The organism is Catellatospora sp. NPDC049111 (assembly GCF_040648615.1).
Lineage (GTDB): Bacteria > Actinomycetota > Actinomycetes > Mycobacteriales > Micromonosporaceae > Catellatospora > Catellatospora aurea.
The window spans coordinates 57,672-115,342 of record NZ_JBEZEB010000024.1; the positions used below are offsets into that span (position 1 = coordinate 57,672).

Genomic DNA, 57,671 nt, shown 5'->3' on the forward strand with positions numbered 1-57,671 from the left:
CGGGCAGGCCTCCGCGTACGCCGACCAGCTGTCGGCCAAGTTCGGTTACGCGGCGGGCACGTACAAGGCGATTGTGGTCTGGGACGACCCCGAGCCGTGGGGCAGCACGCACCGCTGCGACGACCAGTCCCTGGGCGACCTGAAGAAGAAGCAGACCAACGCCATCGTCTACAACACGCAGCGGCTCAGCCTCGCCTCCGGCGACGTCTCGAAGTATTGGAGCGCGGGCTGGCTCAAGCCGGGAACGTCCTACAACAACGGCGCGGGTTGCACCCTGTACAAGCCGCCGAACAACGACGACGGCAGCACCAACGAGTGGAAGTGGAAGCGCACGAGCGCGATCGCCGCCCGGTTCACCATCAAGGCGACCGGCACCAGCGTGTTCGTGGCGACCATGCACCTGCCGCAGGAGAACCGGCAGAACGCCTGCGCCGGCGACGGCGACAAGGGCATCGGCGGCACCGGGATCCACCTCGGCGCCGACGCGACCACCCTGCTGAACGCGTCCACGATCCGGATCGTCGGCATCGACGCCAACCGCACCGGCATCCCCGCGAGCACGCTCAGCGGCTACGGCATGACCGGCTACGGCACCGCGGCCACCAACGGCTCCAGCAAGATCGACTACCTGTTCGTCCGGGGCACCGTGCAGCCCTCACCCATCGGCCACACCGTGCCCACCACCAAGTCCAACCACCTGGCCCTCTACAGCTTCATCGCCTTCTAAGGAAAGGAAGGGCACCTTCACATCGCTATGCGATGTAGAAGGTGCCCTTCCCATCGGTTGGCGTAGTCGGAGCTGGGTGTTCAGCCGGCGGCCTGGTCGAAGTCGGGCAGGATCAGCGAGCCGTCCGGGGACAGGGTGAAGCCCGGGTTGTGCGCGATCTCCCAGACGTGCCCGTCGGGGTCGGTGAAGAAGCCCGCGTAGCCGCCGTAGAAGGTCTCCTGGGCGGGCTTGGTGACCGTCGCCCCGGCCCCGGCCGCGACCGCCATGATCTCGTCGACCTCGGCGCGGCTGCGTACGTTGTGCGCCAGGGTGACGCCGCCGAAGCCGTCGCCGCCCGGGTCCGGCACCCCGGCGTCGGCCGCGACCTTGTCCCGACCCCAGAGCACGACCGCGATGCCGCCGGTCTGGAAGAACACGGTCTGCTCGATCTCCTGGCCCCGCCAGCCGAGCCGCTCGTAGAAGGCCCTGGCCCGGGGCAGGTCGGCGACCCCGAACGTGACGATGCTGATGCGCTGCTCCACCGCAGCACCGTAACCCCGCCGCCGCCCCGCCGCCCGCCAAGGTCGCTCGACTTGCCAGGCACTTGTGTGAAAGCGCGTCCAAGATACGCACGTTTGCCAGGCAAGTCGGATGATCTCGGGCGGCGGACCGCGGCGGGGCAGTGGGGAAGGTCGATCGGGTGGCAGGGGGTCACCTGTTTGGTTAGGGTGCGGGGCGGCGCCCCACCGGGCGAGACCCCCATGGAAAGGCTCGACACATGACCTCCCCCTCCGGTATGCCGTCGCGGCGGCAGCTGCTCACCGGCGCAGCCGCGGCCGTCGTCGCGGGACCGCTGGTCGCCGCGGTCCCGGCCCAGGCGGCCGGGCACGGGCAGCCGCAGACCTACGACCTGACGGTCCTCGGCACCTCGGACACCCACGGCAACGTCTTCAACTGGGACTACTACCGCGACAAGGAGTACGACGACAGCGCGCACAACGACGTCGGCGTCGCGAAGGTGGCCACCCTGGTCAACCAGATCCGTGCCGAGCGCAGGGGCAAGGCCACGCTGGTCCTCGACGCGGGCGACACGATCCAGGGCACCCCGCTGGCGACGTTCTACGCCAAGCAGGAGCCGATCACCTCGACGGGCGAGCGCCACCCGATGGCCCGCGCGATGAACGTCATCGACTACGACGCCATCACGCTGGGCAACCACGAGTTCAACTACGGCCTGCCGCTGCTCGACCTGTGGATCCGCCAGCTCGGCTTCCCGGCGCTGGCTGCCAACGCGGTCAAGGCGCGCTCCGGCAAGCCGGCGTTCACGCCGTACGTCATGAAGAAGGTGTCGCTGGGCCACGGCGCGCCGTCGCTGCGGGTGGGCATCCTCGGCCTGACCAACCCGGGCGTGGCGATCTGGGACAAGGCGAACGTCGAGGGCAAGCTGCGCTTCGAGGACATGATCGCGACCGCGGCGAAGTACGTGCCGATCATGCGCGACCGCGGCGCCGACCTCGTGCTGATCTCGGCGCACGGCGGCGACAACGGCGTGTCCAGCTACGGCGACCTGCTGCCCAACGAGAACCCGACGGCGCTGATCGCGCAGCAGGTGCCCGGCATCGACGCGATCCTGTTCGGCCACGCCCACAACGAGGTCGTGGAGAAGTTCGTCGCCAACGAGGCGACCGGCGAGCTGGTGCTGCTGTCCGAGCCGTCGAAGTGGGGCCAGCGGGTCACCCGGATGGACTTCACGCTCAGCCGCGAGCGCGGCCGCTGGAAGGTCACCGCCAAGCACGCGACCATGCTGAACACGAACACCGTCGTCGAGGACCCGAAGGTCGTCGCCGCGGTGAAGGCGCAGCACGACAAGACCGTGGCGTACATCAACCAGGTCGTGGCGACCTCGGTGGTGGAGCTGTCCGCGGAGAAGTCCCGCTACCAGGACACCCCGATCCTCGACTTCATCAACAAGGTGCAGTCCGACACGGTGGCCGCGGCCATGGTCGGCACGCCGCAGGCGGGCCTGCCGGTGCTGTCGATCGCCGCGCCGTTCAGCCGCACCGCGCTGTTCCCGGCCGGCGACGTGAAGATCAAGGATCTCGCCGGGCTGTACATCTACGACAACACCCTCGAAGCCGTGGTCCTCACCGGCGCCGAGGTGCGCGCCTACCTGGAGTACTCGGCCAAGTACTTCCGCACGCTCGCCCCGGGCGCGCCGGTCGACCCGGCCGCGATCAGCGAGCCCACGGTGCCGGACTACAACTACGACACGTTCTCCGGTCTCGACTACGAGATCGACATCAGCAAGCCGGTGGGCCAGCGCATCACGGTCCTCCACCACGCGGGTACGACGACCCCGGTCGCCGACACCGACCAGTTCGTGGTGGCGGTGAACAACTACCGGCGCAGCGGCGGCGGCGGCTTCCCCGGCATCGTCAAGACGCAGGTCTACAACGAGCAGCAGGAGATCCGCCAGCTGCTCATCGACTGGGCCCAGGCCAAGGGCTCGATCGACCCGGCGGACTTCTTCCAGCAGAACTGGAAGCTCGTCCGCGAGGGCGTCCCGGTCTTCTGACCCGCTTGTCCGGTGCGCGGGGCGCCACGACACGGCGCCCCGCGCACCGCGCCCGGCGGTCCACGCCACCGGCGGGCGGCATACTCGACGGGTGAGCGATGCCCCGCCCAGCCCGACCACGCCGATCGGCTCCCGCAACGAGGTGTTCACCGCCTACCTCGACTACTACCGGACCACCGTCATCCGGACCGTCGAGCGGCTGTCCGAGGCGGAGCAGCGGCACAGCCGGCTCGCGTCCGGCTGGACACCCGTCGAACTGCTCAAACATCTGCGCCATGTCGAGCTGCGCTGGATCATGTGGGGCTTCGAGGGCCGCGACGTCGGCTATCCCTGGGGCGACCGGCGCGACGACCGCTGGCACGTGGACCCTTCGGAGTCACTGGCCGAACTGGTCGCCGTGCTGCTGGCGCAGGGCGAGCACACCCGCGAGGTCGTGCTCGCCACGGACCTGGCCACGGTCGGGCAGCCCAGCGAGCGCTGGGACGGGGCCGAGCCGCCCACGCTGGAGCGGGTCCTGTTCCACCTGCTGCAGGAGTACGCCCGCCACGCCGGCCACCTGGACATCGTGGCCGAGCTGGCCGCGGCCGACATGCCCGCATGATCGTCTGGTAACGTCACCGCTCACGCGACCGACCCGAGGAGGTGAGACCCATCAACGCGACATCAGGCTGGGTGCTCCCCCTCCGCAAGGCAGCGCGGTCCATCTGACGTAGGTGGCCGCCGGGGCATCCGTAAGGCATCCCCGAAAGGCGAACCACCCATGACGACCTACTTCGGCTCCGACGGAGCCGCGCTGCACTACGACGAGCTGAACCACGACGGCGGTACGCCGGTCGTGGCGCTCGCCGGCGGTGCGGCCCTACATCCGCGATACCTGGGCGACCTGGCCGGACTCCCGCAGCGCCTGATCGTTCCCCACCTGCGCGGCGTGGGACTCTCCCCGCTGCCTGAGTCCGTGCAGACGGCGTCGTACTGGCGGCAGGCCGAGGACCTCGAACAGCTGCGCGTCCACCTGGGCCTGGACCGGCTGCTGCTGCTCGGCCACTCGGCGGGCACCCGGCTCGCGATCAGCTACGCGGCACGCTTCCCCGACCGGGTCACCGGGCTCGTGCTCATCACCCCGCCCGCGAGTTACCTGGTCGACGAGCCCTCCGACACCCCGGCGCTGATCGACGCGCGGCGCGGCGACCCGGCCTTCGACGCCGCCGTCGCGGCCTGGTCGGCTGGCCCCGCCAGCACCGACGACGACGCCTTCAACGCGTGGTACCGGCAGGCCGCCCCGCTCGGCTACGCGTCCTGGGGCGAGCGGGAGCAGGCCCACGCGGCGACCGCCCGCTACAACTACGCGGCCAACCGCGCCTACTTCAGCGTCGAGCCGCCCGCCGACCTCGCCTGGCTGCTCGGCAAGGTCACCGCGCCCGTCCTGGTCGTCGCGGGCGCGCAGGACTGCAGCGCCGGCCTCGCTCCGGTGCGCGCGCTGTCTGCGCTCTTCCCGGCGGCCGAGTTCGCCGTGATCGACCAGTGCGGACACCATCCCTGGGTGGAGCAGCCCACCGAGTTCCGCGCCACCGTCGACCGCTTCCTCCGCTGTTTGTGAAAGGAAGGGCACCTTCACATCGCTATGCGATGTAGAAGGTGCCCTTCCTATCAACTCAGCCGACTGGGTTCCAGCCGTCGGTTCCGGCCAGGTACGCCTGGGCGGTGAACTGCGGGGCGTCCGCGTCGGGCAGTTGCGGCCGGTCGGCGGTCACGGTGGAGCCGGGACCGGTGTTGCGATACTCGAAGAAGCGCGCGTCCCGCCACGAAAACCCGGACATGTCCGTCCACGGGGCGTCCTTGATGTGCGCGCCCAGCACCGAGTCGCGGAACAGCACCTGCGCGATGGCGTTGACGTCGCCGCTGGGGTGCCAGGGACGGCCGAGGTGCACGCTCTGCGCGGCGACGTCGGCCGGCGCGGTCAGCGTGCACCCGGTGAACAGGTAGCCGTACGGGTTGGTGATCGTGGTCGAGGCCGCGGTGACGTATCCGTTGTTACTGGTCGAGTTGCGGTTGAGGGAGCGGATCTCGCAGCGGTCGAACACGGCCGTGCCGCGGCCGAAGATGAAGTCGACGTCGCCCTCGATGTAGCAGTTGCGGTAGTAGGCCCGGCTGACCGTGGCCGCGTTGGGGGAGCTGGGCTGCAGTGTGTCCTGGTTGCCGAGGATCCGCACGTTGTCGAAGACCAGGCGGTCGCCGCGGGTCGTCACGGCCACGGCCTGCTCGGCGCTGTAGTCGTGGGCGGCCTCGTCGAACGTGTTCGAGAAGGTGAGGTTCCGGGCGGTGAAGTCGTTGCCCTCCAGCAGCACCGAGGTGCTGCCGGTGGTGCCGTAGGTGCCGCTGCCGTCGGGTTTGGGCGTGCCGCTGGCGTTGTCGTACGTGATGACGACGTCGGCGGCGTTGCCAGTGGTGCCGACGAACGAGACGTACGGCTTGCTCGCGGGAACGGTCACCAGCTCCCGGTAGGTGCCCGGTTTGATGGCGATGGTGACACGGCTGGTGTTGTCGGCGGGCACGGCGTCGACGGCGGCCTGCACCGTGGTGTGGTGCCCGCTGCCGTCCTTGGCCACCACGATCGCGCCGGCCGGCGGCGGGCTCGCCGACGGCGGGGCCGACGGGCTGCTCGACGGCGTGGGCGGAGCCGAGGGGGAGGCGCTCGGCGACGGCGCGGCGCTGTCGGACACGGTCACGTCGTCGAAGGACGCGGCGGCGTAGAAGGTCGCGACGCCGATGCCGCCCGTGGCGAACTGCGCGTCGACCGCGGTCAGCGCGGTCGCTCCGTTGACCGTGCCGCGTAGCGTCGTGCCCGCCACCGACAGCGACAGGGTGTACCAGACACCGGTGGAGACGGTGACCGGACCCGTTGCCAGCGTGGTGGACGAGCCGCCGACCAGCTTCTTCAGCTCGACGGTGTGATTGGACCGCAGGGCCAGGTAGTAGTAGCTGGTGTTCGACTGCGCGCGGGCGATGACGGCGGTGAACCGGTTGGCTCCGTTGAAGGCGGTGGGCTTGACCCGGGCGGTGACCGTGTAGTCCCGCCAGGTCGACGACCCGGTCCGGGCGCGGGCGTCCGCGCTGGTGCCCGCCTGCCGCAGCACCCGGCTGCCGTCGGTGGTGACCGTCCAGCTCCCGCCGGAGGAGGTCCAGCCGGACGAGTTGCCGTCCTCGAAGTCGTCGGCGTAGAGCGTGGCCGCCGCGGCGGTCGTGGTGAAGGTCAGCGTGGCCAGCGCGGTGGCCAGGGCGAGGCCCGCGGCGGCTGCGGCGGGTCGCCATCGTGCGCGGCGGGACAGGTCGGTGATGGTCATGTGTCGGCTCCACTCTGTGGGGCGTCGGTGCCCGCTGGGGCACCGCACGAAATGGAAAGCGCTTTCCGCCGCAACCTACGTGGCTCGCATCGTGATGTCAATCGATGCGCTGCTGCCCGGTGGGCGACCCGGTCCCGGGCGCCCCGCGCGGGCGCGCGGGGCGCCGGCGGAGCGGTTGCCGGCGCGTACCCGGCCGCGGGAGGCGGCCCGCGCGGGCGTGGCGGATGATCTCGCCCACTGGACGGCAGGTGCTGCTGTCAGGCCGTTCCGGGCAGGGCGTATCGTCCAGCACGGTGGCCGATCATCGTTGCGGCGCACCGGTCGACATGGAGGTGTCGGTGACCGAGTCGTTGGCGCACAACGCGCCGGAGAGCGCCCTGCCGGCAGGGCTGGCGGTGAGCCACCAGACGGCCCTGGACATCATGGGCATCGCGATCGTGTGCTACTCCGTCCTCATCGAGCAGGAGGAGGGCAGGCCGTCGCCCGACTTCCAGCGGATGTCGCAGTGGGAGCACGACCTCGAGGCGGTCGCCGAGCTGCGCCGCACCCTGGACGCGCGCGACACCGAGCGGGTGCAGCGCCTCGCGGACGAGCACGCGACCCTGGTCCGCCGCCTCGACCGGATGATCGACGACCACTGACGCACCAAGACCGCTCGACTTGCCAGGCAACCGTGCGTATCTTGACCCTGCGCACGCCCACCTGCCTGGCAAATCGAGGGATCTTGCCCGCCTCGGTCCCGCCTGGCCTGCCTCCCCGAACATCGTTATCACGCAAGATCACGACGATCTTGCGTGAACTGTCACCGTTTCGCCCGTTGTGGGCGTGTTGTACCCACGCGCAAGATCGTCGGCTGGGGTGTGGGTGGGGCATTCCCGGTGGTTCGGCAATGTGGGGGAAATCTGAGTAAAGCGGGGATTGCTCGGATTTCCCGATTTGCTCGGTTAGGCTGGCGGCTCGTGTGATCTCAGCCCACGAAGTGCCTTGGGAGGGCGATGTGACGCCGCTGACCGCGGGCGGTCTGCCCCTGATCCGACGTCCGGCGATGGTGCCGGCCGTGTTGACGCTGGCCGGAGTCGTGCTGGCGGCCTTGACCGTGGTTCAGGTGACGCCGGCCATGGAGAAGGTCCCGTTCTGGGTGATGTCGTTCCTGGCCCTCGCCGCCGCGGCCGTCACCTACCTGCCCGCGTCCGGCCGGGCCACCGGCGCCGTGATCAGTCCGTCGCTCGTGTTCACCTTCGCGATCCTGCTGTGCTGGGACCTCGGCCCGGCGATCGTGGTGCAGGCGCTCGCCGTGGCCGTGATCGCGGTCCGCGCCCGGCAGCCGTGGCGCGACGCCGTGCTCAGCGCCGCCCGGTACGCCGTGGCGTTCGGCGCCGCGTACCTGGTGCTGCTGGTCGGCGAGCCCAACCCGTTCCACAGCGTGGCGCTGGCCGACCTGCTCAACGACACCCTGGCCGTGGCCGGCTCGGCGCTGGTCTTCGTGGCCGTGTACGGCTGGTCGGTCGTCGTCAGCCAGCGGCGCGAGCGGTCCGCCGGTCGCGCCAAGCCGCAGGAGAGCCTGCGTGAACGGCTGACGGCCATGCGCGACCCGGTCGTGCACCTGGCCGCGCTGACCATGCTGAGCCCGGTGCTCGCCGTGACCGGCCACGTCAGCCTCGGCTTCGTGCCCCTGGTGATCATGCCGCTGTACGCGGTCGAGCGCATGGCGCGCCTGTCCACCGAACGCCAGCGGGCCGCGCTGACCGACCCGCTCACCGGCCTGGGCAACCGGGCCAGCCTGCAATCGGCCTACACCGAGGCGCTGGCCGAGCCGCTGCGCCGCGGACAGGGCCCGACCCTGCTCCTGCTCGACCTGGACGGCTTCAAGTACGTCAACGACTCGCTGGGCCACGAGACCGGCGACCAGCTACTCACCGCCGTCGCCGAGCGGCTGCGCGGCGGCCTGCCGGCCGGCGCCCTGGTCGCCCGCCTCGGCGGGGACGAGTTCGGGGTGCTGCTCGACGAGGCCGACGCCGACCGGGCGCTGCAGGCCGCCCGGCGCATCAGCGCCGCCGTCAACGGCCCGGTCCGGCTCAGCGGCCTGGAGGTCGAGGTCACGGCCGCGGTCGGGGTCGCGGTCAGCCCGCAGCACGGCGAGGACTTCGCCACCCTGATGCGCCATGCCGACATCGCGATGTACGAGGCCAAGCGCGACAGCGTCTGCGTGGCCCTCTACCGCCCTGGCACCGACCGGCACCCGCAGCGGCTGGCCCTGCTCGACCAGGTGCGCCACGCGATCGTGACCGAGGACCGCGAGCGCATCGCCGTGCACTACCAGCCGCAGGCCGACCTGGCCACCGGCCGGATCGTCGGCGTGGAGGCGCTGCTGCGCTGGACCGACCCGACCGGCCGCCCCGTCTCACCCGCCACGATCATCTCGGTGGTCGAGCACACGCCGGTGATGCACCAGCTCACCGACCGGATCATCGACGACGCCGTGGCCCAGGCCGGGCGCTGGAGGGCCGCCGGGCTCGACCTGCGCACCTCGGTCAACGTCAGCATCCGCGACCTGTTCCGCGACGACCTGGTCGAGCGGCTGCGCGACCGGCTGGCCGAGCACCGGGTGCCGGCCCGCATGGTGCAGCTGGAGATCACCGAGAGCGCGCTGATGGCCGATCCGGCCCGCGCCATGCGCACCATCGCGCAGCTGCGCGACCTGGGCGTCGGCCTGGCCTTGGATGACTTCGGCACGGGCTTCTCGTCGCTGCAGCACCTGCGGATGATCCCGCTCGACGAGATCAAGATCGACCGGTCGTTCGTCTCGGGCATGACCTCCGACCAGCACGACAGCGCGATCGTGTCGTCGGTCATCGCGCTGGCCGGGACACTGGGGCTGCGTACCGTCGCCGAGGGCATCGAGGACGCGCAGACCCGGCGGCAGCTGGGCGCGGCGGGCTGCTCGCTGATGCAGGGCTACCTGCTGTCGCAGGCGGTGCCGGCCGAGCGCATCCCCGCACTGGTCGCCGACGCGGCGGCCACGTCCGTCGCGGCGCGGGACGAGCTCGCCACCCAGCACGAACTGCCCGTGACGCCCGCGCCCGCGCTCTACCCGGAGCAGGCCGGAGCGCGCTGGTGACACCGGTCCGGGGCGGGTCGGCGGGGCGGTTCAGAAGCTGCTGAGCAGCTTCACGAAGGCCTCGTCGATCTTCTCCGGGTCCCGGGCGTCGAACGCCTTGCCACCCGTGGCGGCCGCGATCTTCTGCAGTGACACCAGGTCCGAGCCCTTGTCGAAGGCGATGCAGAAGACCTTCACCGGCCGGTCGGGGTCGAGTTCGATGTCGCGCAGCAGCTTGTCCAGGTCGTTGTCCTGGGGGTACTCGTTCTCGCCGTCGGTCAGTACGACCACCGCGTTGATCCGGGTGCGGTCGTAGTTGTCGAGCAGGTGCCGCTGCGCGGCCCGGACGGTCGTGTACAGCGCGGTGCCGCCGCCGGAGCGCACCGCGTCCAGTTTCGCGCCGAAGCTGCGGTCGTCCAGCCGGGACAGCGGCAGCTGCTCGCGGTAGGGCAGCTTCGCGCCGTCGAACTTGGACGAGAACGCCCACAGCCCCACCCGGTCCTCGCTGTTGAGCAGCTCGATGCCCTTCTTGGCGGCGGCCGTCGCGTACGCGAGCCGGGTCTGGGAGTTGCCGACCTTGTTCGCCGTCATCGAACCGGACACGTCGACGGCCATCAGGATGTTGGCCTTCTTGCGCAGCGTCGCCCAGCCCGCCTTGATGCCCTGCACGACCTCCGGTGACGGCGGCTCGAACAGGGTGCCCGGGGCCTTGCTGCCGCCCACCACCTTGACCAGGTCGTCGGAGGCGGCCCGCTCGTGGTCGCGGAACCCGATGGCGGCGAAGTCCCGCTGCTGCCGGTCGTCCTGCAGGAAGGCCAGGAAGTCCGCCGCCGCGGCCCGCTGCGCGGCGTCGGCCTGCGGCAGGACCACGTACGGGTGGTCCAGGTTGAAGGTGCCCTCCTTGGGATACATCGCCACCAGCGGCTCGTTGGGCTCGCGCCCGCCGCTCAGCTCGCCCTTGTTGTAGAGGTAGACCAGCTCCTCCTGGGTGACGATCGCGCTGAGGTCGGAGGCGGCCGCGTCCCCGGCCAGGTCGGCGGCGGCCAGGCCGCGCAGCAGGTCGACCACGTCGTCACTGTAGTGCGAGACGTTCGCCTCGATCTGGCGGACGAACCGGGTCACCTTCGGGTCGCGCAGGTCGGCGGTGGTGAGGTCGCTGGAGGTGTTGGTCGCGGCGTAGTACGTCGCGATGGTCGCGGCCAGGCCCGAGGTGGACAGGTTCGGGTTGTCCTTGCCGAAGGTGAACCGCTTCCACTCCGGCTTGCCGAACTGCGCCCAGCCCTGCTCGCCGGACATGCCGAGGATGTCGCCCCAGCCCAGCGGGCCCTTCTGCTGCAGGTAACGCGCCTTGGCGGCGGGCATCGCGATCACCAGCGGGCTGTTGGCGATCGACTCGTACTCCCCGCCGGTCTGCACCTGGTGCCCGGCGGCCTGGTCGAGCAGCTGCAACTGGCCGGTCCACAGCGTCGACGTCGGCAGCCACACCTGCGGGCGCGGGCTGCCGGTGCCCGACAGCGCGCCCCAGTCCCCGGCCAGCGCCTGCATGGCCTGCCCGGAGGTGAGGCCGGTGACGGCGACGTCGGCGCAGCGGTCACCGAAACGACGCCTGCTGCCGTTGTACCGCTCGGCGAGGTCCTTGACGAGTTCGCTCTTCTCGGTCGAGGAGACGACGTCGAGCACCACGCAGCCGCTGCGGTCGCGGGCGACCGTGGACACGTACGTGTAGGAGCCCGCGATCAGGGCGAGGCCTACGGTCGCGGCGAAGGCGACCGGCAGCCAACGCTGGGTCCGGCGCGAGGCCATGGCAATCCTCCTGTGTCGCGGTCGGGTCAGCGGGGGTCGGGCCGGCCGTCGTCGAGCGCGACGGCGGTAAACAGCCGGACCAGATACACCACGGCGAAGACGCCGCCGCCGACGACCGCGCCGGTGCCGGGCTGCCCCGAGGGCACGTACCCGGCCGCGAAACCGCCCGCGCCGAGCAGGAGCGCGGTGGCGATGCCGAGCGGGTCGCCGACCTGCCGCGCCAGCCGCCGCGACCGGGACGGCTGCGATGCGACCGCTGGAGACGGGGGAGTGGTCTTCGTGGCCGGGGGCTGAGGCACCGCCGGGACCTGCGGCGGGGCCGCGTTCGGGTCGGTCGGCAACCTCGGTGCGGTGACCGTCGGCGGGGACGCCGGGGCGGTCGGCTGCGGCGCGGTGACCGTCGGCGCGGGCGCGGTGGGGGACTCCGTCCCCACCTGGAGCAGCGAGGTCGCCGCGTCGCTGCCCTCCTGGAGCGCCTCGACCAGCGGAACCGGCGCGGCCGGGGTGGCCTCGTGGCCGAGCAGGCGCATCAGCACCTGCTGCGCGGTGGGCCGGGCGTGCTGGTCCTTGGCCAGGCAGGCGACGACCAGCTCGCGCAGCGTCCCGGACAGGTTGTCCAGGTCGGGCGGATCGGTGAGCACCCGGGCCATCACGGTGGCCATCGAGTCGTGCCCGAACGGGCCGCGCCCGGACGAGGCGAACCCGATGGTCGCGGCCCAGCCGAAGATGTCGCATGCCGGACCGACGTCCACATTGTGGAAGCGCTCCGGGGCCATGTACGGCACGGTGCCCATGACGTGGCCGGACATGGTCTCCGCGCCGAGCGCGCGGGCGATGCCGAAGTCGATGACGCGTGGGCCGTCGCCGCCGAGGATGACGTTGTCGGGTTTGAAGTCGCAGTGCACGATCCCGGCCTGGTGGATCGCGGCGAGCGCGGTCGCGGTGCCGACGGCTAGCCGGTAGAGGGCGTTGTCGGCCAGCGGGCCGTGGTCGCGGACCTGCTTGTGCAGGGTCGGCCCGGCGATGTACTCGCTGACGACGTACGGCAGCTCGGTGTCGATCTCGGCGTGCAGGATCTGGGCGGTGCAGAACGGGGTGACCCGCCGGGCGGCGGCGATCTCCTTGGCGAACTGCGCCTTGGCCCGGGGATTGTGCTGCAGGTCGATGTTGATCGTCTTGACCGCGACGCGGCGCTCGCTGCCGTCGGCGCCGAGGTAGACGACGCCCTGACCGCCCTTGCCGAGCCGCCCGAGCAGCCGGTACGGGCCGAGCGAGCGCGGGTCGTGGCTCGTCAGCGGGCTGACGCCGGTGACGGGGTCGTCTGCCGAGCCGGCCATCTGCCCTCCTGAAACCCGATGATCCATCAACGAGCCGCAAGGATAGCGCCGCCGATCCAGCCTCCATACCCGGAGGTGAGCCGTCCTCACGGGATGAACGGTCGATCCGAATAGGAAACCAATCTTGCCTATCGACGGATTGTCAGTTAAGAATGTTTACGAACGGTTTCACCAGGTGGTCCTGGAGGGGCAGAACCCGTTCCTCGCCCCGCTACGCACGAAACCGGAGGACCCGTCGTGCCCAGAACACTGCAGACCACCGCCAGATGGTGGCTCGCCGCGCTCGCCGCCCTGCTCACCGCGATCACCGCCACCGTCGTCGCCGGACCGGGCACCGCCCAGGCCGCGCCCGCGTTCAAGGTGCTCGCCTTCTACAACGGCACCTGGGACGCCGCGCACATCGACTTCGACAAAGAGGCGCTGACCTGGTTCCCGCAGGCCGCCGCCCAGAACAACTTCACCTGGGAGGCGACCACCGACTGGAGTCGGCTCAACACCGGCAACCTCGCCCAGTACAAGGTGATCATGTTCCTGGACGACGCGCCGCCGTCGGGTCAGCGCGCCGCGTTCCAGCAGTACATGCAGAACGGGGGAGCGTGGATGGGCTTCCACGTGACCGCGTTCAACACCGACCCGAACACCTGGAGCTGGTACTACAACACCTTCCTGGGCACCGGCGCGTTCGTCTCCAACACCTGGGGCCCGACCAGCGTCACCATGCGCACCGAACGCGCCCACCCGTCCACCACCCGGCTGCCCGCGACCTGGACCTCGGCGGTCAGCGAGTGGTACTCGTGGCGCAACGACCTGCGCACCAACCCGAGCATCGACATCCTGGCCTCGATCGACCCCGGCAGCTACCCGGTCGGCACCGACCCGAACCAGACCTGGTACAGCGGCTACCACCCGCTGATCTGGACCAACCGCAACTACAAGATGCTGTACGCGAACTTCGGGCACAACGCGATGAACTACAGCACCAACACCCGGCTGTCCTCGACGTTCGCCAGCGAGGTGCAGAACCGCTGGCTGATCGACGGCCTGCTGTGGCTCGGCGGGGTCACCCCCGGCCCCAGCCCGTCGGCCTCCCCGGCGCCGTCGGCGTCGTCCGGGCCGATCTCGCCGACCGCCTGGTACAGCCTGGTGAACCGCAACAGCGGCAAGTGCGTGGACGCCCGCGCCGCGGGCTCGGCCAACGGCACCGCGATCCAGCAGTACACCTGCAACAACACCACCGCGCAGCAGTATCGCTTCACGCCGACCACCGGCGCGTACACCCACGTCGACATCCGGCTCAACAGCGCCCGCTCGCTCGACGTGACCAACGTGTCCACGGCCGACAACGCGCCGATCCAGCTGTGGTCCTACAGCGGCGGCCTCAACCAGCAGTGGCAGCCCGTCGCCGAGGGCGGCGGCTACTACCACCTGGTCAACCGCAACAGCGGCAAGTGCCTGGACGTGCCCGCGGCATCCATGGCCGACAGCGTCCAGCTCGTGCAGTACGCCTGCAACGGCACCGGCGCGCAGTCGTTCCGGCTGGTGCAGCAGCCCTAGACCTCGGGGGAGGGCGAGCGGGCCGGTGCTGTGCGCACCGGCCCGCTCCGTCGTTACCGGCCGGTCGGCGACCCCGCCGCGTCTCGCATGCGAGCGCCACTAGAGTGAGCGCGCACCTGGATCGACCGCAACGCATGCCCCCTCCCTGCGTTCAAAGGACCTCCAGCTCATGGCCCGTCGAGTGACTCTCCGCGCCCGGATGCGCTACTGGTTCGACAACACCATGTCGCGCGGCACGACCGGGCTCATCGGCTGGCTCGCGGTCGCGTCCTTCGCGCTGGTGCTCGTGGTTACCGTGGCCATCGAGATCGCCGACCCGGAGAAGTCGGGCGCGGATCCGCTGCGCTTGCTGTGGCGAACGTTCGTGACCACCTTCAGCCTGTCCGCGCCCACCGACGAGGGGTGGGTGGTGATGCCATTCTGGTTCGTACTGGCGCTGGGCGGCATCTTCGTCGCCAGTGCGCTGATCGGTCTGCTCACCAGCGGCATCAACCGCCGCCTGGAGCAGCTGCGCAAAGGCCGCTCGGCGGTGCTCGAACGCGACCACACCGTGGTGCTCGGCTGGTCCGACCAGATCTACACGGTGATCACCGAGATGGTCGAGGCGAACGCGAGCCGCCGCAAGGCCGCCGTGGTCGTGCTCGCCGAGCAGGACAAGGTCACCATGGAGGACCGGGTCGAGCACCGCATCGGCGACACCGGCCGCACCCGGTTGATCTTCCGCACCGGCAGCCCGCTGGACCTCAAGGACCTGGAGATGGTCAACCTCAACGAGGCCAGGTCGATCATCGTGCTGGCCCCGGACGGAGCCACCGCCGAGGACGCCGACGCGTACGTGCTCAAGACCCTGCTCGCGATCAACAAGGGGCCCGCGTTCCGGGGCCGCCCGCACCATGTCGTCGCGGCGGTGCGCGACAGCCGCAACAGGGCGGTCGCCAAGCTGGCCGGCGGCGACGCGATCGTGCTCGACGGCGACGACATCGGCGCGCGGCTCATCGTGCAGACCGCCCGCCAGTCCAAACTGTCCGTGGTCTACCACGACCTGTTCGACTTCGGCGGAGACGAGATCTACATGACCGTCGAGCCGACCCTGGTCGGGCGGCCGTTCGCGCAGGCGCTGCTGGCCTACAAGCAGTGCTGCCCACTGGGGCTGCTGCTGGCCGACGGCAAGACCGTGCTCAACCCCCCGCCCGGCACGATGATCAGCCCCGGCGACCGGATCGTGCTGCTGGCCCGCGACGACTCGATGATCAGCCTGGCGACCGCGCCGTTCGCCGTCGACGACACCGCGATCGTGCACGGGGTGCGCGGGCCCGCGGCCCCGGAGAGCACCCTGATCCTCGGCTGGAACCGGCGCGCCGCCCGGATCGTCGAGCAGCTCGACGTGTACGTCGCCGCCGGCTCGACGGTGGACGTGGTCACCGACCGGGCCGACGCGACCCCGGCGGTCGGGCGGCTCGTGCCGCGGCTGCGCCGGCTGGTGATCCGGTCCAAGGCCGGCGACACCCGCGACCGGGGCGTGCTGGAGACGCTGGACGTGGCCTCGTACCACAACGTGATCGTGCTGTCTGACGACGACCTCGACGCGCTCACCGCCGACTCGCGGGTGCTGGTGACCCTGCTGCACCTGCGCGACATCCTGGCCGGGCGCGGCCCCGGCTCGATCGTCAGCGAGATGCGCGACGACCGCGACCGCGCCCTGGCCCAGCTGACCAAGGCCGACGACTTCGTGGTCAGCGAGCAGCTGGTGAGCCTGCTGATGACGCAGATCTCGGAGAACCGCCACCTGGAGTCGGTGTTCGCGGACCTGTTCGACGCCGACGGCGCGGAGATCTACATCCGCCCGGCGAGCTACTACCTGCGCGCCGGGGCGACGATCACCTTCGCGACGGTCGTGGCGTCGGCGGCCCGGCGCGGCGAGGTCGCCATCGGCTACCGGGTCAGCGACAGCGGCGACGGGCACGGCGTGGTCCTCAACCCGGACAAGGAGCAGGTCATGCCGCCCATCGACCGGGTCATCGTGCTGTCGAGCAGCTGATCGGCGCGGCTCGGCCGCAACCCTGCGGGATGGTCCAGGTGACCGGACATCGACAGATCGAAGCCGGTGACCGCATGCGCGCCTACTGTGCTCAACGTGACGGCCCCCCTGCCTTCGTACCCGACATCGCCGCAGGCAGCGCCCTCCGGACCGCCGGCCCAGCGCTTCGGTGAGCCGGCCGCGCCGGCCGGTCCCGTGTCGGGCGCGGGTCCCTCCGGTGGCGAGGGCGCGGTCGGCCTGCCGACGATCAACCTGCCGCAGGGCGGCGGCGCGGTGCGCGGGCTCGGCGAGAAGTTCGCGGCGAACCCGGTCACCGGCACCGGGTCGCTCTCGGTGCCGCTGCACCTGAGCAAGGGCCGGGCCGGGTTCGGCCCGAACCTGTCGCTGTCCTACGACTCCGGCCAGGGCAACGGCCCGTTCGGGCTCGGCTGGGGCCTGTCGCTGCCGGCGGTGTCCCGGCGCACCGACAAGGGGCTGCCCGAGTACACCGACGACGACGTGTTCCTGATGACCGGCACCGAGGACCTGGTGCCCGTGCCGAACCCGGTGCCGTCGGGCGACTACCCGGCCGGGTACACCGTCGACCGGTTCCGGCCGCGGATCGAGGGCGCGTTCAGCCGCATCGAACGCTGGCGGCGCACCGCCGACGGCGACGTGCACTGGCGCTCGATCACCCGCGACGGCGTCACCACCGTGTACGGCGGCGACGCCGGCTCCCGGGTGGAGCACGACGGCCTGGTCTTCTCCTGGCTGATCAGCTCGGCGCACGACCAGCATGGCAACGCCGTCGAGTACGAGTACCTGCCCGAGGACGGTCGCGGCGTCGACCTGGGCAGCGCGCACGAGCAGCACCGCACCGCCGCCGACCGGGGCGCGCAGCGCCACCTCAAGCGCATCCGCTACGGCAACCGGGTCAGCCTGCTGTCCACCTCGGAGCAGCCGCAGAGCTGGCTGTTCGAGGCCGTGTTCGACTACGGCGACCACGACCCGGCGCGACCGCTGCCCACGCCCGACCGGGACTGGCCGGTGCGCCCCGACCCGTTCTCGGTGTACCGGCCCGGCTTCGAGGTGCGCACCTACCGGCTGTGCCGCCGGGTGCTGATGTTCCACCACTTCCCGGACGAGCCCGGCGTCGGCGCGGACTGCCTGGTCAAGGCCACCGAGTTCGGCTATACGGCGGACGAGGCGGCGGGATCGTTCCTGGCCTCGGCGACCACCCGCGGCTACCGTCGCGACGGCGACGGCTACATCGAGCGAGCCATGCCGCCGGTTGAGTTCGGCTACCGCCCGGCGACGCTGCGCGGCGAGATCGGCGAGGTCGACGCCGACAGCCTGCGCAACCTGCCCGCCGGGCTGGGCACCACCGGCTGCCGCTGGGTGGACCTGGACGGTGAGGGCCTGGCCGGGATGCTGCTCGACGCCCCCGGCGGCCTGTACTACAAGGCGAACCTGGGCGGCGGCCGGTTCGACACCGCGCGGGCGCTGCCCGCCGTGCCGAACCAGACCGGCACCACGCTGGTCGACCTGGCCGGGGACGGGCAACTCGACCTGGTCTCCTACGGCGGGCCGCTGCCTGGTTTCGTGGAGCGCGACGGCGACGGCTGGGCCCCGTTCCGGTCGTTCGCGGCGCTGCCCGCGATCGACTGGCGGGACCCGAACCTGCGCTTCGCCGACCTCGACGGCGACGGCTTCCCCGACCTGCTGCTGGCCGGGGACACCGGGCTGACCTGGTACGCCTCCCGCGCCGAGGACGGCTTCGGCCCGGCCCGGCACGTGCTGAACCCGCCGGACGAGGCCGACGGGCCGCGGCTGCTGTTCACCGAGGGCCGGGCCGCGGTGCACCTGGCCGACATGACCGGCGACGGCCTGCTCGACCTGGTCCGGGTGCGCAACGGCGAGGTCTGCTACTGGCCCAACCTGGGCCGCCGGTTCGGCCGCCGCGTCGTCACCGACAACGCTCCCCGCCACGCCACGGAGGAGCTGTTCGACCCGCGCCGGGTGCTGTTCGCCGACGTCGACGGCTCCGGCGTCACCGACCTGGTCTACGCCGGGGCGCGCGAGGTGACCCTGTACCGCAACCGGTCCGGCAACGGCTGGGCCGACGGCGAGGTGCTCACCGCGACCCCGCAGGGCGAGCTGACCGTGGCCGACCTGCTCGGCGCGGGCACCGCCTGCCTGGTCTGGTCGGCGACCCTGCCCGGCCGGGAGCGGCGTTGCCTGCACTACCTCGACCTGTACGGCGGCGGCAAACCGCACCTGCTCACCGAGGTCGTCAACAACCTCGGCTCGCGCATCACCGTCGACTACGCGCCCTCGACCCGGCACTACCTGGCCGACAAGGCCGCCGGCCGGCCGTGGCACACCCGGCTGCCGTTCCCCGTGCACGTCGTCGACGCGGTCACCACCGAGGACCTGGTCGCCGGCAGCGTCTTCACCACCTCGTACGCCTACCACCACGGCTTCTTCGACGGCGCGGAGCGCGAGTTCCGCGGCTTCGGCATGGTCGAGCAGTGGGACGGCGGTCGGATCGGCGCGGTCGCCGGAGACCTGCTCGCCGGCCCGCGCACGCTGACCCGGACCTGGTACCACACCGGCGCGTTCGCCGACGGCGGCGAAACACTGTCGGCCGGGTACGCCGGCGAGTACTGGCCCGGCGACCCCGAGTTCCGGCTGCCCGACACGGTGTGGCCCGACGGCGACCTCTGCCCCGACGACCTGCGGGAGGCCTGCCGGGCGCTGAAGGGCCTGATCCTGCGGCAGGAGGTGTACGCCGAGGACAGCCCGCTGCCGTACACCGTCACCGAACGCGATTATGCCGTCGACCTGCTCCAGCCCAAGGGCGCCAACGCGCACGCGGTCTGCTTCGCCCGCCCCCGCGAGACGCTGCAACTGCACTACGAACGCCGCGAGTACGCCGTCGAGACCGGCGGCGTCACCACCACCGTCATGGACCCGCGGATCAGCCACGAGCTGGTCCTCGACACCGACGACTTCGGTGACGTGCTGCTGTCGGCGACCGTCGGGTACGGCCGCCGCCACCCCGACGCCGACGTGGACCCGATGCTCGACGCGGCCACCCGCGACGCGATCCGGGCGGCGCAGACCGGTGTACGGGTGAAGATCACCGCGAGCACGTTCACCAACCCGGTGCAGACCGCGACGGCCTTCCGTGCCCCGCAGCCGGCCGAGGTGCGCACCTACGAGCTGGTGCACGTCACCCCGCCGCCGGGCGGGCCGTTCGCCCTCGCCGACCTCAAGGCGCAGGTGCTGTCCGCCGCGGAGGTGTCCTACGAGCAGCCGCCCGTCGCCGGGCCCTGCCGCAGGCTGCTGGAGCACACCCGGGTGCGCTACCGCCGCGACGACCTCACCGGCCCGCTCGCGCCCGGCGTGCAGGAGCCGCTCGGGCTGCCGTACGAGAGCTACCGGCTCGCGTTCACCCCCGGCCTGCTGGAGCGGGCATACCGGCGCGGCACGCAGAACCTGCTGCCGCAGCCCGCCCTGGTGCTCGGCGTCGAGGGCGGCCATGTGTACGCCGACAGCGGCTGGTGGATCCCGTCGGGCCGCCTGCTGTACTCGCCCGGCGCGGCCGACACCGCCGCGCAGGAGCTGGCGTACGCCAGGGAGCATTTCTTCACCGTCACCCGGCACGCCGACGCGTTCGGCGCGGTCGGCCACGCCCGCTACGACGGCTACGACCTACTGCTGCTGGACACGGTCGACACCGTCGGCAACCGGATGTCGGCCGGCGAGCGCGCCAAGGCGGCGACGTCCGACCTGGAGGCGCTGACCCCGCGGCTGGACTACCGGGTGCTCGCCCCGGCGGTCACCAGCGACGCCAACCGCAACCGCACCGAGGTGCTGTACGACGCGCTCGGCCTGGTCACCGCGACCGCGCGGCGCGGCAAGCCCGAGGAGGGCGTCGGCGACACCCTCGCCGGGCTCGACCCCGAACCCGACGCGGCCGCCTATCTCGCCGACCCGCTCGGGCAGGCGGGGCTGCTCGGCGGCGCGACGACCCGGTTCCTGGTCGACGTGGCCGCGTTCCACCGCACCCGCGACGACGCCCGGCCCGCGCCCGTGGCCACTGCCCTGCTGAGCCGGGAGACCCACGGCACGAACCCGGGACGGGTGCTGCACCGGATCACCTACAGCGACGGCTTCGCCCGCGAGATCCAGGTCAAGACCCAGGCCGAACCCGGCCCCGACGGCCCCCGCTGGGTCGGCTCCGGCTGGACGGTGTTCGACGACAAGGGCCGCCCGGTCCGCCGCTACGAGCCGTTCTTCACCGGCACCGCCGCGTTCGAACTCGCCTACGCCGCGGGTGTCAGCAACGTCGTCGCCTACGACCCGGTCGGGCGCGAGGTCGTGCTGCTCGCCCCGGACGGGACGTACAGCAAGACCCGGTTCGACCCGTGGCAGCACGAGGTGTGGGACCCCAACGACACGGTGCTGCTCGACCCGCGCACCGACCCCGACGTGTCGGCGCTGCTCGCCGCGCATTTCGCGACCCAGCCCGCCGGTTGGCAGACCTGGCACCAGCGGCGTATCGCCGGCGGCCTCGGCCCGCGCGAGCAGCGCGCCGCGATCGAGGCCGCCGTGCACGCGGCCACGCCCGGGGCCGGCTACGCCGACGTGCTGGGCCGGACCGTGGTCACCGTCGCCCACGACCGGCACACCACGCCCGGCACCGGCGTCGTCGTCGACGAGCGGCACGCGGTGCGCGACGTGCTCGACGTCGAGGGCGCGCGGCTGTCGCGGACGGACGCCCGGGGCGTGACGAGCGCCGAGACGGTGTTCGACGTCGCCGGGCGCGCCGTCGCCACCGGCAGCCCCGACTCGGGCGAGCACTGGTACGTGCCCGACGCGGGCGGCGCGCCGATCCGCCGCTGGGACTCCCGCGGGTTCGCGGCCCGGCACGTCTACGACGCCGCCCGCCGCCCGGCCCAGCTGTGGATCACCGCACCGGGCTCCGACAGCGAGATCCTGGCCGCGCTGACCGTGTACGGCGAGGGCGCCCCCGCGGCGGCGGCCGACAACGTGCGCGGCCGGGTCCGGTACACCTGCGACGGCAGCGGGCTGCTCACCGCGCACCGGCACGACTTCAAGGGCAACCTGCTGGCGTCCCGCCGCCAGCTCGCGAAGGCCTACGACAGCACGCCCGACTGGTCGGTGCTGGCCGGGGTCGCCCCGGCCGGGATCGAGGCCGCCGCGCTGCCGCTGATCGAGGCGGAGCCGCTGGCCACCGCCACCGACTACGACGCCCTCGACCGGCCGGTGATGCAGGTGCTGCCCGAGGGCACCGTGCTGCTGCCCCGCTACAACGAGGCCGGGCTGCTGGAGTCGCTGTCGGCCCGGCTGTCGGGGGCGGTGGGGGAGACGGTCTACCTCGCCTCGGCCGACTACGACGCGGCGGGGCGGCGGGTGCGGGCGGCGTACGGCAACGGCACGGTCACCTCGCACCGGTTCGACCAGCTCACGTTCCGGCTGCGCGGCGTCGTCACCCGGCGCGGCTCGAACGCGCTGCAGGACCTGTCCTACGTGCACGATCCGTCGGGCAACACCGTCGACGTCGCCGACGCCGCGCAGCGCACGGTGTTCTTCGACGGCGAGGTCACCTCCGGCGACAGCCGCTATGTCTTCGACTCCCTGTACCGGCTTATCGAGGCCACCGGCCGCGAGCACGCGAGCCTCGGTGTGCAGCCCGACGGCGCGAACCCGGCGAGCCGGCCGATTCCGCACCCGGACGACGTGAACGCGGTGCGCGCCTACACGCAGCGATACACGTACGACCCCGCGGGCAACATCCTGACCATGGCGCACGTCGCCGGGGTCGGCAGCTGGACCAGGAACTACACGTACGCCACAGGGTCCAACCGGCTGCTGTCGCACACCGTGCCGGGCGGCGCGGGCAGCGTCTTGTTCACGCACGACGCGCACGGCAACCTGACCGGGCTGCCGCACCTGGGCGCGATCGGCTTCGACCACCACGACCAGATGGCGTCGGTCGACCTCGGCGGCGGCGGGAACGCCTACTACACCTACGACGGCGCGGGCAACCGGGCGCGCCGGGTGCTGCGCCGCAACGGCGGCGTCACCGAGGAGTTCGTCTACCTCGGCGGCTACGAGGTGTACCGCCGCCGCGTCAACGGGCAGGTCGTCTTCGAGCGGCAGACCGTGCACCTGCTCGACGGCCCGCGCCGGGTGGCGACGGTCGAGCGCACCACCGTGGACACCTGGCAGCCGCAGCAGACCGGGACACTGCGGCACCGGTTCCAGTACGACGACCAGACCGGCTCGGCGCGCCTCGAACTCGACGACACCGGCAAGGTGATCTCCGTCGAGGAGTACCACCCGTACGGCACGACGTCGCTGTGGCTGAACGCCCCAGAGGTCAGCGCGCGCCGCTACCGGTACACCGGCAAGGAGCGCGACGACGAGACCGGCCTGTCCTATCACGGTGCCCGCTACTACGTGCCCTGGCTGGGCCGGTGGAACAGCTACGACCCGGAAGCCCACCGCCCCGGCGAGAGCACCTACATGTACGTGCGCGGCAACCCGGTGCGCTTCCACGACCCCGACGGCGCCGACTGCAAGGAAGTGACCGAGCAGAAGCTGCCCTGGTGGAGCTTCCTGCTCCCGGCCCACGCCGGGTACGCGGTGCGCCCGCAGCTCAATCCGTGCCTGAAGGACAACCCGGGCTGGCAGAAGTGGGAGGCCGAGGGCCGCCGGGACATGACCAACGGGGCGCTGTCCGGCCAGGTCGTCGGGATGGGCGTGGGCACCGGCATGGCCGCCGTCGGCTCCATCGCCACGGTCGGCCTGGTGTACGGCGGCATCGCGCTGGGCTCGCTGGCCATGACCGCGAGCGAGTCCGCGACGTTCTGGCTGCTGGCGAACCCGGCCAAGGCCGCCGTCATCAGCGTGCTCGGCCAGTTCGCGGTCGGGCTGGTCGACCCGCACCCGCCGGGCATGTCCCCGCTGGACGCCAACCCGCTGATGGCCGCCGGGCACGCCACCGGCGCCGAGGTGCGCACCCTGGCCCAGGTCGCCGGGGCGGAGGACCTGGTCGTCAAATCGGTGCGGATGCTCAAACCCAAGCAGTTGATGGACGCCATCCGCGAGACGTGGGCGCTGGACAAGGAACCGCTCGGCGCGGTCTGGCGCGGCACCGTCCTGGAGGGAGCGCTGGCCGGCACCCGCTACCGGCTCCTGGAGTGGGTCGGGCGGCTCAACGGCGGCTTCTTCAAGACGTTCGACTTCTACGCCAAGGAAGCCAAGCTCGGCATCCAGCTCAAGACGCTGCAGAGCGTGCCCAGCGTGTCGGCGTACAAGGTGTTCATCGACGAGTTGGCCGCGGCGAAGAAGGCCGGGGTGATGCAGGACGGGCGGGCGCTGTCGAACGTGGCGCTCGACATCGCCACCCCGGCCGGCTACACGGGCCCGGCGGGCCTGGCGGCCGAGTTCAAGGCGGCCATGGACGCCATCAAGAAGTACGGCGCGGAGAAGGGCGTGATCGTGCGGGTCATCGGCCTGACCGAGGAGGAGATGACCAACGTGGTCGTCTCGCCCAAGTAGTCACCCGCGCGGCAGTTCCCCGGACACAGGCAGGAGAAGGACGCATGCAGATCAGCGGACGCGCCTATTTCGACGACGGGCGGCCCGCCGCGGACGTGACGCTGCGGTTCGTCGACGTCGGCTTCAACGGCCGCGCCGACGTCCTCGCCGAGGCACAGACCGGCGGTGACGGCGCGTACTCGGTGACGGTCGAGCGCGACGGGCCGGTCAACCTGGAGGTCCGCGCGGTCACCGACGGCGAGGCCGGGCGGCCGGTGCGCCGGGCGGCCGAGCCGGAGACCGGTGAGGAGCCCACAGTGCGCCTCGACCCGCACGTCGTGGAGCGGCTGCAGGTGTCCGCCGTCGACACGTCCGGGCACGACGCCCGGCAGAACCTGCGCCGGGCCGGGCAGGTCGAGCAGGCGTCGCAGCTCGGCGCGACGAGGCAGGACCGGCTGTCCGTTCCACGGCAGGCCGGCGAGAGCGGCGAGATCCGGCTGACCGGGGTGCGGCACGGGCTGCGGGGCCGGTTCGACGGTCCGCTGAACGTTGTGGTGCCCGCCCGGCTGCGGCCGATGGCCGGCGAGTACGAACGGCTCGACTCCGACGTGCGCCCGATGCTGGGTGACGCGCGGCTGCGCAGCGCGGTCGAGGACGGGGTCACCAACGACCTGACCCTGCTCGCCTCGGCGACGAGCTGGGACGCGCGGCTGCTGGCGCTGGCCGCGACCGCCGACAAGCTGTCGCGCGGCACCGGCGTGCAGCCGTCCGCCCTGTACGGCTTGCTGCGCGCCGGGCTGCCCACCGACCCGGTGCAGCTGGCCCGCGTGGACGCCGGAGCCGTGGACCGCGCGCTGCGGGGCGCGGTCGAGGCCGGGGTGGTCGGCCTCGACGAGGAGCAGATCCGGGCCGCGGTGCAGGCGCACGAGGCGTACGCGGTGAAGATCCGGCGGCGGATGGTCGGCGCGGGCACCGTGTCCAGCTGGGGCGACGTGCTGGCGACCACGAAACTGCCGCAGGAGCAGTCCGCGGTGCTGGAGACGCTGTTCACCGAACACGGCCGGGACCGGGACGTGGACGGGTTCTGGGACGCCGCCGAGCGGCGCGGCCTGCCCACCGACACGCTGCGGGTCAGCGCCCGGCTGGCGCACCTGACCCTCAACAACGCCGACCTGATCGGCGACCTGCAGCGCGGCGTCGACGGTTCGGCCGACCTGGGCCCGGCCCTGGTCCGCGACGGCCTCTACCGGCCCGACCGCTGGACCGAGCGGATCACCGCACTGTCCGGGCAGGACCCCGAACGCCTCGACGGGCTAATCCCGCCCGCCTACGACGGTGCGGACACCGCCGACCGGCTCACCGCCTACGCGGCCGACCTGGCCCGCAAGGTGCGGCTGTCCTACCCGACGCAGGTCGTCGGGGACATGGTCGCCACCGGCGCGCTCGCGCTGCGCCATGACGAGGTCCGCGACGACGTGGCCCGCGTGCTGGACACCGCCGCGAACCGGCACGGCTTCGCCCTGGGCCGCACCCCGGTCAACACGTTCCTGGCCGAGCACGGCGGTGAGCTGTTCGCCGGCATGGGCGACGATCAGGTCACCAAAACGACCGCGCAGGTCAAGACACTGGCCCGGCTCTACCAGGTGACGCCCGACGACGAGTCGATGCAGGCGATGCTCGCCGCCGGGTTCGGCTCGGCGCTCGACGTCACGGCGGTGTCGTACGAGACGTTCATGGACACCAAGGCGCACCTGTTCGCCGGGCCGCAGGTCGCCGACCGGATCTACCGCAAGGCGCAGCAGGTCACCACGGTCGTCTACAGCTTCCTCGGGGTGGTGCAGCAGGCGGGCGCGGAGGTCGTGCTGCCGGTGGCGAGCCCGCCCGCCGAGGCCGTCGCGGCGGCGAAGACTGAGCTGATCAAGCAGTATCCGACGCTGGAGACGCTGTTCGGCTCGATGGACTTCTGTGAGTGCGACCACTGCCGCTCGATCCTCGGCCCGGCCGCGTACCTGGTGAATCTGCTGCGTTTCCTCGACCCCGCGCCGGAGGCGTGGGCCAAGCGGCTGGCCGACTGGAAGACCGCGCACGGCGGCGCGCCGTATCCGTACGCGGACATTCCAAGCTGGAAAGCCGACGGCGAGCCCGCGCCGACGACGCCGTACGAGGTGCTCACCCAGCGCCGGCCCGACCTGCCGAAGCTCCCGTTGACCTGTGAGAACACCAACACGGCGCTGCCCTACCTGGACATCGTCAACGAGATCCTGGAGCAGTACACCGCCGAGGGCACCCTGACCGGCATGCCGGTCTACGACACCGGCAACGCGACCAGCGAGAACCTGATCGCCGAACCGGCGAATCAGCTGGCCAAGGCGTACACCACGCTCAAGGCCGCCCGCTACCCGCTCACGCTGCCGTTCGACCTGTTCCTGACCACGGTGCGCGAGTTCTGCGACCACTTCGACGCGCCCCTGTGGACGCTGCTCGACACGCTGCGTCCCACCGACGCGCTGTACCCGGCCGGGACCGAACCGTACGGCCGGGCCGCGGTGTTCCTCGAACGCCTCGGGCTCACCCCCGACGAGCAGCGCCTGCTCACCGCCGCGAACCCGCTGCCCACCTGGACCGCGCTGTACGGCTACGACAGCACCGTCACCGAGGCGCAGGCGCTCACGGAGCTGTCCGGCGCGGTGGCCCTGTCCCGGCGGCTCGGCGTGACCTACCGCGAGCTGGTCGCCCTGGTGCGCACCGGTTTCGCCAACCCCGGCCTGGCCGGGCTGGCCACCCTGCGCCGCCTCGACCTGAACATGGAGGACGCGCTGCGCTACCGGGCCGCCGCCGGGCACGCGCCGTTCACCGCCGAGGAGCAGGCCGCCCTGGAGGCCAAGCTCGGCCCGATGGGCGTGACCTGGCTGCAGGGCGTCGACCTGACCGTCCTCGGCAGCGTGCTGGTGCTCGCCGACCCCGGGGCCGACCCGGGCTTCACCAACACGGTGCTGCGCCGCCTCGACGGCACCCCGGCGCAGCCCTTCGACTTCCTGCTGCTCAACCTGTTCGTACGGCTGCAGCGCCGGCTGCGCCGCCCGATCGAGGACCTGGACCGGGCGTTGCTGACGTTCCTGCCGAGCACCCCCGACCCGCGCACGGCCACCACGATCGGCGCGGCGCTGCGCAGCGCCCTGCTCGGCCTGGCCCACCTGGACGTGCTCGCGGCCGACCTCAAGGCCGGCAAACGCGGCCGCACCGACCTGCTCGCCCTGTGGGCCGACCTGGACGACCGGCACTACACCGAGCTGTTCCGGTCCGGCGCGCTGCCGACCGCCGACCCGGCGTTCGACCACCCCCTCGGCGACTACCTGTCGGACGCGTCGGTGCTGCTCAAGGCGCACCTGGCGGCGGTGCAGTCGGCGCTGCGGGTGACCGCCGACGACATCGCGGCGATCCTGGCCGCGTCCACCGCGTTCACCATGGACGACGCGCCGCTGACGATGCCGGTCGTGTCGGTGCTGCACCGGCACGCGCTGCTGGCCCGGCTGCTGAAACTGCCGGTCGTGGACCTGCTCGCGCTCAAGGGCCTGACCGGCCTGGACCCCTTCACGCCGACCGCGGCGGCCCCGGTCGCCGACCTCGCCGACGACCACGCGTTCACGCAGACCATGGCGTTCGTCGAGGCGGTGCGTGCGGTCAAGGAGCTGGGCGTGGAGCGGCTGAACTTCCTGCTCCGCCACCGGTTCGACCCGCTGGGCCCGCGCCGGGCCGCCGCCGAGCCGCCGTTCGCGCTGCTGCGCGGCCTCGCGGCGGAGATCACCCGGATCCGGGCCGAAAACGCCGTGCCCGCCGACCCGGCGCTGTTCACCGACGACGTGCTGCGCGCCCGGCTCGCGCTGGTGTTCCCGGCCGACGTCACCGAGGCCCTGTTCGGCATGTGGACCGACACCGTGCCGCTGCGCGCGGTCCGGCCCGCCGCCCCGGCCGCCGCCCTCGACCCGGCCGACTTCGCCGCGCTGCCGCAGGTCACCGTCGTGTACGACCCGGTGCGCCAGGAGCAGCAACTGGTGCACCGCGGGGTGCTGCGCGACGGCGAGCGGGCCGCGCTGCTCGCCGCGGTCACCGGGGCGCAGCCCGCGTACCTGGCCGGGCTGCTCGACGACGTGCAGGCCCAGGGCCGGGCGCTGTTCGACCGGCACCTGCTGCGCGCCACGGTGCCCGGGGTCGGCGAGACCGGCTTCCTCGCGGCGGGCGACTTCGACACGCTGTTCGCCGCACCGCCGCTGACCGCCGCCGCGGACCGCGACCGGCGTGCCCTGCTGGCCGAAGCGCTGCTGCCGTACCTGCGGGACCGGCTCATCCGGCAGGCCGTGATCACCGCTGTTGCTGCCGACCTGGGCACCGCGCCCGCGTTCACCGAGGCGCTGCTCACCGACACGGCGCTGCTCGACCGGCCCGACCAGCCCGGCCAGGCGCTGCTGGGCGCGTACGCGGCTGCGGCCGGGCCGGGCCTGAGCACCGACAGCGCGGGCGGCGCGGTGACGCTGACCGGTCATGTCGAGGTGCCCGCGACCGGGCCGTACCGGTTCACGGTCGCGGGGCTGCCCGTCGGCACCCTGGTGTCGGTCCGGTTCGGTCACCTCGCCGATCCGCTCCTGCACACCACGACCTCGTCCGCCGCGCCCGAGCCGTCGGCTTTCACCGAGCTGAAGGCGGGGCAGCCGTACGCGATCACCGTGCGGGCCGCCGGGACGGTCACGCCAGTGCTGCTGGTGCAGGGCGAGACCGTGCCGCAGGGGCCGGTCACGCAGCTGATCACCTACCCGCGCGAGGGTGTGGAGGCGCTGCACCGGGCGCACCTGCTGCTGGGCAAGACCACGGAGCTGCTCGGTGTGCTGGGCCTGGCCGCGGCCGAGGCCACGTACCTGCTCGCCCACCCGGCCGACTTCGACGGGCTGGACCTGGGGGAGCTGCCGACCAGGGCGGCCGACGACACCGACGTGCGGGCGCGGAAACTGTTCACGCAGGTGCTGCGGCTGTGCGCGTACGCCCGGCTGAAGGGTGAGCTGGGCGCGGACCTGACGCCGCTGCTCGCCGCCGCCCGCCGCGCCTTCCCGGCCGACGTGGCGGCCGCCGACGCGCGGGAGCAGACCCTCGCCGGTCTCGCCTCGGCGGTCGGCGCGGTCACCCGCCGCGACCCGGCGGCGGTGCGCGCGGCGATGGACCTGCTCGGCGTCACCGCCACCGTCGGCTCCGGGGATCCCTACGCCGTCGAGGCCACCGCACTGGCCGACGAGAAAGGACTGGCCCGGCTGTGGCGACTGCTGCAGCTCGCCGGCCGGTTCGGGGTGAGCCCGGCGGTGCTGTCGGGCTGGGCCGACCCGGAACCCGACGCGGCCGTCGCCCAGGGCGTACGCGACACCCTGCGCGCCCGCTACGCACCCGAGGTGTGGCGGGCCGTGGTCAAGCCGATCGCCGACCGGCTGCGCCAGGCCCGCCGCGACGCCCTCGTGGCGCACCTGCTGCAGACGATGGACCTGGACCGGCTGGAGCAGCTGTACGAGATCTTCCTCGTCGACCCCGGCACCGAACCCGTGGTGCAGACCTCGCGGCTGCGCCAGGCGATCTCCTCGGTGCAGCTGTTCATCCAGCGCTGCCTGCTCAACCTGGAGCCGAAGGTCAGCCCGTCGGTCATCGACGCGGCGCACTTCGCCTGGATGAAGCGCTACCGGGTCAGCGAGGCCAACCTGAAGATCCTGGTGTGGACCCCGAACTGGCTGGAGCCGGAGTTCCGCGACGACAAGACGCACCTGTTCCAGGAGCTGGAGAGCGCGCTGACGCAGACCGACCTGACCAACGACGACGCCGAGGACGCGCTGTTCGGCTACCTGCGCGGCCTGGACGAGATCGCCCGCCTGGACATCCGCGCCGTGTACGTCGAGCAGGCCCCCGACCCGTCCGACAACGTCGTGCACGTCGTCGGGCGCACGTTCGCCGCGCCGCACAAGTACTTCTACCGCACCCTGGCGCACCGGTCCTGGACACCGTGGTCGCCGGTCACCGCCGAGATCGAGGGCGACCACGTCGCCATCGCCAAATGGCGCGACCGGGTGCACATCTTCTGGGTCACCTTCGTGCCCGAGCCCGGCAAGCCCGACCCCGGCCCGCTCGCCGGCGAGGGCGCGGCGACGCTGACGTTCGGCCAGCTGTCCGGGCTGTCGGCGCTGTTGTCGGTCAACGTCAAGCTCGGCTGGACGCACCGGTTCGGCCGGGACTGGAGCCCGGCCGGTTCGTCCGGCGTGCTGAAGGTGCCGCTCGGGGCGATGGTGTCCTTCGACCCGAAGGAGGAGCACGTGCACGCGACCACGGCCGCCGACGGGGCCGTGTGGGTTCACCTCACCGGGCGGCTCAACACCGCGTTCCGGGTCGTCAGCAGGCACGCGACGCCGACGCTGAAGACCGCCGCGCAGCCGCCGCGGCCGCCGTTCGCCGAGATCACCGACGGCGACCAGGGCCGCTGGGACGCCACCGGCACGCTGTCGTCGTTCTACGTCGACAAGATCACCACGAAGAACGGCGTGCAGCAGCCCGCCTGCCCGACCAAGCTGGCCATCCTCGGCAAGATCTCCGAGTACACACTGGTCACCAACGGCACCCCGATCGGCGGGCTGCCCTCCGACGTCGGCAACCTGGTGCTGCCGTTCTTCGTCGCCGACGAGCACGCCACCTTCTGGGTCGAGCCGCAGCTCACCGAGCGCACCATCGAGCAGGGCGACCGGCTGATCTTCACCACGCCGCTGATCGAGCCGCACTTCGAACTGCCGCCGCTGGTCGCCCACGTGCCGGTGCCCCCAGGCCCGCCGCAGTGGGAGGTCGACCCCCGGGTGCTGTACCAGATCGAGCCCAAGTTCGACGAGATCACCGCGCTGGGCAAGACCGTCGCGTTCGGCGACACCGTCATCGGCCCGCAGGGCGGGCACTTCTTCTCCGGAGGCGCGTTGTGATCGCCAAGGACCAGCTCGTCCAGCAGTTCCACGGAGGCAGCGCGCTGGCGAGCCAGCTCGGCGCGTACAAGATAAACCGGACGACGGTCGTCGAGCGGGAGCTCGCGTACCGCTTCTTCGGCCACTTCCACCCGTACGTGCACGAGCTGATCCACGAGCTGGTGGAGCGCTCGGTCAGCGGGCTCCAGGCGGCCGACACCGACTACCTGCGCACGCCCGACGGCAAGGTCAAGACCCTGCCCGACGGCCGGCCCCGGCCGCGCCTGTACGAGGAGTTCTTCGCCGCGTACGCCCCCAGCGCCCGGGTCACCGGCGACCACCCGGTCAAGGACCTCGACTTCACCGCCACCGGCGCGTACTCCTGCTACAACTGGGAGCTGTTCTACCACGTGCCGATCGCGATCGCGACGCACCTGATGCGCGCCCAGCGCAACGAGGACTGCCAGCGCTGGCTGCACTACGTCTTCGACCCGACCGCGACCGGTGTCGACCCGTCGCCGATGCGGTTCTGGAAGGTGCGCCGCTTCCACGAGCTGGAGGTCGTCAGCATCGAGAAGGTGCTGGCCAACCTGTCCACCCAGGCCGACAAGAAGCTGCTCGAGGACACCCTGGCCGCCATCCACGACTGGAAGGACCACCCGTTCCGCCCGCACGTGGTGGCCCGGTGGCGGCAGAGCGCCTACATGGTCAAGACGGTCATGCTGTACCTGGACAACCTCATCGCCTGGGGCGACCGCCTGTTCGCCGAGGACAACGGCGAGTCGATCGGCGAGGCCACCCAGTTGTACGTGCTCGCCGCGCAACTGCTCGGTCCGCGCCCGCAGGCGGTGCCGCGCAAGGGCTGGCAGCAGCCCCAGTCGTACGAGTCGCTGCGCCCCAAACTGGACGCGCTCGGCAACACGTTCACCGAGCTGGAAGTCGACATCCCGTTCGACAAGCTGCCGCCGCCGAGCGCCCCGTCGGACGCCGCCGCGCTGCAGACCGTCGCCAGCATCGGCGGGGCGCTGTACTTCTGCGTGCCGCCCAACGAGAAACTGCTCGGCTACTGGGACACCGTCGCCGACCGCCTCTTCAAGATTCGTAACAGCCTGAACCTGCAGGGCGTGTTCCGGCAGCTGCCGCTGTTCGACCCGCCGATCGACCCGGCGCTGCTGGCCAAGGCCGCCGCCGCGGGGCTCGACGTGTCCTCGGTGCTGGCCGGCCTGCACCAGCCCGCGCCACTGGTGCGCTTCTCGGTGCTCGTGCACAAGGCCGCCGAGCTGGCCCGCGACGTCAGCTCGCTGGGCGCGCACCTGCTGTCGGCGATCGAGAAGCAGGACGCCGAGACCCTGTACGCGCTGCGCGCCCGGTACGAGCGCAGCCTGCTCCAGCGCGCCGAACTGGTGCGCTTCCAACAGTGGCAGGAGGCGGTCAAGGCGCGCGAAGGCGTGCAGAAGTCGTTCGCGTCCGCGCTGACCCGCTACCGCTACTACGAGCTGCAGCTCGGCAAACCCGACGCGGAGATCGTCGTGCCCGGACTGGACGACCTGGACCGGGCCGCGATGGCGACCCTGAAGTTCACCTCCGGCGAGGAACCCGGCCCGCAGCCGCGGCCGCTGGAGGTCGACATCGCCAAGAACCTGGCCGACGCCGACGGCAAGCTCATCTCCTCGTACGAGGCCAAGGAGCTGGAGTTCCTCAAGCTGGCCCAGTCGTCGCGGGACAAGGCGATGGACGGCGACTCACTGGCCGCGATGCTGAGCATGATCCCGACCTTCGGGGCCCGGTTCGAACCCTTCGGCACCGGCGGCACCATCTCGTTCGGCGGCGGCAACCTGGCCGCCGGGGTGTCCTGGCACGCGTCCTCCGACAAGCAGAGCGCCGAGTCCCGTTCGCACACCGCCGCGGTCGCGGGCAAGGTCGGCTCGTACGCCCGCCGCCAGCTCGACTGGTCCTACCAGAGCAACCAGGCCCTGGCCGACCTCGCGGTCACGCTCAAGCACTGGCGGGCGGCGCAGATCCGCGAGGCGTCCAGCGAGCAGGAGTTCCGCAACCATCAGCAGCAGATCGCCGAGGCCGAGCAGATCGAGCAGTTCCTGGCCGGGGAGAAGGTGGACGGCGCGACCAAGACCAGCACCGCCGCGCTGTACACCTGGCTGCGCCGGGAGATCCGGGCGCTGTACAACTCCGGGCTGAGCCTGGCCACCGAGGTCGCCCGCAATGCCGAACGGGCGCTGCAGTACGAACTCGGCGACCCCGGGCAGTCGTTCCTGCAGCCCGGCTACGCCACCGGCAAGGAGGGGCTGCTGGCGGGCGAGCGGCTGCTGCTCGACGTCAAGCGCATGGAGCACGCCTACCACGACCTCAACCGGCGGGAGCTGGAGCTGACCAAGAACGTCAGCCTGCGCCAGCTCGACCCCGGGGCGCTCATGCGGCTGCGGACCTACGGGTTCTGCGAGGTCACCCTGACCGAGGACCTGTTCGACCAGGACTACCCCGGGCACTACTTCCGCCGGCTGCGCGCCGTCGGGGTGAGCATGCCCGCCACCGCCGGACCGCAGACCACCGTCGCCTGCACCCTCACCCTGCTGCACAGCAGCATCCGGGTCACCCCGCAGCTGGCCGACGGCGCGTACGAGCGCGACGGCGAGGACACCGAGCGCTTCCGTGACAGCTACGGCCGCGTCGAGTCGATCGCGACCAGCAACGCGGTCGGCGACTGGGGCACCTTCGACGGGCCGAACGGCCGCGACGAGCGCCTCGGGCCGTTCGAGGGCCAGGGCGCGATCAGCACCTGGCGCGTCGAGCTGCCGAAGCTGCGCCAGCACGACTACCTGGCGATCCCGGACGTGATCCTGCACGTGCGGATGACCGCCCGCGACGGCGGTCTGCCGCTGCGCCAGGCGGCCGAGACGGCCCTGGCCGAACGCATCGCCGCGGCCGGAGCGGTCGGCAACGTGCGGCTGCTGTCGTTGCGGCAGGACTTCCCGACGGCGTGGGCGAAGTTCCGCTCCGCTCCCGCGGCGGCCCGCACCCCGTTCACGGTCACCCTGCGGCCCGAGCACTACCCGTTCTGGGCCGACACCGGCAGTGCGGTGCTGCGCCGGATCGAGGTGTACGCCCAGCCGGGCGCGGCCACCGCGGTCACCGTCACCGCCGACGCGGCGGGCACGCAGCCGGTGCTCGCGCTGTCCGCCGACGGCGCCCCGCCCGGAGTGCTCTGGGGCAGGTTGCCCGACGCGGCGACCCCGCCTCCGGCGCTGGGCGCGTTCACCTGGCACTTCGACGACACCCGGCTCGAAGACGCCTGGCTGGTGCTCACCTGGGGCACCGAGTAGCCCCGTTCGACGTGACACGAGTGGCCCGGGTCCGGTCAGGACCCGGGCCACTCGGCTGTCGCTCAGCTGCTCGGCTCCGGCGCGGCGTTGCCGGCCGACGGCGGCTCGTTCGTGGGGCCGCCCGAGGCCGGCGGCAGGTTCCGGCCGCGGCTGCGGGACTTGTACGCCGAGTCCGACGACGAGTACTTCGCGGCGCGCGCGATCATGCCCTGCTCGGTCTGCTCGGCCAGATACCGCAGCGACGACGCCTCCTCGTCCAGGTCGGCGCGCAGGAAGTCCGGGGCGTCTTTCAGCACGTCGTCGACCGCGCGCTGCGCCTGGCGGATCTCGTCGAGCGCCCTGCGGACCGAGCTGTCGCTCAGGTACGCCGAGGCACGGCGCTTGATCTTCTGAACCTGCAGGTACACCAGCTCGGTGCGCACCACCGGGTCCGCGACGCGGCCCGCGGCCTGGTCGCCCGGCACCACGTTGACATGCAGCGGCACCGTCACCGTGTGCTGGGTCAGACCCGGCAGCTCCACCCAGGTGAACTCGCACGTCGCGACCTGTGCCAGGCCGAGCGCGGCGATCGCCGGGACGTCGAACACCAGCAGCAGCTTGCGGGTCTCGTCGGCGTAGAACGCGCCCAGCTCGGCCAGCACGGTCTTGCCTGTCGCCGTCACCGGTAGGTCGTTGAGGATCTGCACCGCCCGCACCTCGGGCGACAGCGTGATCTGCAGCGACGCGGCCTGCGCGGTCTGCGACAGCAGGCCGTCGACCTCCCCGGCGATCTGCGCGGAGGCGGTGTCGGCCTCCTCGGCGAACAGCTCGTTGCCCATGCCGCCCCGGGCGATCGCCGACATCAGCCGCTCGTCGTAGCCGAGTCCGAAACCGAGCGTGGACGACGTGACCTGGTCCGCGTACGCCTTCGCGGCCACCCCGCCGAGCGCCTCGGGGTCGGTGACGCCCGCGTTGGCGTGCCCGTCCGACACCAGCAGCAGCCGCGCTCCACCCTGCCCGGCGACCCGCTTGGCCTCCTGCAGCCCGCGCAGGTAACCGGCGGACAGGTCGGTGCCGCCCCGGGCGTGCAGGCCCGCGACGGCCCGTTTGACCGCGAGCTTGTCGGTCAGCCTGCCGGCCGGGACGGTCAGCTCGACCCGGTCGTCGAAGGCGACCAGGCCGAAGTTGTCCTGCGGGTCGAGCCGGTCGATCAGCCCGAGCAGCGCCGTCTTCGCGCCGTCCAGACGTCCCTCGTCCATCGAGCCGCTGCGGTCGAGCACCACCTGCAGCGTCTGCGGCGGGCGGGGACCGGCGGCGGCCGGGGCGGGCGGCGCGGTCAGCTCGATGAGCACCGACAGCTGGTCGTCGGTCTCCATGGCGACGACGTCGACGTCCAGATGCGCGGTGATGTGCATGGAATCTCCTTCGGACGGCGAAACGGGACCGCGTGCACAGTAGGCGGCGGCGTCCAGTGCGGCGAGGTTTCAGCATTGTCGGGCCGGGAAACTGAACCGGTCATGGGGGAGCACAAGAAACTTCGCAAAGGTGACAAAGTGGCCTGGCGTAGTCACGGGCAGACCGTGCACGGCACCGTCGAGGAGAAGATCACCGACCGCGCCGACGCCGCCGGGCGCACCGTCGCCGCCTCGGACGACGACCCGCAGTACCGCGTGACCAGCGACAAGACCGGCCGCGACGCGGTACACAAGCCGGAGGCGCTGCGCCGTGAACGCTGACGAGCGCGACCAGACTTACCGCGACTTCGGCGACGCGGTCAACATGACCCCGGCCGCGCTGGAGAAGTGGCTCGACAGTGCGGACTCCACCGCGGTCGGCCAGAAGTAGGGCGGCGGCGAGTCGACCGGGCACGCCTCCGGGCGGCGCATCGTCGGGCTGCTGCGGACGAAGAAGGCCGACCTCAGCGACGCGGACCTCGCCCACATGCGCAAGGTCGTCGGGTACGTGCACCGGCACCTCGCCCAGCGCCCGTCCGGCGACGTCACCGACACACCCTGGCGGTACTCCCTGATGAACTGGGGCCACGACCCGCTGCGGTAACGCCTTTGCGCGATCATGATCACGCGTTCTAGGGTGCGTGCGTGCGTGACATACCCCGGGTCGTGTGGATCCTCGCCGTAGGTCGATTCGTCAACGCCGCCGGGTCGTTCGTCTTCACGTTCCTCTTCCTCTACCTGACCGGGCCGAGGCAGCTGCCCCTGGAGCAGGCCGGTCTGATCAGCGGCGCGCTCGGCGTCGGCCTGCTGGCCGGCAACTTCACCGGCGGCTGGTTCGGTGACCGGTTCGGCCACCGCCGGATCATGCTGCTCGCCTCCGCCGTCGCGGGCGTCGTCACGCTGCTGATGCCGTGGACGCCGGTGGCGCTGCTGGCCGTGTCCACGGCCCTGCTCGGCTACAGCGGCGCGACCGCCGGCACCTCGCAGGGCGCGCTCACCGCGCTCGCGGTGCCGCCCGGTGACCGGCGGCGCGCCGTGGCGATCAGTCGGGCCGCGTTCAACGCCGGCTGCGTCATCGGACCGCCGGTCGGCGCGCTGCTCGCCGTGGAGCACTTCACCGCCCTGTTCGTCATCGACGGCCTGGTCATTTTGGCCGTCCGGGCGGTCACCGCCGCGCTGCTGCGTGCCGAACCAGAGCGGCGGCCCGCGCCCGCCGGCGCCGCGCCCGCGGGGCTGTGGCGCAGCGTGCTCGCCGACCGCGGCCTGCTGACGCTGCTGCCCGCGATCGTCGTGGTCGACGTCGTCTACCGGCAGCTGTACTCGACCCTGCCGGTCTACCTGCGCGACAACGGGCAGCAACTGACCGTGTACGCCACCGTGCTCGCCGTCGGCTCCGGGCTGATCCTGCTGCTGGAGATCCCGGTGACCATGCTGCTGCGGCGGCTGCCCGCCACGAGCATCATCGCGGTCGGATACACGCTGGTCGGGGTCGGCATGGCGGTGTTCGGGCTGGGCTCCACGGCGGCCGTGGTGATCGCCGCGATGGTGGTGCTGACCGCCGGCGAGATCCTCTACAAGACGACCGCCACCGCGCACGTGCTCGACCGCGCCCCGGCCGACCTGACCGGCCGCTACCAGGGCCTCTACACCGGAGCCGCGACCAGCGGCACCATGCTCGCCGCCCCACTCGGGGCGCTGATCTACGGACTCGCGCCAGGCGCGCTGTGGCCGGTGTGCGCCGTGCTCGCGGTCGGCGCGGGACTGCTCGCCTGGCGATCGGGCCGGGCCGTGGTCCAGGCGGAGACCGCGGTGGCAGAGCCGGCTCCCGCCTCCGTCTGACGACGCCGGACGGTGCGTCGGTCCGCGAGCTGCGGACACCCACGCACGCCGGCGATGCGGGATGATCGAGGCATGCCGTCCGCCTCCCTCGCCCGCACCTTCGCGGCCGCCGGGTTCGCCGCCGTCGTCGCCGGGGTGCTGGCCGTGTCCGCCCTGCACGTGCTGCCGCCGACCGCCGCGATCAGCCCGATCCGCCGCACCATCAGCGAGTACGCCTACTACGAGACCGGCTGGGTGTTCAACCTCGGCGTCCTGATCCTCGCGGCGGGTTCGCTGGCCGTGTTCGTGGCGCTGGCGTACGCGAAGCTGATCCGGCCCGCGTCGTTCGCCTCGCTCGGGCTGCTGCTGTGGTCGGCGGGCCTGGCGGCGGTGGTGTACTTCCCGAAGCACGACTGGTCGGTCGGCCCGTCGCTGCACGGGCACATCCACCGGATGGCGAGCCTCGTCGCGTTCCTCAGCCTGCCCCTGGGCGCGCTGCTGGTCACCGTCATGTGGCGGCGGGAGCGGCGCTGGCGGGGTAGCGTCTGGCTGACCGCGATCCCCGCGCTGGCCGCGCTCGCCTTCTTCAGCGTCATCATCGGCGCGTACCTGCTCACGCCGTACACCGGCTTGCCGTGGTGGGATGTCATCCCGCTCGGCTTCGTGGAACGCGGCCTGGCCACCTTCGAGGTGCTCACGGTGCTGGCGCTGGGCCGCTGGGCATGGCGTGCCTCATCCACACCGGAGGCCGCCGCGCCTTCGGCGGACCGCGGACCCGAAGCGCTACCATGATCCGTTTTTGTGGACGCCCGACGCTGCTATAACGACGTTCAGCGTCCACAAAAACGGATCATCGGACCCCGCCGGGCATCCGGATCGGCCAAAGCGGGCTATCGTGCCGCCATGTCTGACGTCGAGCAGCCGCAGGTGTTCGTGAACCGCTTCGGTGACGCGGCCGGTCCGGGTGACCGGGAGTCCGCCCGCGACACCTGCCGGTGCATGGCGCAGCCCAAGCAGGAGAAGCGCTTCCACCGCGACCGGCAGGACACGCGGGCCCCGGGCTGGCTGCGGCTGCTGGACCTGATCGAGCAGGCGGCGGCCGACGGCCGGGAGAAGTTCACGCCGCTGGCGGAGCTGAGCGCGCAGGAACGGCGGCAGGTGGTCACCCTGCCCGCGTCGATCGGCACGTTGACCGAGGTGAAACACCTGGTGCTGTACGGCAGCAACCTGGTGCGGATCCCGCCGCAGATCGGGATGATGCGCAACCTGAAGGTGTTCGAGCCGTACACCTCCTACCGGCTGCACTGGTTCCCGTACGAGCTGACCCGCTGCCCGCTGCTGGACGACAGCACGGTGAGCACCCGGGCGGTGTACGGCAACTACAAGACCCGGATGACGTTCCCGAAGCTCGCCGAAACCGGCCGACCGCCCGCGACGCCTGATCCGGGCCGGTGGGGCGCGGACGAGATCCTCTCCTGCAGCGTGTGCGACCAAGCCCTGACGGGCGGCGAGACGCGCCAGGTCTGGATCTCGCGAGGCGTCGGCTCCGACGTGCTCCCGCTGCTGGTCAACGCGTGCTCTCAGGCGTGCGTGGACGCGCTGCCGAAGCCGGCCGCCAACCACGTTCCCATGGTGCACACCGGCGGTCGCGAGGTGGCGCAACCCGCGACCCAGTGGTGAGCGGCCGCGTCAGGCCTTCGTCGCTGCCGGGGTCGCCGTCACCGGTGTCGGGGCCGGGACGGCCGAAACCGGTTCCGCCACGAGGTCAGCAGCCGCGGCGGTGCTCGCGCGGTTGTCGGCGCGGCGCAGGAACGCCCAGGTGGTCAGGCCGGCGGGGATGACCAGCCAGCAGGACAGCAGCCGGTAGCCGAGCACGGTCGCCGCGGCGGCGGCCGGTTCCGCGCCCGCGGCGGTCAGCGCGGCGAGCAGCGTCGCCTCGATGACGCCGATGCCACCGGGCGTGATCGGAATCTGCCGTACCAGCTGCGCCGCCACGTAGACCGTGCCGAGCTGGAGCAGGTCCAGCGGGAGGTGGAAGGCCTGCGCGACGGCGACCAGGCAGGCGAGGTCGGCGAGCCAGTTGAGCGCGGACAGCCCCAGCGCGGCGGTGCGGTACCGGCGCGGCATGGTCTCGGCGACCGCGGCCACGTCGCGCATCAGCTGCCCGAGGCGGTGCAGCTGCGTGCGTACGAGCCCGGACCGGGCGGGTCGCCCGGCGTCGGTGGTGTCCGGGGCGGTGGCCAGGAAGTCGAGGTCCTCCTCGTCGACCGGGCCGTCGATGGTCAGGGAGGCGCGCGCCCGGACGCGGTGCCGCACCAGCAGGGCGGCCGTCGCGGCGCTGACGCCCAGCACCGCGGGGGTCAGCACCGGCTGGTCCCGCCAGGTCGACACCGGCGAGGCGAGGAAGGTGAGCAGGAAGCCCGCGACATACAGCAGCGCGAGGGCGACGAACGAGCTGACGCCCGACATGATCATGACGGCGGTCGCCGCCTCGCGGCTCGCGCCCCAGCGGCGGAAACGCTGGTACGCGTACCCGGCGGAGACGGCGGTGCCGGCGGGCATGCTGATCGACAGCGCGGAGCGCGTGTAGGCCAGGGCCAGCGCGCCGCCCAGCCGGGCGGGCACCCCGACGCCTTTGAGCAGGTTCGTCTGCTGGCGGGCGAACAGGGACATCGACAGGATCTCGGCGAGCAGCGCGACGCCGATCCAGGCGAGGTCGCCGTCGGCGACGACCGGCTTGATCTGGTCGAGGCCGGGGATCTGGTCGCGTACGGTCACCAGCGCCAGCACGACCACGGCCACCGGCAGCAGCCCGCGCAGCCAACGCCGCCAGACGGGAGCGGGCGCTCTGAGCGCCGCGGACGTGCGCGGGGATGGCTCCTCGGGCGGGCGGGGGTGGCGACGGGCCGCAGTCCGCTGCCCGGGTATCGCGGCCTGCCGGCGCGGGGACCGGTAGGGCCGGGCCTGGCGTCGGCAGATCTTCGGCGCGCTACGTCGGCGAAGTGCCTTCACGATCACGGACCATACCGCTCGCGGGTCGCCTGTCGGGCGACTCGTAACGCTGCACACAGCGCAAAGTTTGCTGAAAGCCGAGCGCGGTGGGCCGCCGCCGGGGCAGGCATGCCGCTACGCGAACGGCTCGGCGGCGCGGTCCAGCCCGGCCCGCACGGCGACAGGCAGGGCGGCCCCGCCACCCTGCTCGACCCACAGCCCGAACACGGTGCGCAGCGCGGTCATGAAGACGGCGGCGAGCACGCGCGAGCGCATCGGCTCGTCGGCGTGGCCGGGGTCGCGCGCGGCGACCTCGGCGGCGAGTTCGTGTTCCAGCGAGGTCTGGGCGGCCGCCTGCTGGGCGAGCAGGGACGGGTGGCGGCGCAGCAGCCGGGTCTGCGCGACCCAGTTCGGGTCGACCTCGCCGATCTGCTCGAAGTGGGTCACCGCCGCGTTGGTCATCGCCTGCCACGGGGTCTCCCCGGCGGGGCGGGCGCGCAGCAGTTCGAGCAGGGCGTTGACGCGCATCCGGTCGCCGTACAGGAGGGCGTCCTCCTTGTTGGCGAAGTAGTTGGAGAAGGTGCGCCGGGACACGTTGGCCTCGTCGGCGATGGCGTCCACGGTCACCGCGTCCAGGCCGCGTTCGACGGCCAGGCGCAGCACGGCTTCGTGCAGGGCCTGCCTGGTCGCTTCCTTCTTGCGCTCGCGCAGGGTCGGCGTCGGCTCGCTCGTCGGCTCCACGAGCAGGAGACGATACCGGTCGGCGTGGCGAAATGCACATCGGGAAACTTTGCACACTGTGCAAGTTCGGTGCCATATTCGATGCCATGAGCAACCCCGGCCATATCCCCCGCCACCTGCGCATGGGCCACCGCGAGATCCTGGAGTCCCTGAGCGGGCTGCTGCTCGTGCTGTTCGTCGCGATGATCAGCTCGACCATCGTGTCCACCGCGCTGCCCCGTATCGTCGGCGAGCTGAACGGCACCCAGACGCAGTACACCTGGATCGTCACCGCGACCCTGCTCGCCGCCACCGCGACGACCCCGGTCTGGGGGCGCCTGGCGGACATGTTCAGCAAGAAACTCCTGGTCCAGATCGCCATCGTGATCTTCGTGATCGGCTCGCTGCTCAGCGGGTTCGCCCAGGACACCAGCCAGGTCATCGCGGCCCGCGCGGTGCAGGGCATCGGCGTCGGCGGCCTGCAGGCCCTGGTCCAGATCGTGATCGCGGCGATGATCCCGCCCCGCGAGCGCGGCCGGTACAACGGCTACCTCGGCGGCGTCATGGCCGTCGCCACGCTGGCCGGTCCGCTGCTCGGCGGCCTGATCGTGGACACGTCGTGGCTGGGCTGGCGCTGGTGCTTCTTCATCGGCGTGCCGATCGCCGCGATCGCCTTCGCGCTGCTGTGGCTGACCCTGGACCTGCCGCACGGCCACCGGGTCAAGGCGAAGATCGACTACCTGGGCGCGGCCCTGATCGCCATCGGCGTGAGCACCCTGCTGGTGTGGGTGTCGTTCGTCGGCAACTCGTTCGACTGGCTGTCCTGGCAGACCTTCGCCATGGTCGGCGCGGCGCTGCTGGTGCTGGCCATGGCGGTGTGGGTGGAGCTGCGGGCGGAGAGCCCGGTCGTGCCGATCACCGTGATCAGCAAGCGCGTCCCCGCGTTGTCGATCGTCGCCAGCCTCGCGGTCGGCATGGCCATGTTCGGCGGCTCGGTGTTCCTCGGCCAGTACTTCCAGATCGGCCGCGGCTACACCCCGACCGAGGCCGGCCTGCTCACCATGCCCCTGATGTTCGGCGTGCTGGTGTCCTCGACCGTCACCGGCCGCATGGTCACCAAGTCCGGCAAGGTCAAGCCGTACATCGTCACCGGCGCGATTGTGCTGGTCGCAGGCTTCCTCGGGCTGTCGTTCATCGACCACGACACACCGCTGACCGTGATCAGCGTGGGCATGCTGCTCGTCGGCCTCGGCGTCGGCATGACCATGCAGAACCTGGTGCTCGCGGTGCAGAACACCGCCGCCATGAGGGACCTCGGCGCGGCCACCGGCTCGGTGACCTTCTTCCGCTCGCTCGGCGGCACCATCGGCGTCTCGGTGCTCGGCGCGGTGCTGGCCAACCGGGTCCAGTCAATCATTGCCGACCACCTGGCCGCGGCCGGGCTGCCCGCGGGCTCGGGCGGCGGCTCGCTGAACCTCAAGACGCTGCCGCCGATGGCCCAGACCATCGTCCGAGAGGCGTACGGCGACGCCACCGGCCACATCTTCCTCATCTCCGCGGCCATCGGCGCGGTCGGCGTCATCGCCGCACTGCTGCTGCCCGACATCGTGCTGCGCTCCGGCGCCCCGGCCCCCGCGCCCGAGCCGGTTACCCCCGCCCCGGCGGCCCCGGTCCCGTCGCACGCCGACGCCCGCTCGCACGCCCCGGCACAGCTCACGGCCCCGGCCTACGCCACTCCGTCGCCGGCCGACGCCCGGTCGCACACTCCGGCCTACGCCGCTCCGTCGCACGCCGACGTGCGTGTGCCCGCGCCCGCGTTCGCGTACGCGCCGTCCACCCCGTGGCCCTCGCACGCGGACCTCCGTACGCAGCCTGCCGCGCCGTCGTACGGATATGCGCCGGGCGCGGTTCGGGTGCCCGGAGGGTTCGGGCCGGTTGCGGGCGACCTGCCGACCACCGCGGCGCGCTCGCAGGCGTCGGCGGGCGGGTTCGGCGAGTCGGCTCCGGCGCTGGGCCGGGCCTGAGCAGGACGGCCGGATCGTGGACCTGCCGCAGCAGCGCACCGAGCACTACGGTCCGGCGGCCGCCCCGTGCGCCTTCGAGCGCGGCACCGACGGCCCACGCGTGATCATGGTGGGCGTGGACGGCAGCCCGCCGTCCGAGCGGGCCGCCGCGTACGCCGCGGGCCTGGCCCGCCGCCAGCGCAGCCGCCTGGTCGTGGTGTTCGTGGGGGAGTCGGCCGGACTCGTCGCCTCGATCTACGGCCAGGCCGCCGCGGCGGCGGTGCAGACCGCCGAGGAACTGGCCGACGAGCTGCGCGCCCAGGTGCGCCTGGCGGCCGAGGAGATGGGTCTGCCCGTCACGTTCACGGTGCGCCGCGGTGATCCGTACGCGGAGCTGCGCGCCGCGGCCGACGAGCTGAAGGCGGACATGCTGGTCGTCGGGGCGTCCGCGCAGGCGGGGCACCGGTTCGTCGGCTCGGTCGCGACCCGGCTGGTCAAGCAGGGCCGCTGGCCGGTGGTGGTCGTGCCCTGACCAGCCGGCCGGTCGGCCAGAACTCCGCCAAAACGGGCAAATGCTAGTAACTTGGAGGGGTCCTGGGGGTTCGACGGGGGAGTCTCACATGTCCGACACGCTGGCCACGAACGTCCTGACGTACCCGTTCGGCAACTCCGGGCTCGACCCGCTGCTGCCCGACCTCGGCCCGGACGGCGTGGGCCGGGTGCGGCTGCCCACCGGCCAGCAGGCCTGGCTGTTCACCCGGCACGAGCACCTGCGCGAGCTGCTGCGCAGCCCGGACTTCTCCAGCGACTTCACCCGGCCGGGGTTCCCGCTGATCCGGCCGATCCCCGAGGACATGCCGCGCCGCCCCGACGGCTCGCTGATCCGCATGGACCCGCCGGAGCACACGAAGTTCCGCCGGATGCTCACCCCCGAGTTCATGATCAAGCACATCCGGACGCTGGAGCCGCTGATCCGGCAGACCGTCGTCGACGCGCTGGAGCAGATGCGCGCCGCCGGGCAGCCCGCCGACCTGGTCGAGCACTTCGCGCTGCCGGTCCCGTCGATGGTGATCTGCCACCTGCTCGGCGTCCCGTACACCGACCACGACTATTTCCAGGAGCGCAGCCGCATCCTGCTGGCCTGGTCCAGCACTCCGGAGCAGGCCCGCGACGCCATCGAGGAACTGCGCGACTACCTGACCCGGCTGATCGCGGCCCGCCGCGGCGAACCGGGCGAGGACCTGATCAGCCGGCTGGCCGCCGAACGCGTCGCCACCGGCGAGATGACCGAGGAGGAGCTGGTCGGGCTGTCCGTGCTGCTGCTCATCGCCGGGCACGAGACCACCTCGAACATGATCGGCCTGAGCACGCTGGTGCTGCTGGAGCACCCCGCGCAGCTGCGCCGGCTGCGCGAGCGCCCCGAACTGATCGACGACACCGTCGAGGAGCTGCTGCGCTACCTGACCATCGTGCGCACCGGGCTGACCCGGGTCGCGGTCACCGACACCGAGGTCGGCGGGCACCGCATCGCCGCCGGGGAGGGCGTGATCGCGCTGCTGTCGGCTGCCAACCGCGACGCCGACGTGTTCCCCGACGGCGCGGAGTTCGACCTGGAGCGCGGCTCGCACCAGCACATGGCGTTCGGATTCGGCATCCACCAGTGCATCGGCCAGCCGCTGGCCCGCGCCGAGCTTCGCATCGCCCTGTCCGAGCTGATCACCCGCCTGCCCGGCCTGGCCCTGGCCGTGGACGCCGACGACGTGCGCTACCGCGACGCGGTCGTGTTCGGCGTGCAGCGGTTGCCGGTGACGTGGTGAGCGTACGGCTGCACGTCGCCGTCGACCGGGACGCGTGCTGCGGCTCGGGCAACTGCGTACGCACCGCGCCCGAGGTCTTCGACCAGGACGACACCGACGGCCTGGTCGTCCTGCGCCAGGCCGAACCGCCCGAGTCCGAGCACGACGCGGTTCGCGAGGCCGCCTACAACTGCCCCGCCGCCGCGATCGACGTGACCGAGGTGGCCGCCGCCCGCCCATGATCGTTCGACTTGCCGGGCACCTGTGCGAAACCGGGCTCAAGATACGCGCAGGTGCCAGGCAAATCGGATGATCAAGGCGGGGCGCGGGGTCAGCACCAGGGCAGGCGGAGGGCCTCCAGGTCGGGTTCGGTGAGGATCGTCTCGATCAGGTCCGGTGGGCCGGCGACCTTGGTGCCCCACAGGTCCCAGTCCGACCAGGTCACCCAGGAGCGGTCGGCGGGCCACAGGTTCGCCGGGGAGCCGCTGCCGCGCTCGTCGTCGTAGAGCGCCTTGGCCTCGCCGAGCGGCCCGGCCAGCACGTGCGCCTGCTCGTCGGGCGCCGCGCCGCGGGCGATGTACGCGAAACACGGGGTGTCCGGACCGGACCAGGCCGTCAGCAGGTCGACCAGGCGAGACCAGCCCTCGCGGTCCAGCGAGCCCTCGCCGGGCGGTTCGATGCTGGCGGGCCAGCTGCCGTCCGGATGGGATCCGGGCAGGCTGCGGAAGTCCGGCGGGCTGCCGGGCGGGACCACCGGCTCGTCGGTGCGCCCGGCCAGCTCCGCCCAGCGCAGCCGCCGCCAGCCCGGCCCAGGGTGCTGCGAGCGCCCGATCGCCCCGCCGGTGTCGACGACACCCCACTCGTCGAGGTTGATCCCGCCGATCAGCTCCGGCTCGACCAGGTGCGCGTCCAGCAGGCTGCGGCGCAGGTCCTGGTGGGTGGTGCGGGTCGCGCCGGACTCCCACTCGTACATCGCGTGCAGGATCCAGGCCGCGTCGGGCCGCCCGCCGGGGTCGTAGCCGGTCAGCTCACCGTCTGGCCGCAGCTGCGCCAGCCAGTCCGCCTCGTCGCCCGCCACCTCGTGCCAGCCGTCTCCCATGGCTCATCTGACCACATGATCCACCCGTACGCGGGGCGGCCCGCTGGGGATGTCGCGGCGACCGGCCATCGTGGACGCCACGTTCGGCCGGTGGACTCCCTCGCCGTGATCGCGATACTGGACCGATGCCAGCAATTCTCGCCGACGTCGCCCCCCAGCCCGATTACGCGGGCCTCGGCCTGGCCGCGGTCTGCGTCTGCCTGCTGTTCGCCGCGGCCGCGGTCGTCCTCGTCGTCGTGCTGGTCAAGCGCTCGCGTAAATGAGCCCGGCGAGCACCGACGCGGCGTTCGCGGCGACCGCGAGCACCGCCAGCAGCAGGTCACGCCGCCGCAGCCACCAGGCCAGCAGCATCGCCTCCGCGCCGCACACCACGACCTCCGCGAAGACCACGACCAGGGGGTACGCGGAAAGCCCGGTCCACGGCGCGAGCAGCCACCACAGCAGCGGATGCGTCGCCAGGTTCACGCCCAGCGCGCACAGCGCCGCCCGCCGCCAGGACACCGCCCAGCCCCAGCGCAGCGCGGCCGCGTACACGGGGATCTCGACGGCCAGCGTCAGCGCGAGCGCGGCCGGGTATCGGAGCATCGCATGACGGTAGCCACCCTGCCCGCCCCGCGCACCCCCGCGCCGCCGCGCGCGGCCGGCCTCGCGCTCGGGTTCGCCGCCTGCGCGGCGGTGGCGCTGGCCGCCGCGCTGCGCGCCCCGCTGGCGACCACGGTCCTCGGGCTGATCGCGTTCGGGGTGCTGCACAACGTGCTGGAGCTGCGCTACGTCGCGGGCCGGTTCGCGCACATCCTCACCGGACGGCTGCTGTGGACGGCGCTGGCGCTGGTCACCGCGATCGTGTTCTGCCGCGTGCTGGGACTGCGCATCCCCGAGATCGTGCTCTGCTACGGCGTGCTGGCCGCCGGGGTGTGGCACGCGGTGCCGCGCCGGTGGCTCGTCCCGGCGGGACTCGGCCTGGCCGGGGCGGCGGCGGTGTCGCTGACCTGGCCCGCGTACCACTTCGTGGTGCTGGCCCACCTGCACAACGTGGTGCCGCTGTTCTTCCTGTGGGAGTGGTCGCGGCGGCTGGCCGGGCGCGAGCGCACGCTGTTCCGCGCCGCCCAGCTCGGCTGGGTGCTGCTGGTGCCCGCGCTGCTGCTGGCCGGGGTGTTCGACCCGCTGCTGGCCGACGGCTCGGCCGCCGTCGTGGCGTTCGCGGGCACCCCGGAGTCGATCGCCGCCCCGGTCAGCCCGCCCGGCCTCACCGCCGGGCTACGTTTCCTCGCCGTGTTCGCGTTCCTGCAGGCCATGCACTACGTGGTGTGGCTGGGCTTCCTGCCCCGGTTCGCCCCCGACGCCGCGGCGGAGTTCGAGCAGCGCGTGCCGTGGCTGGCCGGGTGGCGGCCGTGGGCGCTGGGCGCGGCCGCGGCGCTCGTGCTCGGCGCGCTGTTCCTGGTCGACTACGGCCAGGGCCGCACCCTCTACCAGGCCCTGGCCAGCTACCACGCGTACCTGGAGTTCCCGGTGCTGCTGGCGCTCCTGTTCGCCCGGCCACGCCCGGCCTAGGCTCCCGTCACTGGTCGGGACTGCTGGGCTGGCCCTCCAGCAGCGCCATGCCGAGCGGCGCGAGCCGGTGCTCGACGCTGCTGCGTCGCCGCTCGCTGTATACCAGCCCGGCCTGGCGCAGCACGGCCAGGTGCTCGCTGGCGGTGCTCGGCGACTGCTTCAGCCGCGCGGCGATGGAGCTGGTCGAGCCGCCCTCCGCGCACAGTTCGAGGATCGCCGCCCGGGTGCGGCCGACCAGCGCCGACAGCGCCGCGTGCTGCCGGGCCGCGACCAGGCCGGTGCCGCGGTCCACCTGGTACACCAGCACCGGCGGCAGGTCGTCGTCGATCAGCGTGATCGGCCGGGTGGCCCGCTTGAAGAAGGACGGCACCAGCACCAGCCCGCGGCCGCCCAGGTGCAGGTGCCGGTCCCGCGGGTAGTCCGCGATCCGCAGCACGCCGTCCTCGAAACTCACCGACGGGTGCAGCGAGTTGAGCAGCGCGCCCAGACCCCCGGCGGCGACGGCACGGCTGCGCGCGGCGTGGTCGGCGGCGAAGGAGGCGGTCACCCAGCTCCACTGCGGCTGGACCACGGCCTCGAAGTACTCCCGCATGCCGGCGGTCAGCTCGCGCAGCGCCGCCGCGCGACCCGCGCCGAGGTCCTTGGCGGCGGCGGGCAGCGTTCCGCGGCCGGCGGCGACGACCGCCACGTCGCGGCGCAGCTGGCGCCGGCAGGTGCTGCCGACGGCCTCCAGCCCGTCGTCGACACCGCCGTCGCGCGTGCGTGGGGTGAGGAAGTCCGGGAAGTCGCCGTGCGACAGGTTGACGCCGAGGAACAGGCCGGCGCGCTCGCGCAGGCCGGAGCCGGCCCGCAGCGACTGCTGCGCGGCCCGGTGCCAACCCAGCAGCAGCGGATCCTCGTTGCGCCGACCCAGCAGGTGGGAGCTGAGCGTGATCTCCCACAGCGGGTCCGGGGCCGTGACGATCCGCGTCTGCATGAGGTCGCGCGCGGTGAAATGGATGCGGTACACGACGATCCGCCAGACCCGTCAGATCCGGCCGGGTCCGCGCAGAGTCCGGTCCATGCCGCCGCCCCTCTCCTACTGCAGCTTGTCCGCTCCGGAGGGTAATGGCTGCCCTGGATCGAGCACCAGCCCCACGTCCGTGATCAGACGTGCAGCGCCGGCGGGAATCCGTTCCAGCGCAGGCGTTCGGGCAGGTGCGCGAGGTCGTTGAACGACACCAGCGACGGCGGCCGCCCGGCCCGGTAGAGCAGCACCGTGATCCCGCAGTTGGCCTGGTTGATGCCGATCCAGCGGGCGGGCGGGGCGTCCAGGGCATGCCGCACCAGCCAGCCGATCAGGAAGTTGTGCGTCACCACCAGCTCGTGCGTGTCGGTCTCGGCGATCGCGGTGTAGCGCGCCTGCGCGGCCTCGATCAGCGCCGCGCCTTCGGCGATCTCGGCGGGGGAGTAGCCGTCCAGGAAACCCTTGGCGAAGGCGGGCAGCTCGTCGTCGGGCGGCAGGTACGGCACGTAGTCGCCGGCCAGCGGGGACTGCTCGACCGGCACCCCGGCAGGTGCGCGGTGATCAGCGCGGCCGTGTGCGCGGCCCGCCGCACCGGGCTGTGCTGCACCGACGCGAACGGCACCGACGCCAGCCGCTCGCCGGTCAGCCGGGCCTGCTCCAGCCCGGCCTCGGTCAGCTCGCCGAGCGCGTCCGCCTCGCCGTGGCGGACCAGGTACAGCAGCCGGTTACCCGTCATGCTCGCTCCCGCAGCGCGGCGTACTCGGCGGAGGCCAGGAACTCGGTGATCGCCAGGGCCGTGCCCGGGGTGAACTCGCGCCCCTCGAACACCTGCTCGGCCGGGGTGAACACCATAGCCGCACCCTCGCCGAGCACCACGTCGTCCTGCACCGCCGAGGTCATCCCGTAGAAGTAGTGCTTCACCCGGCGGTGCTCGGGCACCGGCTGCACCAGGAACAGCCGCAGCGGGGCGTCGGGGCGCAGCGACGCCTCCTCCATCAGCTCGCGCGGCGCGGCCTGCTCCGGCGTCTCGCCCGGCTCGATGTGCCCGCCCGGCAGCGCCCACATGTTCGGGAAGTTCGGGGCGTGCTCGTCGCGCAACTGCAGCAGCAGCTCGCCCGCCCGGTTCACGAGCATCACCACGGCCAGCTGTACAGGGTTGTCGTCCATTCGGCCCACCCTAGATCACCCTTGATCGGCTTGCGGGCCCCTGTCACAGTGATGGCCCACATCCGGCACACGGGGAGAGCAGACATGGCGGACGGCGTACGGCTGAGATCGCGCAGCGTGGCACTGGGCGCGGCGTTCCTGGGACTGGCGGGCGGCTCGGTCGCCTGCGGGTTCGGGTCGAGCGCCCCGGACGACCCGGTGTACCAGCCGAGCGCGATCGACTACCAGCAGCCGTCGTACGTGCCCCAGCCGGTGGTCGTGCCGTCGCCGACGCCGGTGACCACGCTGAGCCCGGCCGCCAAGCCGTCGCCGGCCCGCACCACCGCCGCGCCGGTCGTCGTGCAGCCCGTCTACGACGACGTCTACGTCTTCTACTGCGTCGACGAGTACGAGGTCGTCGTCGACCCGATCCAGTGCGACGGCGACCAGGCGTACGGCACCGACTGGCCCTACTACCTCGCCTACTCCACCGCGTACCCGCGCACCCTGCGCATCGGCGACCGGGTGCCCACCGGCGGCGACATGTTCAGCGCCGGCGACACCGCGACCCGCGGCCAGTGGGGCCTGCCGTCGCGGGTCACCAACGGCAGCACCGTGCGCTCCGGCATCGTCGGCGGCACCGGCTCCGGCACCACCGTGGGCAGCTGAGCGGTGCGCCGCGTCGACCACGCCACCCCCAGGCCCGGCTGGGCGGAGACCAACCGCTCGCTGGGCCTGGTGTTCAACGACACCGTGTCCGAGGACGGCTCCGCCATGTCGTACTGGCGCGAGGGCCCGTTCTACGACTTCGACCTCGACGAGATCCTGCTGCTGGAGCAGTCCGCCGCGACCCTGCACCGCATGTGCGTGGCCGCCGGGGACCACATCGTCGAGCGCTGCCCGCGCGCCGACCCGCAGGTGCGCCGCGAGGCCTACCTGACCTCGGTGTGCACCCCGGCCACCTGCCTGCTCAGCCGCGCCGGGGTGCCCGAGTACGTGCACGAGCAGGTCATCCGCACCTGGTACGACAACAGCCCGCAGACCTGGGCGCACGGCGACAAGGACCTGTTCGGCACGCACGCGCACACCCGGCAGAGCCCCGACTTCTCACCGAGCGTCTACGGCCGCTTCGACATCTGGTACGGCGGCCGCGGCACCACCCCGAAGCTGCTGGAGTACAACGCGCAGACGCCGACGTCGCTGCTGGAGGCGGCGGTGGTGCAGTGGCGGTGGCTGGAGGACACCGGCCACACCCACCACTTCGACCGGCAGTGGACCAGCATGCACGAACGCCTCATCGAGGCCTGGCGGCGCAACCTCGGCGAACTCGTCGCCGCCCGCCCCTGGCTGCCGCAGCGCCCGACGGTGTACTTCGCCTACGACGGCACCGAGGCCTCCGGTGAGGACGCCATGAACGCCGGCTACCTCGCCGAGACGGCCCGGCAGGCCGGCTACCCGGTCGAGCTGATCGAGGTGGCGCAGATCGGCGTCGACATGGCCGACGGCCGCATCGTGTACGAGCCCAGCAAGGGCGCGCCCGCGACGCCGATCGACATCATCTTCCTGCTGTACCCGTGGGAGTGGCTGTGGCACGAGGAGGGCGGCCGCCCCATCTTCGCCAACATGGCCGACCCCACCAAACGCGGCACCGTCTGGATCGAACCCCCGTGGACCGCAGCCCTCTGGTCCAACAAGGCCCTGCTCCCGGTCCTGTGGGAGCTGTACGGCGACGACCCGGTGCACCGCGACCTGCTGCTCCCGGCCTACTTCGCCGACCAGCGCCCCGCCGACCTGACCAGCTACGCCCGCAAGCCGATCTGGTCCCGCGAGGGCGCGAACGTCGAACTCGTCCGCGACGGCACCGTCCTGGCGGCCACCGGCGGCGACTACGGCGACACCGGCATGATCGTCCAGGGCCTCGCCGAGCTGCCCACCTTCGACGGCCCCGGCGGCCCGTACCACCCGGTCCTCGGCGTCTGGATGATCGACGGCGAACCGGCCGGCATGGGCATCCGCGAAGGCACCGGCACCGCGGGCCTCATCACCCGCAACACCGCCTCCTTCGTCCCCCACACCATCGCCTCCCACCGCTGAAAGGAAGGGCACCTTCACAACGCTCCGCGTTGTAGAAGGTGCCCTTCCAAACTCTCAAGCGGCTTTGTGCTGCCGTCGGTGCAGCTCGCGGACCGTGTCGGCGAGTTCGGGGGCCGGGCCGTCGACCGGTACGCCCGGCGCGACCTGCTGAATCGGCAGCGGCAGCACCGGTCCCTGGGCCAGGCCCATCTCCTGCCGCCACGCGGTCAGCTGCGCGGATGAGGCGGCGTACACGATGCGCCCCAGCCCGACCCAGGCGTGCGCCGCCGCGCACATCGGGCAGTGCTCCCCGGAGGTGTACACGGTCGCGGCGGCCCGCTGCGCCGGGGTCAGGTGCTCGGCGGCCCACCGGGCGATCTCGAACTCCGGGTGCCGGGTCTCGTCGCCCGAGGCGACGTGGTTGTGGTCCTCGAACAGCACCTCGCCGTCTTCGTCGACCAGCACCGACCCGAACGGCTCGTCGCCGACCGTCAGCGCCAGCTCCGCCAGCTCGACGCAGCGCCGCAGGAACATCAGATCCGTCTCGTCAACCACGACCACTCCCGACTGCTCGACGTCATCGCGCAGCAGCCTACCGACGCGCCGGCCCCGCAACCTTCCCGGTGATCATGGTACGGACGACGCCGCAGGTCGCGTGGCACAATCCGGCCCATGGAATTCAAAGACGTGATCCGTCGCCGGCGGATGGTCCGCCACTACACGGACCGGCCCATCGCCCCCGAGACCGTCGAGCGCATCCTCGCCAGCGCGCTGCGCGCGCCGTCGGCCGGGTTCTCGCAGGGCTGGGCGTTCCTGGCGCTGACCGAAGCGGCCGACCGGGCCCGTTTCTGGCCCTTCGTGCCGACCAGGATGGCGCAGACCCCGACCATGCGGCTCGCCCCGCTCGTGGTGATCCCGTTGGCCCACAAGGCCGCCTACCTCGCCCGCTACGCCCAGCCCGACAAGGGCTGGGAGGACCAGGCCGAAGCCCGCTGGCCGGTGCCCTACTGGCACATCGACACCGGGATGGCCTCGCTGATGATGCTGCTGTCCGCCGTGGACGAAGGGCTCAGCGCCTGCTTCTTCGGCATCATGCCGCAGCAGGGCCCCGACTTCGACGCGGTCACCGAGGTCCCGAAGCACACCGACGCGCTGCGCGCCGAGTTCGGCATCCCCGCCGAGTACGTGCCGATCGGCGGCATCTGCATCGGCTACCGCGCCCCGGACACCCCGGCCCAGGGCGCGAACGTCGCCGACCGCCGCCGCGGCACCGCCGACGTCATCCACCGCGGACAGTGGGGCGTGCACGCCGCGTAGCGGCGGTCACCCGCCGGTGCGGGCCGCGGTGTACACGACCGTCAGGCGCGGGTCGTCGACCTGCCCGCCCAGGTCGTCGATGATCGCGGCGAGCCGGGACAGGAAGCTCTCGCGGTCGTCCGGGGCGAGTTCGGCGATGTTCGGGAACGTCGACCACAGGTCGCGTGCCGTGGCCGGGGTCAGCGTCTGCTGCCACGAGACGACCTCGACCTCGACGTCGCCGAACCAGCCTCCGGCGCTCAGCTGCCGCCGCCAGCGGTCGGTGTCGAGCACGTGCGACCGGCCCTGCAGGTAGCCCGGCTCGGCGGGCAGCAGGTCGCGGTACACCTCGTCGAGCCGGTCGCGGAACTCGGTCGGCCGGTCGCGGTCGCCGAACTCGGTCCACCAGGCGGCCAGCCACCCGCCCGGCCGGACCAGCCCGCCGATCTTCTCGGTCGAGGTGGCCGGGTCCAGCCAGTGCAGTGCCATGGCCGCCACCGCCAGGTCGTACCCGCCGGGCAGTTCGGCGGTCTCGAAGTCGGCGACGGCGACCTCCAGCCGGTCGCCGCCGTGGACGGCGGTCAGGACCCGGGCGAGGTTCCCGCCCGGCTCGACCGCCGTGACGTGCGCCCCGGCTGCCAGCAGCGGCCCGGTGGCCAGCCCGGTGCCCGCGCCGATCTCCAGGACCCGCGCACCCGGCCGCAGCCCGCAGCGTCCGGTCAGCAGCTCGAACACCGCATCCGGGTACGGCGGCCGGCCCCGCTGATAGCCGCTCGCGTCCCCGTCGAACGACATCCTGCGCTTCGGCCGCACCACCTCCCGGTCGAGGCCGTCGCCGCTGCTCAGAGCCGACCAGCCGGTCGCGGCGACCACGTCGGCGGCGATGTCGACCACCGACCGGCCGTCGGTGCCGATCCGCACCACGTCGGCCGGGGCGTCCCGGTCCAGCCGCGCGGCGGCGCGGGCGCTGCGGGCGACGTGCACGTCCAGCCCGCTGCCCAGCTCACGTGTGGCCAGCCGTTCGTTGGCGACGGCGTCCGAGGCGGTGAGCAGCACCCGGGCGATCTTCACCGGCGCGTCCAGCGCCTCGGCCAGGCCGTCGGCGTACAGCACGCTCACGGTGTTGGTGTAGACCAGCCGCCGGTAGCCGAGCGCCGCGAAGTTGCGCCACAGCGCGGCCAGGTTGTCCAGCACTATCCGGGACCGGTCGGGGTCGCCGGGCGGCGGCGGGAAGACCTGCCCAAGGAAGTCGCCCTCCAGCTGCACGTGGGCGATCCCGGCCGCCTCCAGCTGTGCGCACACCTCCGCGGCGACGGTCGACTTGCCCACGCCCGAGCGACCACCGATGAACAGCACCTCGACCTGATCCACACCCATCGCCCCATGATGTCCGCAACGCGGTCCGATGTCGTGCGGGTTTCGGCCGGGTGCGGACGGTGGGGTTGTCCCTACCGCCACCTCGGCGGGCAGCGGGATGGGAACGGGCCGGCCGGGCGCATAACGTCATGCGGCATGACGATCCTTCGCCGCCTCGGGCACGACGCCGCGTACAACCTGCTCGGCCTGCCGCTCGCGGTCGCCTCGTTCGCGCTGTGCATCAGCCTGTTCGCCGCGGGTGTCGGCACGCTGGTGACCTTCTTCATCGGGGTCGCCGTGCTCGGCGCCGCGCTGGTGGTCGCGCGCGGGTTCGCCGACATCGAGCGGCTGCGCCTGCAGAAGCTGTACGGCCGCCCGGTGCCCCGCCCCCGCTACCAGCCCGCACCCGAGGGCGCCGGCTGGATCCGCCGCCTGACCAACCCGCTGCGCCAGGGCCAGAGTTGGCTCGACCTGCTCCACGGCATCCTCAACCTCCCCGTGGCGATCATCGCGTTCGTGTTCACGGTGACCTGGTGGGCGATGGCGCTCGGCGGCCTGACGTACTGGATCTGGGGCCGCTTCGTGCCGGAGGAGGACGGCCAGAACATCGTCATCGAGAAGCTGCTCGGCTCGGACACCGAAGCCACCCGCACCCTGTTCAACACCTTCGTCGGCGTGTTCGCCCTGCTCACCGTGTACGCGGTGCAGCGCGGCGTGGCGGCGCTGCACGCCGGGTTCGCCTCGATGCTGCTGACCCGGCTCGCCCAGTTGCAGGGCCGCATCGACGACCTGGCCGAGGGCCGCGCGGCGGCGGTGTCGGCGGAGGCGGTGGCGCTGCGCAAGCTGGAGCGCGACATCCACGACGGCCCGCAGCAGCGGCTGATCCGGCTGGCCATGGAGCTGTCCCGGGCCCGCCGCCAGCTCGCCGACGACCCGGACGCCGCCGGCCACACCATCGAGGACGCGCTCGGGCAGGCCAAGGAGACCCTCGACGAGCTGCGGGCGCTGTCGCGGGGCATCGCGCCGCCGATCCTGGCCGACCGTGGCCTGGCCGCCGCGCTGACCTCGCTCGCCGAGCGCTCGACGGTGCCGGTGACGCTGGACCTGGCCGTCGCGGACCGGCTGCCCGCGGCGACGGAGAACGCCCTGTACTTCGCCGCCGCCGAGGCGCTGTCCAACATCGCCAAGCACAGCGGGGCCGCCGCCGCCCGCATCGAGGTCACCGAGCAGGATGGTCGCGTGTACCTGATGGTGACCGACGACGGCGTGGGCGGCGCGCACCTGGCCAAGGGCCACGGCCTGGCCGGGCTGGCCGACCGGCTGCGCGCGGTGGACGGCGAGTTCGCCGTGGACTCCCCGGCGGGCGGCCCGACGATCCTGGTCGCGCAGGCCCCGTCGACCGTCCCGGTGGCGTGAGACGGATGCGCGTCGTCGTCGCCGAGGACAGCGTGCTGCTGCGCGAGGGCATCGTCCGGCTGCTGATCGAGGCAGGTCACGAGGTCGCCGCCGCGGTGGGGGACGGGCCGGCCCTGGTCGAGGCCGTCGCCGCGCACGCGCCCGATGTCGCGGTGGTCGACGTGCGCATGCCGCCCAGCCACACCGACGAGGGCCTGCGCGCCGCGGTGCAGGCCCGGCGGTCCGCGCCGGGCACCCGGGTGCTGGTGCTGTCGCAGTACGTCGAGCTGGCGTACGCCGACGAGCTGCTCGCCGACGGCCGGGGCGGCGTCGGCTACCTGCTCAAGGATGCCGTCGTCGACGTCGACGGCTTCCTGGACGCGCTGGACCGGGTCGGCTCCGGCGCGACCGTGCTCGACCCGCAGGTCATCGCCCAGTTGATGCTGCGCGGCAGGAGGGACCCGGTGCAGACCCTGACTCCCCGCGAGCGCGAGGTCCTCGAACTGATGGCGCAGGGCTACTCCAACACCGCCATCGGCCGGGCCCTGGTCATCGGCGACGGCGCGGTCGAGAAGCACATCGGCAACATCTTCGCCAAACTCGACCTGGCCCCCGACGCCGACCAGCACCGCCGCGTCCTTGCCGTCCTGGCCTACCTGCGCTCCTGATCCCGACCCCACCCGCCGCATCATCGGGCGGCGGCCTGCAAGTTCGGGGAAGCTGCACGAAAGCCTGCCCGGATTCGCACAGTTTCCTGGCAACTGCAGCGAGCCATACGGCGTGCGGGCCTCAGGCGGGGAGTTTCGCGGCGAGGAGTTGGACCTTGCGGATCTCCGGTGGCTTGCTGAGCAGTTCACCGGCGCGGCCCATCAGGGCGCCGGCGAGGTCGCCGTCGAGGTGGGCCTGCAGCGCGGTCTCGTCGGTGAACGCGTCGAGCAGGCCGAACGTCGAGGCGTCGATCCGGTAGGCGAACCACGCCACGGTGCCCTTCTCGGCCTGGACCAGGGGCAGTCCGTCGGTGAGGAACGAGGCGACCTCGTCCTCCATGCCGGGGGCGGCGTGCAGTGTCGCGATGAGGCCGATCGTGGCCATGTGGGCTCCTGTCGCGGGGGAGTGGTCAGTTGCCGGGCCGCCAGTAGCCGTTGGCCGCGGCGATCGTCGCGAACTCGATCGCGACGACGTGCGCGGCGGCGATGATGCTCTCCGGCGTCGTGGCGTAGTTGGGCCGGCCGCCCTTGAGGACGTCCAGGTCGGGCTGGATGTTGTGGACGGTGTGCCGGGCGATCATGAGGGCGAGGGCGCGGCCCTCCTCGGGCGTCGCCGTGATCAGGCTGCCGCCCGGCACGAGCACGAGACCTTCGTCCGGCACACGGTTCATCCGCCCCACACCTCTCTCGGCCACGTCGTCCACGCGAGAGTATCGAGATCGGCGGTCCGATATAGCCGATTACTCCGTATCGCGCACGATCGTGCCCGGCCGAGCCGAACCGCCCTGCGCACCGCCGTGATCGCCCTACGCTGGGCGTATGGTCGGGCGGGCCGGGAGCGGCCGGCGGGTGCTGGTCACCGGGGCGACCGGGTACATCGGCGGACGGCTCGCCCCGCGGCTCATCGAGGCGGGGCACCGGGTGCGCTGCCTGACCCGGTCGGCGGTGCGGCTGCGTGACGTGCCGTGGG

The 57,671-nt window shown here is 72.4% G+C and carries 42 protein-coding genes and 3 pseudogenes (2 of these 45 cut by a window edge); 28 read left to right on the forward strand and 17 right to left on the reverse strand.

The genetic code is table 11. The annotated features are described in order from the left end of the window. A protein-coding gene (locus AB0B66_RS27610; protein WP_360535370.1) for a hypothetical protein crosses the window boundary here: on the forward strand, positions 1-727 show its 3' portion. 302 nt of this gene lie to the left of the window's left edge; the window shows 727 of its 1,029 coding nt (coding positions 303-1,029); the start codon falls outside the window, past its left edge; the stop codon is at positions 725-727. An 80-nt stretch (positions 728-807) separates the two neighbouring features. Here the strand turns inward: AB0B66_RS27610 and AB0B66_RS27615 are convergent, their stop codons facing one another. After that, positions 808-1,248 carry a VOC family protein gene (locus AB0B66_RS27615; RefSeq protein WP_360535372.1) on the reverse strand — a complete coding sequence of 147 codons (441 nt, stop codon included), beginning with the start codon at positions 1,246-1,248 and terminating at the stop codon, positions 808-810. Between the two features lie 236 nt (positions 1,249-1,484). On the opposite strand from AB0B66_RS27615, the gene AB0B66_RS27620 reads away from it, so the two are divergent. The 3 genes from AB0B66_RS27620 to AB0B66_RS27630 all read left to right on the forward strand — a co-directional run bounded on the left by AB0B66_RS27620 (position 1,485) and on the right by AB0B66_RS27630 (position 4,878). Further along, positions 1,485-3,281 (forward strand): 5'-nucleotidase C-terminal domain-containing protein, encoded by a 1,797-nt coding sequence (locus AB0B66_RS27620; RefSeq protein WP_360535374.1) that lies wholly within the window; start codon positions 1,485-1,487, stop codon positions 3,279-3,281. Positions 3,282-3,372: 91 nt separating this feature from the next. Beyond that, a complete protein-coding gene (locus tag AB0B66_RS27625) occupies positions 3,373-3,882 on the forward strand; it encodes a DUF664 domain-containing protein (RefSeq protein ID WP_360535376.1) in 510 nt (169 codons plus the stop codon). A 159-nt stretch (positions 3,883-4,041) separates the two neighbouring features. Then, positions 4,042-4,878 carry an alpha/beta hydrolase gene (locus AB0B66_RS27630; RefSeq protein WP_360535378.1) on the forward strand — a complete coding sequence of 279 codons (837 nt, stop codon included), beginning with the start codon at positions 4,042-4,044 and terminating at the stop codon, positions 4,876-4,878. A 55-nt stretch (positions 4,879-4,933) separates the two neighbouring features. Here AB0B66_RS27630 and AB0B66_RS27635 read toward each other — a convergent pair whose 3' ends face one another. Further along, complete coding sequence (locus AB0B66_RS27635; RefSeq protein ID WP_360535380.1) at positions 4,934-6,622, reverse strand: pectinesterase family protein; 1,689 nt, start codon at positions 6,620-6,622, stop codon at positions 4,934-4,936. A 338-nt stretch (positions 6,623-6,960) separates the two neighbouring features. On the opposite strand from AB0B66_RS27635, the gene AB0B66_RS27640 reads away from it, so the two are divergent. Both AB0B66_RS27640 and AB0B66_RS27645 read left to right on the forward strand, forming a co-directional pair. Further along, the gene (locus AB0B66_RS27640) at positions 6,961-7,263 is read left to right on the forward strand and encodes a hypothetical protein (protein ID WP_360535382.1); all 303 of its coding nucleotides are present in this window, start codon (positions 6,961-6,963) and stop codon (positions 7,261-7,263) included. Between the two features lie 356 nt (positions 7,264-7,619). Further along, the gene (locus AB0B66_RS27645) at positions 7,620-9,740 is read left to right on the forward strand and encodes an EAL domain-containing protein (protein WP_360535384.1); all 2,121 of its coding nucleotides are present in this window, start codon (positions 7,620-7,622) and stop codon (positions 9,738-9,740) included. A 30-nt stretch (positions 9,741-9,770) separates the two neighbouring features. On the opposite strand, the gene AB0B66_RS27650 is transcribed toward AB0B66_RS27645, so the two are convergent. Both AB0B66_RS27650 and AB0B66_RS27655 read right to left on the reverse strand, forming a co-directional pair. Then, positions 9,771-11,522: an extracellular solute-binding protein gene (locus AB0B66_RS27650; RefSeq protein WP_360535386.1), complete on the reverse strand. Its 1,752-nt coding sequence runs from the start codon at positions 11,520-11,522 to the stop codon at positions 9,771-9,773. Between the two features lie 26 nt (positions 11,523-11,548). Further along, entirely contained in the window at positions 11,549-12,859 is a 1,311-nt protein-coding gene (locus tag AB0B66_RS27655) for a protein kinase (protein WP_360535388.1), read from the reverse strand. 237 nt (positions 12,860-13,096) lie between these two features. Between AB0B66_RS27655 and AB0B66_RS27660 the strand changes: the two genes are divergently transcribed. From AB0B66_RS27660 to AB0B66_RS27680, 5 genes are all read left to right on the forward strand, one after another. After that, positions 13,097-14,413, forward strand: coding sequence for a ThuA domain-containing protein (locus tag AB0B66_RS27660; protein WP_360535390.1), 1,317 nt, complete (start codon positions 13,097-13,099; stop codon positions 14,411-14,413). A gap of 169 nt (positions 14,414-14,582) precedes the next feature. Then, the gene (locus AB0B66_RS27665) at positions 14,583-16,451 is read left to right on the forward strand and encodes a hypothetical protein (protein ID WP_360535392.1); all 1,869 of its coding nucleotides are present in this window, start codon (positions 14,583-14,585) and stop codon (positions 16,449-16,451) included. A gap of 96 nt (positions 16,452-16,547) precedes the next feature. Next, complete coding sequence (locus tag AB0B66_RS27670; protein WP_360535394.1) at positions 16,548-24,026, forward strand: SpvB/TcaC N-terminal domain-containing protein; 7,479 nt, start codon at positions 16,548-16,550, stop codon at positions 24,024-24,026. Between the two features lie 44 nt (positions 24,027-24,070). Then, entirely contained in the window at positions 24,071-30,994 is a 6,924-nt protein-coding gene (locus tag AB0B66_RS27675) for a neuraminidase-like domain-containing protein (RefSeq protein ID WP_360535396.1), read from the forward strand. Further along, on the forward strand, positions 30,991-34,311 hold the full coding sequence (locus AB0B66_RS27680) for a hypothetical protein (RefSeq protein ID WP_360535398.1): 3,321 nt from the start codon (positions 30,991-30,993) through the stop codon (positions 34,309-34,311). The genes AB0B66_RS27675 and AB0B66_RS27680 overlap by 4 nt, the downstream gene beginning before the upstream one ends. A 62-nt stretch (positions 34,312-34,373) precedes the next feature. Here AB0B66_RS27680 and AB0B66_RS27685 read toward each other — a convergent pair whose 3' ends face one another. Continuing rightward, a complete protein-coding gene (locus AB0B66_RS27685; RefSeq protein ID WP_360535400.1) occupies positions 34,374-35,705 on the reverse strand; it encodes a VWA domain-containing protein in 1,332 nt (443 codons plus the stop codon). Positions 35,706-35,807: 102 nt separating this feature from the next. On the opposite strand from AB0B66_RS27685, the gene AB0B66_RS27690 reads away from it, so the two are divergent. The 5 genes and pseudogenes from AB0B66_RS27690 to AB0B66_RS27710 all read left to right on the forward strand — a co-directional run bounded on the left by AB0B66_RS27690 (position 35,808) and on the right by AB0B66_RS27710 (position 39,242). Further along, positions 35,808-36,026 (forward strand): DUF2945 domain-containing protein, encoded by a 219-nt coding sequence (locus AB0B66_RS27690; protein WP_360535402.1) that lies wholly within the window; start codon positions 35,808-35,810, stop codon positions 36,024-36,026. Next, a pseudogene (locus AB0B66_RS27695) lies at positions 36,016-36,339 on the forward strand (DUF3140 domain-containing protein); the annotation flags it as partial. The gene AB0B66_RS27690 and the pseudogene AB0B66_RS27695, both read left to right, overlap by 11 nt. Positions 36,340-36,389: 50 nt before the next feature. Next, positions 36,390-37,583 (forward strand): MFS transporter, encoded by a 1,194-nt coding sequence (locus AB0B66_RS27700; protein WP_360535404.1) that lies wholly within the window; start codon positions 36,390-36,392, stop codon positions 37,581-37,583. A gap of 72 nt (positions 37,584-37,655) precedes the next feature. Then, the gene (locus AB0B66_RS27705) at positions 37,656-38,354 is read left to right on the forward strand and encodes a DUF998 domain-containing protein (RefSeq protein WP_360535406.1); all 699 of its coding nucleotides are present in this window, start codon (positions 37,656-37,658) and stop codon (positions 38,352-38,354) included. A 111-nt stretch (positions 38,355-38,465) separates the two neighbouring features. Continuing rightward, positions 38,466-39,242, forward strand: coding sequence for a leucine-rich repeat domain-containing protein (locus AB0B66_RS27710; protein ID WP_360535408.1), 777 nt, complete (start codon positions 38,466-38,468; stop codon positions 39,240-39,242). 9 nt (positions 39,243-39,251) lie between these two features. Here the strand turns inward: AB0B66_RS27710 and AB0B66_RS27715 are convergent, their stop codons facing one another. Together AB0B66_RS27715 and AB0B66_RS27720 are read right to left on the reverse strand one after the other, a co-directional pair. Continuing rightward, positions 39,252-40,574 (reverse strand): lysylphosphatidylglycerol synthase transmembrane domain-containing protein, encoded by a 1,323-nt coding sequence (locus AB0B66_RS27715; RefSeq protein ID WP_360535410.1) that lies wholly within the window; start codon positions 40,572-40,574, stop codon positions 39,252-39,254. Positions 40,575-40,688: 114 nt separating this feature from the next. After that, positions 40,689-41,294, reverse strand: a complete 606-nt coding sequence (locus AB0B66_RS27720) for a TetR/AcrR family transcriptional regulator (RefSeq protein WP_360535412.1) — start codon at positions 41,292-41,294, stop codon at positions 40,689-40,691. Between the two features lie 122 nt (positions 41,295-41,416). Between AB0B66_RS27720 and AB0B66_RS27725 the strand changes: the two are divergent. From AB0B66_RS27725 to AB0B66_RS27740, 4 genes and pseudogenes are all read left to right on the forward strand, one after another. Beyond that, a pseudogene (locus AB0B66_RS27725) lies at positions 41,417-42,892 on the forward strand (MDR family MFS transporter); the annotation flags it as partial. Positions 42,893-43,313: 421 nt separating this feature from the next. After that, positions 43,314-43,808, forward strand: a complete 495-nt coding sequence (locus AB0B66_RS27730) for a universal stress protein (protein WP_360535414.1) — start codon at positions 43,314-43,316, stop codon at positions 43,806-43,808. 88 nt (positions 43,809-43,896) lie between these two features. Continuing rightward, the gene (locus AB0B66_RS27735; protein WP_360535416.1) at positions 43,897-45,093 is read left to right on the forward strand and encodes a cytochrome P450; all 1,197 of its coding nucleotides are present in this window, start codon (positions 43,897-43,899) and stop codon (positions 45,091-45,093) included. Then, on the forward strand, positions 45,090-45,314 hold the full coding sequence (locus AB0B66_RS27740) for a ferredoxin (protein ID WP_360535418.1): 225 nt from the start codon (positions 45,090-45,092) through the stop codon (positions 45,312-45,314). The genes AB0B66_RS27735 and AB0B66_RS27740 overlap by 4 nt, the downstream gene beginning before the upstream one ends. Positions 45,315-45,403: 89 nt before the next feature. Here the strand turns inward: AB0B66_RS27740 and AB0B66_RS27745 are convergent, their stop codons facing one another. Further along, entirely contained in the window at positions 45,404-46,171 is a 768-nt protein-coding gene (locus AB0B66_RS27745) for a hypothetical protein (protein ID WP_360535420.1), read from the reverse strand. A 125-nt stretch (positions 46,172-46,296) separates the two neighbouring features. Between AB0B66_RS27745 and AB0B66_RS27750 the strand changes: the two genes are divergently transcribed. Beyond that, a complete protein-coding gene (locus tag AB0B66_RS27750; RefSeq protein WP_360535422.1) occupies positions 46,297-46,434 on the forward strand; it encodes a hypothetical protein in 138 nt (45 codons plus the stop codon). Here the strand turns inward: AB0B66_RS27750 and AB0B66_RS27755 are convergent. Further along, a complete protein-coding gene (locus tag AB0B66_RS27755; protein WP_360535424.1) occupies positions 46,415-46,756 on the reverse strand; it encodes a hypothetical protein in 342 nt (113 codons plus the stop codon). The two genes, AB0B66_RS27750 and AB0B66_RS27755, sit on opposite strands and share 20 nt — an antisense overlap. 3 nt (positions 46,757-46,759) lie before the next feature. Here AB0B66_RS27755 and AB0B66_RS27760 point away from each other — a divergent pair, with 3 nt between their 5' ends. After that, the gene (locus AB0B66_RS27760; RefSeq protein ID WP_360535426.1) at positions 46,760-47,722 is read left to right on the forward strand and encodes a hypothetical protein; all 963 of its coding nucleotides are present in this window, start codon (positions 46,760-46,762) and stop codon (positions 47,720-47,722) included. Positions 47,723-47,729: 7 nt separating this feature from the next. Here the strand turns inward: AB0B66_RS27760 and AB0B66_RS27765 are convergent, their stop codons facing one another. The 4 genes and pseudogenes from AB0B66_RS27765 to AB0B66_RS27780 all read right to left on the reverse strand — a co-directional run bounded on the left by AB0B66_RS27765 (position 47,730) and on the right by AB0B66_RS27780 (position 49,895). Then, positions 47,730-48,731, reverse strand: a complete 1,002-nt coding sequence (locus AB0B66_RS27765) for a helix-turn-helix domain-containing protein (RefSeq protein ID WP_360535428.1) — start codon at positions 48,729-48,731, stop codon at positions 47,730-47,732. A 137-nt stretch (positions 48,732-48,868) separates the two neighbouring features. Then, a complete protein-coding gene (locus tag AB0B66_RS27770) occupies positions 48,869-49,270 on the reverse strand; it encodes a histidine phosphatase family protein (protein ID WP_360535430.1) in 402 nt (133 codons plus the stop codon). Positions 49,271-49,335: 65 nt separating this feature from the next. Continuing rightward, positions 49,336-49,464, reverse strand: a pseudogene (locus AB0B66_RS27775) (histidine phosphatase family protein); the annotation flags it as partial. After that, a complete protein-coding gene (locus AB0B66_RS27780; RefSeq protein ID WP_360535432.1) occupies positions 49,461-49,895 on the reverse strand; it encodes an NUDIX domain-containing protein in 435 nt (144 codons plus the stop codon). The pseudogene AB0B66_RS27775 and the gene AB0B66_RS27780, both read right to left, overlap by 4 nt. Positions 49,896-49,979: 84 nt before the next feature. On the opposite strand from AB0B66_RS27780, the gene AB0B66_RS27785 reads away from it, so the two are divergent. Both AB0B66_RS27785 and AB0B66_RS27790 read left to right on the forward strand, forming a co-directional pair. Next, positions 49,980-50,543 (forward strand): hypothetical protein, encoded by a 564-nt coding sequence (locus AB0B66_RS27785; RefSeq protein ID WP_360535434.1) that lies wholly within the window; start codon positions 49,980-49,982, stop codon positions 50,541-50,543. Positions 50,544-50,546: 3 nt separating this feature from the next. Continuing rightward, on the forward strand, positions 50,547-51,968 hold the full coding sequence (locus AB0B66_RS27790) for a glutathionylspermidine synthase family protein (RefSeq protein ID WP_360535436.1): 1,422 nt from the start codon (positions 50,547-50,549) through the stop codon (positions 51,966-51,968). A 54-nt stretch (positions 51,969-52,022) separates the two neighbouring features. On the opposite strand, the gene AB0B66_RS27795 is transcribed toward AB0B66_RS27790, so the two are convergent. Continuing rightward, a complete protein-coding gene (locus tag AB0B66_RS27795; protein WP_360535437.1) occupies positions 52,023-52,502 on the reverse strand; it encodes a nucleoside deaminase in 480 nt (159 codons plus the stop codon). 117 nt (positions 52,503-52,619) lie between these two features. Here AB0B66_RS27795 and AB0B66_RS27800 point away from each other — a divergent pair, with 117 nt between their 5' ends. Then, complete coding sequence (locus AB0B66_RS27800) at positions 52,620-53,264, forward strand: nitroreductase family protein (RefSeq protein WP_360535439.1); 645 nt, start codon at positions 52,620-52,622, stop codon at positions 53,262-53,264. A gap of 6 nt (positions 53,265-53,270) precedes the next feature. Here the strand turns inward: AB0B66_RS27800 and AB0B66_RS27805 are convergent, their stop codons facing one another. Further along, on the reverse strand, positions 53,271-54,620 hold the full coding sequence (locus tag AB0B66_RS27805; RefSeq protein WP_360535441.1) for a methyltransferase: 1,350 nt from the start codon (positions 54,618-54,620) through the stop codon (positions 53,271-53,273). Positions 54,621-54,755: 135 nt separating this feature from the next. Between AB0B66_RS27805 and AB0B66_RS27810 the strand changes: the two genes are divergently transcribed. Together AB0B66_RS27810 and AB0B66_RS27815 are read left to right on the forward strand one after the other, a co-directional pair. Further along, positions 54,756-56,015: a sensor domain-containing protein gene (locus tag AB0B66_RS27810; RefSeq protein WP_360535443.1), complete on the forward strand. Its 1,260-nt coding sequence runs from the start codon at positions 54,756-54,758 to the stop codon at positions 56,013-56,015. A gap of 5 nt (positions 56,016-56,020) precedes the next feature. Beyond that, positions 56,021-56,662: a response regulator transcription factor gene (locus AB0B66_RS27815; RefSeq protein WP_360535445.1), complete on the forward strand. Its 642-nt coding sequence runs from the start codon at positions 56,021-56,023 to the stop codon at positions 56,660-56,662. A gap of 121 nt (positions 56,663-56,783) precedes the next feature. Here the strand turns inward: AB0B66_RS27815 and AB0B66_RS27820 are convergent, their stop codons facing one another. Both AB0B66_RS27820 and AB0B66_RS27825 read right to left on the reverse strand, forming a co-directional pair. After that, a complete protein-coding gene (locus AB0B66_RS27820; protein ID WP_360535447.1) occupies positions 56,784-57,086 on the reverse strand; it encodes an antibiotic biosynthesis monooxygenase in 303 nt (100 codons plus the stop codon). Positions 57,087-57,111: 25 nt separating this feature from the next. After that, the gene (locus tag AB0B66_RS27825; RefSeq protein WP_360535449.1) at positions 57,112-57,372 is read right to left on the reverse strand and encodes a hexameric tyrosine-coordinated heme protein; all 261 of its coding nucleotides are present in this window, start codon (positions 57,370-57,372) and stop codon (positions 57,112-57,114) included. A gap of 148 nt (positions 57,373-57,520) precedes the next feature. Between AB0B66_RS27825 and AB0B66_RS27830 the strand changes: the two genes are divergently transcribed. Then, positions 57,521-57,671: the 5' end (the start) of an SDR family oxidoreductase gene (locus AB0B66_RS27830; RefSeq protein WP_360535451.1), read on the forward strand. 1,328 nt of this gene lie beyond the right edge of the window; the window shows 151 of its 1,479 coding nt (coding positions 1-151); it begins with the start codon at positions 57,521-57,523; its stop codon lies beyond the right edge, outside the window.

Excerpts from the sequence above, each read along its gene's own strand:
- AB0B66_RS27620 (WP_360535374.1), top strand. The coding sequence starts at position 1,485 with ATGACCTCCCCCTCCGGTATGCCGTCGCGGCGGCAGCTGCTCACCGGC.
- AB0B66_RS27630 (WP_360535378.1), top strand. The coding sequence starts at position 4,042 with ATGACGACCTACTTCGGCTCCGACGGAGCCGCGCTGCACTACGACGAG.
- AB0B66_RS27635 (WP_360535380.1), bottom strand. The coding sequence starts at position 6,622 with ATGACCATCACCGACCTGTCCCGCCGCGCACGATGGCGACCCGCCGCA.
- AB0B66_RS27650 (WP_360535386.1), bottom strand. The coding sequence starts at position 11,522 with ATGGCCTCGCGCCGGACCCAGCGTTGGCTGCCGGTCGCCTTCGCCGCG.
- AB0B66_RS27655 (WP_360535388.1), bottom strand. The coding sequence starts at position 12,859 with ATGGCCGGCTCGGCAGACGACCCCGTCACCGGCGTCAGCCCGCTGACG.
- AB0B66_RS27665 (WP_360535392.1), top strand. The coding sequence starts at position 14,583 with ATGGCCCGTCGAGTGACTCTCCGCGCCCGGATGCGCTACTGGTTCGAC.
- AB0B66_RS27675 (WP_360535396.1), top strand. The coding sequence starts at position 24,071 with ATGCAGATCAGCGGACGCGCCTATTTCGACGACGGGCGGCCCGCCGCG.
- AB0B66_RS27685 (WP_360535400.1), bottom strand. The coding sequence starts at position 35,705 with ATGCACATCACCGCGCATCTGGACGTCGACGTCGTCGCCATGGAGACC.
- AB0B66_RS27690 (WP_360535402.1), top strand. The coding sequence starts at position 35,808 with ATGGGGGAGCACAAGAAACTTCGCAAAGGTGACAAAGTGGCCTGGCGT.
- AB0B66_RS27705 (WP_360535406.1), top strand. The coding sequence starts at position 37,656 with ATGCCGTCCGCCTCCCTCGCCCGCACCTTCGCGGCCGCCGGGTTCGCC.
- AB0B66_RS27710 (WP_360535408.1), top strand. The coding sequence starts at position 38,466 with ATGTCTGACGTCGAGCAGCCGCAGGTGTTCGTGAACCGCTTCGGTGAC.
- AB0B66_RS27735 (WP_360535416.1), top strand. The coding sequence starts at position 43,897 with ATGTCCGACACGCTGGCCACGAACGTCCTGACGTACCCGTTCGGCAAC.
- AB0B66_RS27745 (WP_360535420.1), bottom strand. The coding sequence starts at position 46,171 with ATGGGAGACGGCTGGCACGAGGTGGCGGGCGACGAGGCGGACTGGCTG.
- AB0B66_RS27750 (WP_360535422.1), top strand. The coding sequence starts at position 46,297 with ATGCCAGCAATTCTCGCCGACGTCGCCCCCCAGCCCGATTACGCGGGC.
- AB0B66_RS27755 (WP_360535424.1), bottom strand. The coding sequence starts at position 46,756 with ATGCTCCGATACCCGGCCGCGCTCGCGCTGACGCTGGCCGTCGAGATC.
- AB0B66_RS27760 (WP_360535426.1), top strand. The coding sequence starts at position 46,760 with ATGACGGTAGCCACCCTGCCCGCCCCGCGCACCCCCGCGCCGCCGCGC.
- AB0B66_RS27780 (WP_360535432.1), bottom strand. The coding sequence starts at position 49,895 with ATGGACGACAACCCTGTACAGCTGGCCGTGGTGATGCTCGTGAACCGG.
- AB0B66_RS27785 (WP_360535434.1), top strand. The coding sequence starts at position 49,980 with ATGGCGGACGGCGTACGGCTGAGATCGCGCAGCGTGGCACTGGGCGCG.
- AB0B66_RS27800 (WP_360535439.1), top strand. The coding sequence starts at position 52,620 with ATGGAATTCAAAGACGTGATCCGTCGCCGGCGGATGGTCCGCCACTAC.
- AB0B66_RS27805 (WP_360535441.1), bottom strand. The coding sequence starts at position 54,620 with ATGGGTGTGGATCAGGTCGAGGTGCTGTTCATCGGTGGTCGCTCGGGC.
- AB0B66_RS27810 (WP_360535443.1), top strand. The coding sequence starts at position 54,756 with ATGACGATCCTTCGCCGCCTCGGGCACGACGCCGCGTACAACCTGCTC.
- AB0B66_RS27815 (WP_360535445.1), top strand. The coding sequence starts at position 56,021 with ATGCGCGTCGTCGTCGCCGAGGACAGCGTGCTGCTGCGCGAGGGCATC.
- AB0B66_RS27820 (WP_360535447.1), bottom strand. The coding sequence starts at position 57,086 with ATGGCCACGATCGGCCTCATCGCGACACTGCACGCCGCCCCCGGCATG.
- AB0B66_RS27825 (WP_360535449.1), bottom strand. The coding sequence starts at position 57,372 with ATGAACCGTGTGCCGGACGAAGGTCTCGTGCTCGTGCCGGGCGGCAGC.